Annotated in this window: 48 protein-coding genes (2 of these 48 cut by a window edge); 20 read left to right on the forward strand and 28 right to left on the reverse strand. The window is 61.3% G+C overall.

Annotation, left to right across the window (positions count from 1 at the left end; genetic code table 11):
* The 7 genes from AC4FS3_RS16050 to AC4FS3_RS16080 all read right to left on the reverse strand — a co-directional run.
* Window positions 1-669 carry the beginning of an ABC transporter ATP-binding protein gene (locus tag AC4FS3_RS16050; RefSeq protein WP_491021394.1) on the reverse strand. 1035 nt of this gene lie to the left of the window's left edge, so the window shows 669 of its 1704 coding nt (coding positions 1-669); its start codon is at window positions 667-669; the stop codon falls past the left edge of the window.
* A gap of 68 nt (window positions 670-737) precedes the next feature.
* Window positions 738-1751, reverse strand: a complete 1014-nt coding sequence (locus AC4FS3_RS16055; protein WP_491021395.1) for an ABC transporter ATP-binding protein — start codon at window positions 1749-1751, stop codon at window positions 738-740.
* Entirely contained in the window at window positions 1748-3346 is a 1599-nt protein-coding gene (locus AC4FS3_RS16060) for an ABC transporter permease (protein WP_491021396.1), read from the reverse strand. The genes AC4FS3_RS16055 and AC4FS3_RS16060 overlap by 4 nt, the downstream gene beginning before the upstream one ends.
* A 14-nt stretch (window positions 3347-3360) precedes the next feature.
* Window positions 3361-4356, reverse strand: a complete 996-nt coding sequence (locus AC4FS3_RS16065) for an iron ABC transporter substrate-binding protein (protein ID WP_491021397.1) — start codon at window positions 4354-4356, stop codon at window positions 3361-3363.
* Window positions 4357-4569: 213 nt separating this feature from the next.
* Window positions 4570-6540, reverse strand: coding sequence for an amidase (locus tag AC4FS3_RS16070; RefSeq protein ID WP_491021398.1), 1971 nt, complete (start codon window positions 6538-6540; stop codon window positions 4570-4572).
* Window positions 6537-7595 (reverse strand): agmatine deiminase family protein, encoded by a 1059-nt coding sequence (locus tag AC4FS3_RS16075; protein WP_491021399.1) that lies wholly within the window; start codon window positions 7593-7595, stop codon window positions 6537-6539. Before AC4FS3_RS16075 ends, AC4FS3_RS16070 begins: the two co-directional genes overlap by 4 nt.
* Before the next feature lie 295 nt (window positions 7596-7890).
* Window positions 7891-8490, reverse strand: a complete 600-nt coding sequence (locus AC4FS3_RS16080) for a helix-turn-helix transcriptional regulator (protein ID WP_491021400.1) — start codon at window positions 8488-8490, stop codon at window positions 7891-7893.
* Window positions 8491-8594: 104 nt separating this feature from the next.
* On the opposite strand from AC4FS3_RS16080, the gene AC4FS3_RS16085 reads away from it, so the two are divergent.
* From AC4FS3_RS16085 to AC4FS3_RS16105, 5 genes are all read left to right on the forward strand, one after another.
* Window positions 8595-9302, forward strand: a complete 708-nt coding sequence (locus tag AC4FS3_RS16085) for a CoA transferase subunit A (protein ID WP_283179209.1) — start codon at window positions 8595-8597, stop codon at window positions 9300-9302.
* A complete protein-coding gene (locus AC4FS3_RS16090) occupies window positions 9302-9934 on the forward strand; it encodes a 3-oxoacid CoA-transferase subunit B (RefSeq protein WP_198835010.1) in 633 nt (210 codons plus the stop codon). Before AC4FS3_RS16085 ends, AC4FS3_RS16090 begins: the two co-directional genes overlap by 1 nt.
* Window positions 9935-10133: 199 nt before the next feature.
* Window positions 10134-11216 carry a DUF475 domain-containing protein gene (locus tag AC4FS3_RS16095; protein ID WP_491021401.1) on the forward strand — a complete coding sequence of 361 codons (1083 nt, stop codon included), beginning with the start codon at window positions 10134-10136 and terminating at the stop codon, window positions 11214-11216.
* Between the two features lie 87 nt (window positions 11217-11303).
* Entirely contained in the window at window positions 11304-12137 is an 834-nt protein-coding gene (locus AC4FS3_RS16100) for a M15 family metallopeptidase (protein ID WP_491021402.1), read from the forward strand.
* Between the two features lie 41 nt (window positions 12138-12178).
* Window positions 12179-12571, forward strand: coding sequence for a hypothetical protein (locus tag AC4FS3_RS16105; RefSeq protein WP_491021403.1), 393 nt, complete (start codon window positions 12179-12181; stop codon window positions 12569-12571).
* A 93-nt stretch (window positions 12572-12664) separates the two neighbouring features.
* Here the strand turns inward: AC4FS3_RS16105 and AC4FS3_RS16110 are convergent, their stop codons facing one another.
* The 5 genes from AC4FS3_RS16110 to AC4FS3_RS16130 form a co-directional block, all read right to left on the reverse strand.
* Window positions 12665-13705: a quaternary amine ABC transporter ATP-binding protein gene (locus AC4FS3_RS16110; protein WP_491021404.1), complete on the reverse strand. Its 1041-nt coding sequence runs from the start codon at window positions 13703-13705 to the stop codon at window positions 12665-12667.
* Window positions 13698-14585 (reverse strand): ABC transporter permease, encoded by an 888-nt coding sequence (locus AC4FS3_RS16115; protein WP_283179205.1) that lies wholly within the window; start codon window positions 14583-14585, stop codon window positions 13698-13700. The genes AC4FS3_RS16110 and AC4FS3_RS16115 overlap by 8 nt, the downstream gene beginning before the upstream one ends.
* Before the next feature lie 142 nt (window positions 14586-14727).
* Entirely contained in the window at window positions 14728-15726 is a 999-nt protein-coding gene (locus tag AC4FS3_RS16120; RefSeq protein ID WP_283179204.1) for an ABC transporter substrate-binding protein, read from the reverse strand.
* Window positions 15727-16008: 282 nt separating this feature from the next.
* Window positions 16009-17037 carry a GlxA family transcriptional regulator gene (locus AC4FS3_RS16125; protein WP_370584714.1) on the reverse strand — a complete coding sequence of 343 codons (1029 nt, stop codon included), beginning with the start codon at window positions 17035-17037 and terminating at the stop codon, window positions 16009-16011.
* Complete coding sequence (locus AC4FS3_RS16130; RefSeq protein ID WP_491021405.1) at window positions 17034-18290, reverse strand: replication initiation protein; 1257 nt, start codon at window positions 18288-18290, stop codon at window positions 17034-17036. The genes AC4FS3_RS16125 and AC4FS3_RS16130 overlap by 4 nt, the downstream gene beginning before the upstream one ends.
* A 616-nt stretch (window positions 18291-18906) precedes the next feature.
* On the opposite strand from AC4FS3_RS16130, the gene AC4FS3_RS16135 reads away from it, so the two are divergent.
* The 7 genes from AC4FS3_RS16135 (at window position 18907) to AC4FS3_RS16165 (ending at window position 30183) form a co-directional block, all read left to right on the forward strand.
* Window positions 18907-20319 (forward strand): AAA family ATPase, encoded by a 1413-nt coding sequence (locus AC4FS3_RS16135; RefSeq protein ID WP_198835002.1) that lies wholly within the window; start codon window positions 18907-18909, stop codon window positions 20317-20319.
* 4 nt (window positions 20320-20323) lie between these two features.
* On the forward strand, window positions 20324-21385 hold the full coding sequence (locus AC4FS3_RS16140) for a ParB N-terminal domain-containing protein (RefSeq protein WP_491021406.1): 1062 nt from the start codon (window positions 20324-20326) through the stop codon (window positions 21383-21385).
* Between the two features lie 331 nt (window positions 21386-21716).
* Window positions 21717-22907 carry a transporter substrate-binding domain-containing protein gene (locus tag AC4FS3_RS16145; RefSeq protein WP_491021407.1) on the forward strand — a complete coding sequence of 397 codons (1191 nt, stop codon included), beginning with the start codon at window positions 21717-21719 and terminating at the stop codon, window positions 22905-22907.
* Window positions 22908-22983: 76 nt separating this feature from the next.
* Entirely contained in the window at window positions 22984-23709 is a 726-nt protein-coding gene (locus AC4FS3_RS16150; RefSeq protein ID WP_491021408.1) for an ANTAR domain-containing response regulator, read from the forward strand.
* A 373-nt stretch (window positions 23710-24082) separates the two neighbouring features.
* On the forward strand, window positions 24083-26155 hold the full coding sequence (locus AC4FS3_RS16155; protein ID WP_491021409.1) for a hydantoinase/oxoprolinase family protein: 2073 nt from the start codon (window positions 24083-24085) through the stop codon (window positions 26153-26155).
* A gap of 35 nt (window positions 26156-26190) precedes the next feature.
* Window positions 26191-28278, forward strand: a complete 2088-nt coding sequence (locus AC4FS3_RS16160) for a hydantoinase B/oxoprolinase family protein (RefSeq protein ID WP_491021410.1) — start codon at window positions 26191-26193, stop codon at window positions 28276-28278.
* Window positions 28279-28554: 276 nt separating this feature from the next.
* Entirely contained in the window at window positions 28555-30183 is a 1629-nt protein-coding gene (locus tag AC4FS3_RS16165) for a purine-cytosine permease family protein (RefSeq protein ID WP_491021411.1), read from the forward strand.
* A gap of 165 nt (window positions 30184-30348) precedes the next feature.
* Here the strand turns inward: AC4FS3_RS16165 and AC4FS3_RS16170 are convergent, their stop codons facing one another.
* From AC4FS3_RS16170 to AC4FS3_RS16235, 14 genes are all read right to left on the reverse strand, one after another.
* On the reverse strand, window positions 30349-31110 hold the full coding sequence (locus AC4FS3_RS16170) for a DUF4394 domain-containing protein (protein WP_491021412.1): 762 nt from the start codon (window positions 31108-31110) through the stop codon (window positions 30349-30351).
* 111 nt (window positions 31111-31221) lie between these two features.
* Window positions 31222-31779 (reverse strand): fasciclin domain-containing protein, encoded by a 558-nt coding sequence (locus AC4FS3_RS16175; protein ID WP_491021413.1) that lies wholly within the window; start codon window positions 31777-31779, stop codon window positions 31222-31224.
* 147 nt (window positions 31780-31926) lie between these two features.
* Window positions 31927-32631 carry an anti-sigma factor gene (locus tag AC4FS3_RS16180; RefSeq protein WP_491021414.1) on the reverse strand — a complete coding sequence of 235 codons (705 nt, stop codon included), beginning with the start codon at window positions 32629-32631 and terminating at the stop codon, window positions 31927-31929.
* Entirely contained in the window at window positions 32628-33182 is a 555-nt protein-coding gene (locus tag AC4FS3_RS16185) for a sigma-70 family RNA polymerase sigma factor (protein WP_283179189.1), read from the reverse strand. Before AC4FS3_RS16185 ends, AC4FS3_RS16180 begins: the two co-directional genes overlap by 4 nt.
* An 855-nt stretch (window positions 33183-34037) precedes the next feature.
* Window positions 34038-34484, reverse strand: a complete 447-nt coding sequence (locus tag AC4FS3_RS16190) for a hypothetical protein (protein WP_491021415.1) — start codon at window positions 34482-34484, stop codon at window positions 34038-34040.
* Between the two features lie 301 nt (window positions 34485-34785).
* Complete coding sequence (locus AC4FS3_RS16195; protein ID WP_491021416.1) at window positions 34786-36450, reverse strand: pilus assembly protein TadG-related protein; 1665 nt, start codon at window positions 36448-36450, stop codon at window positions 34786-34788.
* 132 nt (window positions 36451-36582) lie between these two features.
* Window positions 36583-38961, reverse strand: a complete 2379-nt coding sequence (locus tag AC4FS3_RS16200; RefSeq protein ID WP_491021417.1) for a sensor histidine kinase — start codon at window positions 38959-38961, stop codon at window positions 36583-36585.
* A gap of 134 nt (window positions 38962-39095) precedes the next feature.
* Entirely contained in the window at window positions 39096-39959 is an 864-nt protein-coding gene (locus AC4FS3_RS16205) for a type II secretion system F family protein (protein WP_491021418.1), read from the reverse strand.
* A 31-nt stretch (window positions 39960-39990) separates the two neighbouring features.
* A complete protein-coding gene (locus AC4FS3_RS16210) occupies window positions 39991-40950 on the reverse strand; it encodes a type II secretion system F family protein (RefSeq protein ID WP_283179182.1) in 960 nt (319 codons plus the stop codon).
* Window positions 40951-40952: 2 nt separating this feature from the next.
* Window positions 40953-42350, reverse strand: coding sequence for a TadA family conjugal transfer-associated ATPase (locus tag AC4FS3_RS16215; protein ID WP_491021419.1), 1398 nt, complete (start codon window positions 42348-42350; stop codon window positions 40953-40955).
* The gene (locus tag AC4FS3_RS16220; protein ID WP_491021420.1) at window positions 42350-43681 is read right to left on the reverse strand and encodes a CpaE/TadZ family protein; all 1332 of its coding nucleotides are present in this window, start codon (window positions 43679-43681) and stop codon (window positions 42350-42352) included. The genes AC4FS3_RS16215 and AC4FS3_RS16220 overlap by 1 nt, the downstream gene beginning before the upstream one ends.
* Complete coding sequence (locus AC4FS3_RS16225) at window positions 43675-44553, reverse strand: CpaB family protein (protein WP_491021421.1); 879 nt, start codon at window positions 44551-44553, stop codon at window positions 43675-43677. The genes AC4FS3_RS16220 and AC4FS3_RS16225 overlap by 7 nt, the downstream gene beginning before the upstream one ends.
* Entirely contained in the window at window positions 44538-44786 is a 249-nt protein-coding gene (locus tag AC4FS3_RS16230) for a hypothetical protein (RefSeq protein ID WP_491021422.1), read from the reverse strand. The genes AC4FS3_RS16225 and AC4FS3_RS16230 overlap by 16 nt, the downstream gene beginning before the upstream one ends.
* Before the next feature lie 103 nt (window positions 44787-44889).
* A complete protein-coding gene (locus AC4FS3_RS16235; protein WP_491021423.1) occupies window positions 44890-45672 on the reverse strand; it encodes a tetratricopeptide repeat protein in 783 nt (260 codons plus the stop codon).
* Window positions 45673-46099: 427 nt separating this feature from the next.
* Here AC4FS3_RS16235 and AC4FS3_RS16240 point away from each other — a divergent pair, with 427 nt between their 5' ends.
* From AC4FS3_RS16240 to AC4FS3_RS16275, 8 genes are all read left to right on the forward strand, one after another.
* A complete protein-coding gene (locus tag AC4FS3_RS16240; RefSeq protein WP_491021424.1) occupies window positions 46100-46963 on the forward strand; it encodes a hypothetical protein in 864 nt (287 codons plus the stop codon).
* A 15-nt stretch (window positions 46964-46978) separates the two neighbouring features.
* Window positions 46979-48235, forward strand: a complete 1257-nt coding sequence (locus tag AC4FS3_RS16245) for a TolC family protein (protein WP_491021425.1) — start codon at window positions 46979-46981, stop codon at window positions 48233-48235.
* Between the two features lie 38 nt (window positions 48236-48273).
* A complete protein-coding gene (locus tag AC4FS3_RS16250) occupies window positions 48274-50403 on the forward strand; it encodes a type I secretion system permease/ATPase (RefSeq protein WP_491021426.1) in 2130 nt (709 codons plus the stop codon).
* Window positions 50400-51572: a beta-barrel domain-containing protein gene (locus AC4FS3_RS16255; RefSeq protein WP_092902998.1), complete on the forward strand. Its 1173-nt coding sequence runs from the start codon at window positions 50400-50402 to the stop codon at window positions 51570-51572. Before AC4FS3_RS16250 ends, AC4FS3_RS16255 begins: the two co-directional genes overlap by 4 nt.
* A 136-nt stretch (window positions 51573-51708) precedes the next feature.
* Window positions 51709-53016 carry a type II and III secretion system protein family protein gene (locus AC4FS3_RS16260; RefSeq protein WP_491021427.1) on the forward strand — a complete coding sequence of 436 codons (1308 nt, stop codon included), beginning with the start codon at window positions 51709-51711 and terminating at the stop codon, window positions 53014-53016.
* 9 nt (window positions 53017-53025) lie between these two features.
* On the forward strand, window positions 53026-53586 hold the full coding sequence (locus AC4FS3_RS16265; RefSeq protein ID WP_283179172.1) for a hypothetical protein: 561 nt from the start codon (window positions 53026-53028) through the stop codon (window positions 53584-53586).
* Window positions 53583-54038, forward strand: coding sequence for a TadE/TadG family type IV pilus assembly protein (locus AC4FS3_RS16270; RefSeq protein WP_283179171.1), 456 nt, complete (start codon window positions 53583-53585; stop codon window positions 54036-54038). The genes AC4FS3_RS16265 and AC4FS3_RS16270 overlap by 4 nt, the downstream gene beginning before the upstream one ends.
* 139 nt (window positions 54039-54177) lie before the next feature.
* Entirely contained in the window at window positions 54178-55479 is a 1302-nt protein-coding gene (locus tag AC4FS3_RS16275; RefSeq protein ID WP_491021428.1) for a BamA/TamA family outer membrane protein, read from the forward strand.
* Between the two features lie 47 nt (window positions 55480-55526).
* On the opposite strand, the gene AC4FS3_RS16280 is transcribed toward AC4FS3_RS16275, so the two are convergent.
* Together AC4FS3_RS16280 and AC4FS3_RS16285 are read right to left on the reverse strand one after the other, a co-directional pair.
* The gene (locus tag AC4FS3_RS16280; protein WP_491021429.1) at window positions 55527-56168 is read right to left on the reverse strand and encodes a response regulator; all 642 of its coding nucleotides are present in this window, start codon (window positions 56166-56168) and stop codon (window positions 55527-55529) included.
* Between the two features lie 212 nt (window positions 56169-56380).
* Window positions 56381-57671 carry the 3' portion of a hybrid sensor histidine kinase/response regulator gene (locus tag AC4FS3_RS16285; protein ID WP_491021430.1) on the reverse strand. The gene runs 563 nt beyond the window's last position, so 1291 of the gene's 1854 nt are visible here — the last part of the coding sequence; the start codon falls outside the window, past its right edge; the stop codon is at window positions 56381-56383.

The following is a 57671-nucleotide window of genomic DNA, read 5'->3' on the forward strand; positions in this document are numbered from 1 at the left end:
ATTGTCATGCGCAAAGCGCGCTTTCTCATGTTCCTCATTGCCAAAGGCCTGAACCACGCGGATACCGCCGACATTCTCCTCCATCCGCACGTTGAAATTCGCCACACGGCTGTAGATCGCGCGCCAGGTCGCCGTCATCCGCCCGCCAAAGACCGAGACAATCAGCACCGCCACCGGCACGATCACCGCCGTCATGATCGCCATCGGCGGATGCAGCCAGAGCATCAGCGCGAAGGCCCCGATAAAGGTCATGATCGCGATGAACAGATCTTCGGGCCCGTGATGCGCAACCTCGCCGATCTCTTCCAGATCGCGGGTCACGCGGGAAACCAGATGGCCGGTGCGCGATTTGTCGAAATAGCTCCAGGAGAGTTTCTGGATATGGTCAAAGGCGCGCCTGCGCATCTCGGTCTCGATATTGATCCCGAGCATATGGCCCCAATAGGTCACCACCGCCATCAGCAGCGTGTTGATCAGGTAGATCCCCATCAGAACCGCCGCCGCCACAAGCGTCAGCGTCCAGTTCCCCGCCGGGAGCAGCACATCGATAAAGCCCCGGACCGCCAGCGGAAAGGCCAGCTCCAACAGCCCCGACAGGACAGCACAGCCGAAATCAACCCAGAACAGGGTTTTCCAGGGCCGGTAATAGGTAAGGAAATCGCGCAGCATGGCTCACTCTGTCAGCCTTCGGGGCAAAGATATGGCCTGGACCCGAAGCGCCGAATGGTCAAGAGGCCTCAGCCAAAAGCCGCCACCCTGCCCGCGACCGTCAGGACGACCGGCGCGCCTTCCGGCAGGCGCGGGCCGCCCATCTGATCAACCTGGATCTCAGAGCCGCCACAGCTGACCCAATAGGTCAGATCATGCCCTTTGAATTCGACCGCAGTGACATGGCCCTGCGGCGTCTCGCCCGCCATTGCCGCGCGGATCGTGATGCGTTCGGGGCGCAGCGACAGGCTGATCCGCCCCTGCGCCGGGTGTTCCAGCGCGATCGGGCCCAGCATAGTGTCGCAGGTCTCGCCGCGGGCCTCGCCGGTGACCAGATTGGTGCGGCCGAGAAACCCCGCGACAAAGGGATCCGCCGGTCTGTCATAGACCTCGGCCGCCTGGCCACATTGCAACAGGCGCCCGTCTTTCATCACCGCGACGCGATCGGCGAAACTGAGCGCCTCTTCCTGATCATGGGTGACGAAGAGGATACCGATGCCGCTCGCCTTCAACAGCGCCCGGATCTCGCGCCTAGTCCGGGCGCGCAGCGCGGCATCAAGGTTCGAGAACGGCTCATCCAGCAAGATCACCGCCGGCGCGGCGGCAAAGCTGCGCGCCAGCGCCACGCGCTGCTGCTGGCCGCCGGAAAGCTCATCGGGGTAACGCAGCCCGAAATCGCCCAGCCCGACCATATCGAGGAAGCGCTGCGCCGTAGCGGGCGCCCGGTCTGCGGCGCCAAAGCCCACATTCTGCGCCACGGTCATATGCGGGAAGAGCGCATAGTCCTGGAACACCATGCCGATGCCGCGCTTTTCCGGCGCAATCCCGGTGATATCGCGCCCCGCCAGCCGGATCTGGCCCCGGTCCGGGGTCTCGAACCCCGCGACCATCCGGAGCGTCGTGGTCTTGCCACAGCCCGAAGGCCCGATCAGCGCAAGGATCTCGCCCGCGGCCAGATCCAGTGACAGATCATCGACCACAGCCAGGCCTGCGCCAAAAGACCGGCTCAGATGTGAGAGCGACAGCAGGGGCTCAACCGTCATCTTCTTCCCAATTCCTTACGGCCGGCGCCTTCATATTTCAGGATCAGCCCGACGAAAAACGCCGAAAACAGGATGATCGCAAGCGCGAAGGGCGCGGCCTCGGTCATCATGCCCTCGACGGTGCGGCCAAAAACCGTGGTCGAAAGGCTGCGCCAGCCGGTGGGCGCCAGCATCCAGTTCAGCGGCAATTCTTTGACCACGGCGATAAAGACCAAAAGGCCCGCCGCGACCATCGGGCCTTTCAGACGCGGCAGCGTCACGCGCGCAAAAGCGCGGCCCGGCCCGACCCCAAGCGCGCGCGCCGCCTCTTCCGGCCTTGTCCCGATCTGCATCAGCGCCAGCCGCAAAGGCCCGAGCGCCAGCGCGAGGAAGGTCATCACCCAGGCGAAGATCAGGACGCCATGGCTCTGATAGGCAAAGGGAATGACCGCAAGGGTGAAAAACACCATCGCGAGGCCAAAGGCCAGCGGCGGCGTCGCATAGCCCATCCAGGCCAGCCGGTCGGTCACACTGGCAAACCAGCCGGGCCAGCGCAATGTCAGCAAAACCACCGGCAGTGCCAGCGCGACGGTGAGCCCGGCGACCACCGCCGCCGCCAGACCCGAATTCAGCGCCGCCTGCCCCAGCATCGCCCAGTCGATTTCGCCAATTCCGCGCCGCATCCAGTGCCCCAGCACCGCCAGAGGCAATCCGAGCGCAGCGAGGCTTACCAGAACGACCCAGCCCCAGGCGGCAACCGCCCAAAGACCCAGCCGCACCGGCACGCCGCGCCGCTGCACCCCGGTCCCGACCCGGGCAAAGCGGCGGCTCCGCGTCAGCCGCGCCTGCGCATAAAGCGCCACGCCCGCCACGCCCAACAGCATCAAAGACAGCCAGGCGGCATAGGTCCGGTCGAAAGCCCCGGCATATTGCGTATAAATCGCGTAGGAAAACACCTCATAGCGCATCAGCGCGATGGCTCCGAAATCGCCGATCACATAAAGCCCCACGACCAGCCAGGCCGAGACCAGCGCCGGCCAGAGCTGCGGCAGCACAACATGGCGCAAGACCTCGGAGCGCGAACGGCCCAGCGAGGCCGCGCTTTCCTCAAGCCCCGGATCCATCCCCAGAAATGCCGCGCGCAGGTTCAGGAAGATATAGGGGAAGGTGTAAAGCGCCAGCGACAGAGCCGCCCCCCAAAGCCCGTGCAGGGGCGGCAGCGAGACCCCGAACCATTCCCGCGCAAACCCGTAATAACCCGACAGTCCCAAAAGCGCATAGGCCATCACATAGCCCGGCACCGCCAGCGGCAGCGCCATCATAAATGTGACGAGCCCTTTCGCCCGCAAGTCGCTGCGCGTCACCAGCCAGGCCATGGGAAGCGCGATCAGTGTGCCGATCGCCAGGACCAGCGCCACCAGCGAAAGTGTATTGCCCAAAAGCAGCAGATTGCGCGACCGGAAGACGATTTCCGCCAGTTGTGCCGGCTCGGCCCCGAAGGCGCGTATCACCAGATAGGCCGCCGGCAGACAGGTGCCGACGCCCACAAGCCCCGCTGCAAGCAGCAAGGCAAGCGGCGGGCGGGGCCTGCGCCCCGCCCGCCCTGATGATGTCACGATGCCCGCCAAGATCAGAGCAGCCCGACCTCACGCAGCAGCGCGAGCGTGCCTTCCAGATCGCCGATCTGGTTCACATCGACCTTCGGGCTGATCGCCTGGACAGCCTCAAGGCTTTCCAGCGTCGCATGCGGGATCACGCCCGTGACAACCGGATATTCATAGCCCTGCAGCGTGATGAACTGCTGCGCGGCGGGCGAGAGCAGATAATCGATGAATTTCTGCGCATTCTCTTTATTGGCCGAGGCTCCGACAATCCCCGCGCCCGCAACCAGCACCAGGTTGCCGATATCACCGGCTTCGAAATGTGCCTGATCGACGGGGAAGGCGTCATCCTTTGCGGTATAGCGGCCCAGGTAGTAGTTGTTCACCAGGCCATAATCGACCTCGCCCGCGGCAATGGCTTCGATCTGGGTGCCGTTGTTTTTGTAAACCTTGGTGTCATTGGCGATCATGCCTTCCAGCCAGGCTTTGGTTGCCTCATCGCCATGGGTCAGACGGAACGCCGTGACAAAGGCCTGGAAAGAACCATTGGTCGGCGCCCAGGCCACGCGGCCCTTGTATTTCGCATCGGTCAGATCGGTGATCTTTGCGGGCAGCGCACCCGGCTCGACCCGCTCGGTCGAGTAGACCAGCACCCGGGTCCGGCCCGATGTCGCCACCCATTTGTTCGACGGATCGCGGAAGACCTCGAGCACTTTTTCATTCTCGCCCGCAGCCAGCTCTGCGAAGACCGGGGCCAGAGCACCAAGCGCGCCGGCATCCTGGGCCCAGAACAGATCGGCCGGGCTGTTGGCGCCCTCTTCCTGCAGCAAGGCCGCCATTTCCGAGGTCGAGCCGTAACGCACATCAGTCTTGATGCCGGTCTCTGCCTCGAATTGTGCGATCAGCGGCGCAACCAGCGCCTCGCCGCGGCCGGAATAGATGGTCAGCGTATCCGCCGCCGCCATCGAGCCGATCCCGAGCGCAAGCGCAATGCCAGCCGCAAATTTTCCGGGCGCGAATGTCATCAGAAGGCCTCCTCCATTATGCCCCGCCGCCCGCGCGTTCTGCGCCTGCGGATGGGCCGGATCTCCGGCACAGGCCGGATCGTGGATCTGTCGCGAATTGTCGCAAAACCTATCCTGACAATTATCATCGGTAATCACAGAAGAAAACCGCAATTCTGACCAAAATGCTATTCGCAGTCCGGTCAGGCGGATTTTCCTGAAAAAGTGGTGCTTTCAGCCAGCGCTGACAAAGGCCGCAAGCGTCGCCGTCTCGGCGATCACCAGGGGGCCATGGGGCGGCTCATATACGCTGTGGCGATGGGTGTTTTCGGGCAGGATGACCAGGGCTGCAAAGCCATCCGGCACTGCCACGGGCTCCACCTGCGCGCCATCGACGGTCAGGCGCAGCCGGGGCGCATCGGTTTCGATGCGGATCTCCAGCCGCACCTCCCCCGCCCCGCTGGCGCTGGCCGCAACGCTCAGCTTCAGCCGCTGCGCGGGGCCCGGCACCGGCAGCGGCGACAATTCCGCTATACGGGGCGCGAGGCCGGTCGGCGGCAGGAGCGGTTCCATCGCGCGCGCAAGCGCCAGCAGCCTGCTGTCCTCCCAGGCCCGGCCGGCAAGCGTCAGCCCGGCCGGCATCCCGGTATCCGCCATCACCCCCATCGAAAGCGTCACCGTCGGAACACCCAGATGCCGGATCGCGAGATTGCCATTCGCGACCCAGGTGCCGTTCCTCCAGGCCAGATCCGCCGAAGCCGGGGTCACATCGGCATCCGCCGGCCCCACATCCGCCACCGCCGGAAAGATCACCGCATCATAGCCATGGCTGTCCATCCAGGCTTCCAGATCGCGCTTTCGGGTTTCCTCAAGCCCCCTAAAACCGTCTTCCAGATGCGGAATCTCGCGGAAATCCGTGACCGGATGCGCGCGCGCATGGGCGGGGTAATCAGCAATATCATCGCCAAAGCCGGTATAGCGGTCGGGCAGCGCGCCGTCGGGCTGCGGGAATATCGCCGCGCCATCGACCTGCGACAGCCGGTTGAGGCCCGGATCGCCATTCGCGGCCAGAAAATCATCCCAGGCCCAGACCGAAAGATCGACAATCTCTCGCCTGAGGTATTCCGGCGAGACAAGCCCCCGCGTCCCGATCTTCGGCGCCCCCCTCCGGTCGCCCTCGTAATTCGAAACCAGCGGGAAATCCGAGATCACCACCTCTGCCCCCGCCGCGCGCAGCGCCGCGACCACCCTGTCCATCAGCGAAATGACCGAAGCGCGGGTCTCGATCCGCCGCCCGGTCAGCCCGCCGATCCCCGGGCTGTCCCCGGTCCCGGCCTCCGGATCCTGGTTCACATACATCGCCGGCAGCGCAAAACGCCTGCCCGTCAGCGCGGCGGTCAGCGCCGGATAGGATGGCGGGCGGATCTCTGACGGGCGCGGCAGCGCAACCCATTCCTGCGCCCGCCACAGATCGCCGCGCGTCTCGGGATCATCGGCCACGATCACGTCAAGCACTTCCAGCAGATCCGCCATGCTGCGGCTATGTGGCACCACCACATCCATCGTCGGCACCAGCGGCCAGTTGCCCCGGACCGAGATCAGCCCGCGCGATGGTGTCAGCGCGCAAAGCCCGTTATTCGCCGCCGGCGCGCGGCCCGAAGACCAGGTTTCCTCGCCCAGCCCGAAGGCCGCGAAAGAGGCCGCCGTCGCGCTGCCCGACCCGTTTGACGAGCCGGAGGCAAAAGCCGCTGTCAGGTAAGCGGCATTCCAGGGCGATTCCGCCCGCCCGTAAACCCCGCGCTGCATGCCGCCATTGGCCATTGGCGGCATATTGGTCAGCCCGATCAGCACCGCCCCTGCTGCCCGCAGCCGCCGGATCGCGAAAGCATCATCCCCCGCGACCAGATCCTGAAAGGCGGGCGAGCCTGCCGCCACGCTCAGGCCTTTGACCTTGTAACTGTCCTTGGCGGTATAGGGGATACCATCGAGCGGCCCGAGTGTCTCGCCGCGCGCGCGGCGCAGATCAGAGGCGCGGGCCTCGTCAAACATCGCGGGGTTCAGCACCGGCACGGCATTCAGACGAATGCCGCTGCGGTCATAGGCAGCGATGCGGCGCAGATACCCTGCGACCAGTGCAACCGAGGTGACCTTGCCAGCCTCAAGACCCGCCCGCAGGTCGGCAATGCTCGCGCCGTGGAGGTTCATGCCCGTGCCGGGGCCTGAAGGGCGGCGGGCTGGTGTTGCGTGATGCAATGCACCCCGCCGCCGCGCGCAAAGATCTCGCGGGCGTCGACCGTCACCACTTTGCGCCCGGGATAGGCGGCGCCAAGGATCTCAGCCGCCTCAGCATCGGCGCGCGGCTCGCCAAAGCCACAGGCGATAACGGCGCCGTTCAGCACCAGATGGTTGATATAGGACCAGTCGTTGAACCCATGCGCATCGGTGATGGCTTCCGGCGCCGGGACCGCGATGATCTCGAGCCGGCGTCCCTTCGCATCCGTCGCGCCCTCAAGGATCGCGCGGATATCGGCCATCACCTTGTGATCCGGATGGCCCGGATTGCGCTGATCATGCAGCAGCACCTTGCCGGGGCTCGGGAAAGTCGCGACGATATCGACATGGCCATTGGTGCCAAACTCCCAGTAATCGCCTGTGAGCCCCTGCGGCAGCCAGATCACCTTTTCAACGCCCAGCGTGCGCGCGAATTCCGCTTCGACCCGCACGCGGTCGGCCAGAGGATTGCGGCGCGGATCCAGTTGCACCGTCTCCGTCGCGAACAAGGTGCCCTCGCCGTCGACATGGATGCCGCCGCCCTCATTGACCAGCAAGGATGACACCACCGGCACCCCGGCCAGCCCGGCGATAAAGCGCGCGAGGCCCCGGTCATTCTGCCATTCCGCCGGGTCATCAGAGCCCCAGGCGTTATACATCCAATCGACCGCCGCAATCGAGCCATCCGCCGCCTGCACGAAAGTCGGGCCGGAATCACGGGTCCAGAAATGCTCAATGGGGCGCTCGACCAGTTCAACGGCAGAGCCAAGCATCGCCTTCGCCCTTGCGGTCTCGGTCGGGTCTACGATCATCGTCACCGGCTGAAACGGCGCAATCGCCAATGCGACATCGGCCCAGGCGCGGTAGCCCGCCTCGCGCGCGACCATGCCCTCGCCCAGCGTGGCACTTTCACGCGGGAAGGCCATCCAGATCCGGTCCTGGGGGGCGGTCTCGGCGGGCATGAACCAGTTCTTCGGCACCACGGGCATCGGCAACTCCTGTCAGACTGTTGCCCGATCAGATGCCAGAATGCGCCGCTGGCGCAAGAGGGCGCACAGAAGGGTCCGACCACCCCGGCACAGCGCTCCACCTTCCAGGCGATGACAAAGCTGGCGGCGCCAAGCCTCTTCCTCGGCGCGGCGAGCCCTGACACATGTGTCGATGAAAACACCGCCAAAGATCGCCCGTGCCTCGGGAATTTGATCCAGCCGGTCCGCCGCCTCGCGCAGATCGCGTGGGAACGCTTACCGCAAGCTCGGCACTTCCAGCCAGGCCGGACTGTTTTCACGCGTCAGGGCCGCCCTCTGATCCCGTCTCGACCGGCGCCGCACCGGAATCCAGCAGGCTCCGGATCAGCTCGAAACTGTTTCTGACCCGGAGCTTGCGGATCATCGAGGCCCGGTGCACCTCGACCGTGCGGGGCGAGCAGTCCAGCACCCGCGCTATTTCCTTCGAGGTCATCCCCCCGACCATATGCCGCGCCACCCGCATCTCGGCGGGCGTCAGAAGGCCCGGCGCCGCCCCCGTCTCGATCACGCGATAGGTCCAGATCGCCAGGCGATGCGGTGCTTTCGGGGTCAGCGTCACCCCCCTGCCCTCCATCCAGACCAGCTGGCCGTCCTGGCGGCGCATGAAACGTTCATCGCGGATCATCGGCTTCAGCCGCAGCGCCTCTTCTGCGCGCTGGCCCAGCCGCTCGAAATCGGTCTCGCCAGGGTAAAGCACCCGCATCGAACAGCCCTCGAGCGCGCCCGGGTCCCAGCCAAACACCCGCCCCGCCGCCAGATTGGCGCGGCGGATCACCCTCTCGCGCAGCACCAGCGTGGCTTCCGGCGCATGCAGAAAGGCCAGTGCGGCAAGGTCATCGGGGGCAGAAGACGGCATCAGTGTCTCTCTATACCTGGGCACCTACGTATTTCTACGGATTCCGGCCCGGCCTGCAATCCATCAGCATCACCGGGGATCGGACCAGAGTCCGGAGAGGGATCATGGGAAACAAGATATACAATACCGCCGCCGAAGCGCTGGACGGACATCTGAAAGACGGGATGCTGATCGCCGCCGGTGGCTTTGGCCTTTGTGGCATTCCGGAACTGCTGATCGCCGCGATCCGCGACGCGGGCACAAAAGAGCTGACCGTCGCCTCGAACAATGCGGGCGTTGACGGCTTCGGCCTCGGGCAACTCCTCGAAACCCGCCAGGTGAAGAAGATGATCTCGTCCTATGTGGGCGAGAATGCCGAATTCATGCGCCAGTATCTCTCGGGCGAGCTGGAGCTGGAATTCAACCCGCAGGGCACGCTGGCCGAGCGGATGCGCGCGGGCGGCGCCGGGATCCCTGGTTTCTACACCAAAACCGGCGTCGGCACCGTGATCGCCGAAGGCAAGGAGCATCACGATTTCGACGGCCAGACCTATATCCTGGAACGCGGCCTCGTCGCCGATCTGGCGATTGTGAAAGCCTGGAAGGCCGACCCTTCGGGCAATCTCGTCTTCCGCAAGACCGCGCGGAATTTCAACGTCCCCGCCGCCACCTGCGGCCGCATCTGCATCGCCGAGGTCGAGGAAATCGTGCCGCTTGGCGCCCTGGACCCCGACAGCGTCCACCTCCCCGGCATCTACGTGACAAAGATCGTGCAGGGCGCCCATGAAAAGCGGATCGAACAACGCACTGTGCGCCAGAAGGAGCAGGCATAATGGCTGGCTGGGATCGTAACCAAATGGCCGCCCGTGCGGCGCAGGAACTCCAGGACGGCTGGTATGTGAATCTCGGCATCGGCATTCCGACGCTGGTGGCGAATTACATCCCCGAGGGCGTCGAGGTCACGCTGCAATCGGAAAACGGCATGCTTGGCATGGGCCCCTTCCCGTTCGAGGGCGAGGAAGACGCCGATCTGATCAATGCCGGCAAGCAGACCATCACCGAGCTGCCGCAAACCGCGTTTTTCGACAGCGCCACCAGCTTCGCGATGATCCGTGGCGGCAAGATCGCCATGGCGATCCTTGGCGCGATGGAGGTCGCGGAAAACGGCGATCTCGCCAACTGGATGATCCCGGGCAAGCTTGTGAAGGGCATGGGCGGCGCGATGGACCTTGTCGCGGGCGTGGGCCGTGTGGTCGTGGTGATGGACCACACCAATAAGGCGGGCGAGTCGAAAGTGCTGAAAGCCTGCACCCTGCCCTTGACCGGCAAATCGGTGGTCGACCGCATCATCTCGAACCTTGGGGTGCTGGATGTGGTGCCGGGCGGGCTGAAGATCGTCGAATGCGCCCCGGGCATCAGCGAGGCCGAGCTGCGCGCCGCGACCGAGGCGACCATCGTCGGCTGATCCCACCACTGCAAGACTGACATAAGGGGGCCGCCAGGCCCCCTTTTCCGTGGCCCCCTTCTTCCTACGGGCCCGCCCCCATCGCCGGCGCAAAGCTGCCTGGGCCACGAATCTCCAATGCTGCCTCTGCAAAATGCCACTGGCCCGGCTACAGCCACCGCGCTAACAGACATGTGAGATTTTCTCAGGAGCGACTCCGATGGCGGCCCCAGGCATTTCCGAACGCACAACCCTGTCCTATTTCACCGCAGCTTTCGTGGTCACGGCAATCGGGCTCGGGCTCGGGCTCTGGCTGGGCTTTTCCACCGAACATACCACGCTCGGGGCGCTGAAGGTCTTCTTCATCGTCTCGGTTCTGGCGGTGCTGGAAATCTCGCTTTCCTTCGACAATGCCATCGTCAATGCCAATAAACTCAAGGATATGACGCCGCTCTGGCAGCGCCGCTTTCTGACCTGGGGCATTATCATCGCCGTCTTCGGGATGCGGATCGTCTTCCCGCTGCTGATCGTGGTGATCGCCGCCAATGTCGGCCCCTGGACCGCGCTTGTGATGGCCGCAAGCCAGCCCGAACGCTATGCCGAGATCATGCATGATGCCCATCTGCCCATCGCGGCCTTTGGCGGCACCTTCCTGATGATGGTCGGCCTGTCTTTCTTTTTCGACAGTGAAAAAGACGTACATTGGGTACGCTGGATCGAGCAGAAAGCCGCGAATTTCTCTTCGATCAAGGGGATTGAGATCGCCTTCGTGCTGGTGATCATGCTGATTTTCTCGAAGATCATCGAGAATGATCCCGCGCTTGGGCCTGCGGCGTCGAATACCTTCTTCCATGCTGCGATCTGGGGGCTTCTGACCTTCCTGATGGTCGAGGTTCTGGGGGGCATTCTTGACCGCAGCCAGGAGATGCTGGAAGGCGCGGCCAAAGGCGGCGTCGGCGCGTTTCTGTATCTTGAAGTGCTGGATGCGAGCTTTTCCTTTGACGGGGTGATCGGGGCTTTTGCCCTGTCGCAAAACCTTTTTGTCATCGCCATCGGCCTTGGGATCGGCGCGATGTATGTGCGCTCGATGACCATCATGCTGGTCGAGAAAGGCACGCTGGCGGAATACCGCTATCTCGAACACGGCGCCTTCTGGGCGATCCTGATCCTCTCGGTCATCATGTATCTTCAGGCCATCGTGCATATTCCCGAAGTGATCACCGGGCTTGGCGGTGCGGTGCTGATCGGGGTCTCGCTCTGGTCGTCGATCCGCTGGAACCGCGCCAATCCCGGAGCAGAGTAAGGTCCGGCTCTCCGGACTTGCCGCGATGTGCGGTTCGGATCAGGTTTCGCCTGGTATCAGGATCCAGGCAGAGGAAGGGATGGTCCTATGGTGACTTTGCGCAATCTTCTGGTTCTGGCCCTGCTGGCAGCCGGGCCGGCCGGGGCCTGTGAGGTCAGGGACTTCCTGAGCACCGAATTGCCTGCAAAAGCCGATCTGCCCTGGATTGACGCGCTGGAACTGGCTTATCCTGGCACAGAGGTCAGCGCGAACCGTCAGACCCTGATCTTCGCTGACGGGCGCAAGCTGCCGACCGGCTTCGGTGACGTGCCGCTCTCTCCGCAGGAACGGCTGGAAGATGCCAGCATCACCGAACAATTCCTGCAGACCTATCCGCTGGCCTTTGATCTGACCCTGCGCGAGGCGCCCTGGTTCGACCCGGGCCGCGCGCGCAATGAGCCCTTCTTCCGCGCGCTTTACGGCAACAGCAAAGCCGAGGCGGCGGCGGGGCTTGAAGAGGTGCGCTGGCCGGGGGATGCGAAAGCCGTCTTCATGATGTCGGAAAAGACCTGCGCCGCCACGCAGCTGCGCGCGGCCCTGGCCGCGATCCACGCGCTCGGGCCGGAGATGGATGTCTATTTCCAGACCATCGGCGGCAGTTTCAACTGGCGCGTGATCGCGGGCACCACGCGGCTCTCGGGCCATAGTTTCGGTATTGCAGTCGATTTCAACACCGAGCTTGGCGGCTATTGGCGCTGGTCGGGTGCGCGCGAGGGCAAGGTCGGGCCCTATGACAACCGCTATCCCGAGGCGCTGGTGCGCGAGATGGAGCGATATGGCTTTATCTGGGGCGGCAAATGGCACCATTTCGATGGTATGCATTTCGAATACCGGCCCGAACTGATTGTTTACGCCCGGCATACGGGCGGGCGACCGGACTGACCCCTACCTTGAGCTGATCCCCTTCTGACAGGAGCACTAAGATGCGTTTCCCTGCACTTGCCGTCGTGGCGACCCTTTTCGGCGCCGGCCTCGCCGCACCAGTCGCCGCCCAGGATCTCCTGGAGGAATATACCGCCTTTATCGGCCCGGCCGATCTGGTGAATTCGAAAGGCAAGCGGCTCACCCAGCCCTGGCAGATCCTGCGCCAGGACCGCGCCAATTTCCACAAATTCGGCAAGGGCGATCCCGGCGATGAATGGGACAGCTTTTTCGGCAATGTGAAGAACCGCGATGCGATGGAGAAAATGCTGATGGGCGGCACTATGACCAAAGGCGCGCGCGCGGCCATCGTTAATGGCGGCGCGGTGGTCCAGGTGCAGATCTGGGGCCAGGGCGGTGTCGGGAATTACATCTCGGTGGATGTCTTCCGCTGAGCCGGGCGGGTCTGGAAGCTGGGTTCGGGGGCTCTGCCCCCAGGGGGCCTTACGGCCCCCTCCCCCGGGATATTTAAGGACAGATGAAAGAGCTCAGGCGGCGGCCCGGGTCGGGAACATGCCGCGGGTGATCGCTGCCATATCGACAGTGCCGAGTGGGCGCCCTGACGGGTCGGTGACCGCGAGGCGGGCGGCATTGCCGGCGATCAGCTGCTTTGCCGCATCTTCGAGGAGCGCGGTGGCCGGGATGGGCGCCAGCCCTTCGGTCGCTTCCCCCTTCTGCATCACGGTTTCGACCCGGATCACCCTGCCGCGATTGACGTGTTCGACGAAGCTTTCGATATAGCTGTCGGCGGGGGTCATCACGATCTCCTGGCCCGTGCCCTGCTGCACCATATTGCCGTCGCGCAGGATCGCAATGCGGTCGCCTAGCCGCAGCGCCTCGTCAAGATCATGGGTGATGAAGACGATGGTCTTGCGGATGTCCTTTTGCAGATCCAGCAGGATCGTCTGCATATCCACCCGGATCAGCGGGTCGAGCGCAGAAAACGCCTCGTCCATCAGAAGGATCGGCGCGTCATTTGCCAGCGCGCGGGCGAGGCCCACGCGTTGCTGCATGCCGCCCGAAAGCTGGTTGGGGTATTTTTTCTCGAACCCTTTCAGCCCGACGCGTTCCAGCCACATGGTCGCGGATTTCACCTGTTCGGCGCGGTCCAGACCCTGAACCTCGAGCCCGTAGACGGTGTTTTCCAGCACATTCCGGTGCGGCAGCAGCGCGAATTTCTGAAACACCATCGCCGTCTGGTGCCGCCGGAACCGGCGCAACTGATCCGGGTTCATTTTGACGACATCATCGCCGCCGACCACCACCTCGCCAGACGTCGGGTCGATCAGCCGGTTGATATGGCGGATCAGCGTCGATTTCCCCGACCCCGAAAGCCCCATGATCACCTGGATGCCGCCGGCGGGCATCGAGATATTGATATCCTTCAGCCCCAGCACATGGCCGTGTTTCTCATTCAGCTCGGTCTTGGTCATGCCCGCCTCGACCCGGGCGACCATATCAGCCGCATGCGGGCCGAAGATCTTATAAAGCTTGCGGATCTCGATGCCGATTGCGGAAGTATCACCCATGAACGATCTCCAGATGCTTTTGCAGACGGCGCCCGTAAGCCTGGCTCACGCGGTCGAAGAGGATGGCGATGCAGACGATGGCAAAACCATTGAAAAGCCCGATCGAGAAATACTGGTTGTTGATCGCCTGCAGCACCGGCTGGCCCAGCCCCTGCACCCCGATCATTGCCGCGATCACCACCATGGCCAGCGCCATCATGATCGTCTGGTTGATCCCGGCCATGATGGTCGGCAGGGCCAGCGGCATCTGTACGTTTTTCAGTTTTTGCCAGGAAGATGAGCCAAAGGCATCCGCCGCCTCGAGCACATCCTTGTCGACCATGCGGATGCCAAGGTTTGTCAGGCGGATGATCGGCGGGATGGCATAGATCACCACTGCGATCACGCCCGGCACCCGGCCGATCCCCAGGAGCATGACGACCGGGATCAGATAGACGAAACTCGGCATGGTCTGCATCACGTCCAGCACCGGGTTGACCACGGCCTGCATCCGGTTTGACCGCGCCATCAGGATCCCGACCGGGATCCCGACCGCAATGGCCACCACCGTACAGACGAAGATCATCGAGATGGTCCGCATCGTGTCATCCCACATGCCGAACCAGCCGATCGCCAGCAGCGAGACCACAGCAAAAGCCGTGATCTTCCAGCTGCGGCTGGCAAACCAGGCGATCAGCGCGATCACCAGCAGCACAATCGGCCAGGGTGTCTTCAGCATCAGGTTTTCAGACCAGATCAGGAACAGCCGCAGCGGCTCGAAGAGCCATTCGAATGTATCGCCCCAGGCGCGGGTAAAGGCCCGGAAATTCTCGTCTATCCCCTTGCGCAGATCTCGCAGCGCACTTGTTTCCATGGTGGGGAATTTGGTCAGCCAATCCATCCTGGTGTCCCTGTCAGATGCCGTGATTAACGGGTGGCCGGTCCTTAGCGGACCTGTTGATCTTAAAAGATATGAATGCGCGCGCGCCGGTGTTAACCGGCGCGGGCAGGATCCGGCGGCATCACGGCCGCCGGTCAGAGGCTCAGAGCGCGGCCTTGATCTTTTCCGCAGCCTCGGGGCTCACCCATTTCGTCCAGATCTCCTCATTCTCTTTGAGGAAATGACGCGCGCCGTCATCGCCGGTCGCCTGGTTGTCGGTCATCCAGGCCATCAGCCCGTTGACGGTCGCATTCGACCAGGAGCGGGTGTCGAGATAGGCCTTCACCTCGGCGGGAGCGCTTTCGGCGAATTTCGAGGTCATGATGGTCTGGACGGTATCACCCGGCCAGTCATTCTTTTGCGGATCGGCGCAATCGGCATTCGCGTTGCACGACGTCCAGGCCTCGGCGTCATAAGGGACGCCATGCTCCAGCTTGACCATCTCGTATTTGCCCAAGAGCGCGGTCGGGGCCCAGTAATAGCCGACCCAGCCCTGCTTGTTCTCGTAAGCCCGCGCGATGGAGCCGTCGAGCCCTGCCGCCGAACCGGTGTCGATCAGCTTGAAGCCCTTTTCTTCGCCGCCATAGGCCTTGAAAAGCTGCGTGGTCACAACCGTACCACCCCAGCCCTGCGGGCCGTTGAAGACCGCACCCTTGGACGGGTCTTCAGAATCGGGGAACAGGTCCGGATGCGCCAGCGCATCATCGATGGTCTTGATATCCGGGTTCGCATCCGCGAGATATTTCGGGATCCACCAGCCCTGAACCGCGCCATCCGAAAGCGCCAGCGCGCCTTTCACCAGACGGCCCTCTTCGGTGCCGCGCTCGATCACTTCCGGGACGAGATCAACCCAGCCTTCGGGTGCGATATCGGGCTGGCCGCGTTCCACCATCGAGGTGATGGTCGGCACGGTATCGCCCGAAATCACGGTCGCGTTGCAGCCATAGCCCTCGGACAGGATGATCGCATCCAGTGCTGCCAGCACTTCGGCGCTCTGCCAGTTCATGCTTGCGATGGTCACATCACCGCAATCAGCGAAAGCCGCCGTGGCGCCAAGGCCGAGCCCCAGCGACAGCGCGACAGTTGCGACGGATTTTTTCATGGTCATCTCCCGGTTGCGGTTTGTTTGAAGGATCTCCAGACGATACCGCTCATGTCTGCAGATTGGATAATGCCGTCCGACGTCGTCCCGGATGCTGACGGTTTCCCGCCCTGCCCTTCTGTCGGCCGGTGAGTCCTTTTTCCTGAAGTCAGCGCATATTCTGCCAGGTCACAGCGCAATTTACGACACCAGTGGCAGAATTGCGACCCCTGTCAGGTAATCACCGGGTTTAGCAGATTTTTCCCTCCGCCCTCCGCCTCCTGTGGCGGGTGCAGCCCCGGACTATACCGGCAGTTCGCTGCGCGCCCCGCCGGGGAAATGTGAATACTTGTTCGGCGAAACGCCATATTTCTGACGGAAGCTGCGCGCGAAATGCGACGAGGAAACATAGCCACAGGCCACGGCCACTTCCATCACCGTCATATTGGTTTCGGACAGCAAAAGCCTGCCATGCGACAGCCGCAGCCCGTTCAGATATTGCACCGGCGTCACGCCAAGATAGCGGCGGAACAACCGCTGGATCTGGCGCGGCGTGACACCGACATGATCGGCACATTCCTCCAGCAGGAAATCCTCTGACAGCCGCCCTTCCAGCCAGGCCACGGCCTTGACGACATGCTCGTTCCGCGTGCCCAGCCGCGACGCGAGCGAGGTCATCTGATCATCGCTTTCGCGCCGCATATGGGTCAGCAGGCACATATCCATCACCGCCTGCGCCAAAGCCGGCCCGTAATGTTCCGAGATCAGCTTGACCACCAGTTCAGCCGAGGCAATGCCGCCGGCACAGGTGATAACCCGGTTGTCGATGCAAAATACCCGGCGCAGCGGCTCGAGCTCCGGATAGGTCTCGACAAATCCGGGGATGTTTTCCCAATGCAGCGTGAACTGCCGGTCTTTGAGGATCCCCGCTTTCGCCAGCGTATAGGCCCCGGTGCACAGGCTCCCCACGGTCCGGCCGCGCCGCCATTGCACCCGGATCCAGTCTGACATCCGCCGCGTGGTGGTCATCTCCGGCTCGGTCCCGGCGCAGATCAGCACATAGCCCGAAGGGGCCTCGGGCGGCAGCCCGCCATCGACCCCGACCCGCATCCCGTTCGACGCCGTGACCTGCTCGCCCTCAGACGACCAGACCGCCCATTCGAACAGCGTCTTCCCCGCCAGCTGGTTTGCCACCCGCAAAGGCTCCACCGCCGAGGTGAAAGCCAGCATGGTGAATTGCGGCAAAAGCACAAACCCGACCGAGACTGGCGCCCCCTGATGCGGCACGTCGATATGGGCCACCCCGCGCGAGATGAAAGACCGTGCGCTCACTCTGCCCCTCCTGCGATACCGTCAAAGGCCCCGGGCGAGACCTCTTCCCAAAACACAAGAATAGCAGCAGCGTTCAGCGCCGACATCCAGCCATGACGTTCAAAATCATCTCGGGCAGCACCGTCAAGCCGCGCCTGAAACAGCCGGCGGTCCGCATCACGCTGCGTCGGTGTCCGCGCCTGGGCCAGCGCCTGGATCCTCGCGAGCCGTTGCGCCCGCGGCGAAAGCGCGCCCGCTGCGGTAAGGTTTCGCGGCGAAACCTCCACCGCATCTTTCGCGGCGCCTTCCTTCAGCACTTTCGACAGATAGCCGACCGCGTTCCTGACGCCCCCCTGCCCCGCCACATAGTCAAGCTTCTGGCGCAGATGATCCTCGCCATGTTCCTGTATCCATTGCCGCGCCAGCCGGTCCGAGACCCCAAGCGCCCTGAGCCGCGCATAGGCATCTGAATTGCGATGCCCCTCGCCGTCATCCATATCAAGGATCGCAAGCTGCGGGTTTTCGGCGATCAGAAACCGGATCTCCGTCACCTGGCGGCCCATTTTGCGAAAATCCGGGGTCACCACGATATTCGACGTCTTGTTCACCTCACTCACCGCAGGCTTGATGATCTTGGCGTTCAGATGCTTGAACTCATCATAATAGGGGCTGTCCGCCACCCCCATCAGCCGGCGGAAAATATCCAGCGACCACCAGCCGGTCGAACCGGTGCGGATAAAGCGGTAGCAATTCTCATAGAGCGCCAGTGCATGGCCCGAGGTGAACCGCCGCTGGATGTTGAGATTGATCAGCGCGAAGACCTTGGGGTCATGCAGCTTTTCCGCCAGCGCCGGCGAATAGGCATATTCGCAAATGCCGCCCTTGAGCTTGGCATAGGCCAGCAGCGCCGAGACCCCCCATTCCTGCTGACCGTCGGCGTCAAGCATGTCCCATTCCGCCACCGTCTCGGCCAGCCCGCGCAGAGACGCTTTCAGCGTCTCCATATCATTCGAATTATAGCCGATCATCAGGCAAAGCGTACGCGCATCGATCTGATGGCGCGGCTGCGAGGTCAGGGTGTCATAGGCATTGAGGAGGAGGACATTCGACAGCTTGCGCTGAAGAAGGCTCAGCTTCCCCGAGACATGGATCGCCGCCACATGCTTCTTCACCGCGCCACGCCTGAGCGGACCGCTCAGCCGGTCACGCGGAATGTCCTCTGTTCCAGTCCTGTCTGAAACCCTGTCTTCTGTGACCCGTTCCGGGATCTGCATCGGCCTGCCCTCGCTCAGCGCCGGATCTGTAATCCGGTCATTGCGCAGACGCCCGGCCCATCGCCGAATCCCGTCTGTCGCTATTGTTATGGCGGGATCATCCGGCAAAAGGTATCCAAATGCAAGAACCGGACGGGAACCCTCAGGGCAAGCCGGAAGGCCGAACCGTAAACGGGAACCTGAGCTATCCTGCCGCTTCCGGAAAGGTATCCGTTTGCAGGAAGCATCCCTGCCAGATGACGTCCGGCCTGTGGATGATTCGGAGAAACAGGCTCTATGCCTGCCATTTATGGGTCACTTATCCACAAAACTCCGTCCTCGCCCGGGAATCGGCACCTCTCTTCCCGCAAACGGATACCTAATGTCCTGAAACCGGATACCCATCACCCCGTATAGGGGCACCCATCCTGCCAGAAGACACTGTTTTTGCAGGATTAGTGACCTGGTAAAGACTCTAAAGCGAAAAAAGATTATGAAACAGAGACCGCTTTGTTCTCTCTTTTCGATAAAATCCAGAAAGATCAGTGATCAGATGGACAGGAATGATTCCCTTCTCACCCATGATGTGCCATAGTTCGGGCAATATCAGCATAAACTGCGAACATACAGGCAAAGAATGGCACAGAAACCAGTGCTTCCGGGCAAGACTGATCTCCCCCCCTATTTCAACATCGACCCGGCCCAGGCCGCAGCAAGGCTGGCGGATCCCATCGATACCGCGCGCTTTGCCAAGGCCGCGGCTTTTGCCAGTCGCGGCCGCGATGATCTGGCGAAACGGGGCTATGCGCCGGATGGCAAAAAGCGACTGCGCCGGTTCTCGACCTGGGAAGTCTGCCGCTATCTGATCCCGGTCAATTCTGCCCATCTGCGGCGCGTCCTGCGGCTGAACCCGGAACTGCCGCAGGGCGAAGGGGAGGGTGGTTCCAAATGGTTCACGCTCGAAGAGGTGCTGGCGCTGCGCGACCATTTCGCAGCTGAAGGCGCGCGGGGTCGTGAATACCGCGCCTGGCGCCCCGAGGGCCTGCCCGCCAAAGTCGTCGCCATTGCGAATTTCAAGGGCGGCGTCGGCAAGACCTCCACCGCCGCGCATCTGGCCATGTCCGCCGCGCTCGATGGCTATAAGGTTCTGGTGATCGACCTCGACAGCCAGGGCTCGATGACCTCGATTATGGGCGGTAAGGTCGAGGATGAATGGAAGACGGTCTTCCCGCTGCTCGCCCGTGACTATGCGTTGCGGCTGCAGGAGGAAAACGAGGTGCGTGTTGCCAATGGGGACGCGCCGTTTACCTTTGATGAAACCCTGACCGAAGCACTGAAGGTTTCGCCGCGAAACCTGGTGCAAAAGACCCATTGGCCGAATATCGACCTGATTGGTGCGCAGCTGAACCTGTACTGGGCCGAGTTCCAGGTGCCGGTCTGGCGGATGCAGCTCAGATCCTGGCAGCTTTGGGATGCGCTGTCGAACGCGCTTACGGAAGGCGGGTTGCTGGATGAATATGATCTCGTGCTGCTCGATACCCCGCCGGCGCTTGGTTATCTGACGATCAATGCCCTTGCCGCGGCCGATATCCTTCTGGTTCCGCTCGGGGCGTCCTTCCTGGAATTCGATTCGACGGGGCGGTTCTTTGACATGATCTATTCCACCTTCGCCTCGATCGAAGAGGGCGAGAACCGGGCGCGACGTGGCTCTGGCCTGCCCGAGATGCGGTTCGAATGGGATGCCGTCCGGGCGCTGATCACCAGGTTCGATGCGGCGCAACAGACCGATCTCGCCAATGTCGTTCAGGCCTGGTTCGGCGATTTTATGACCACATACCGCCAGGAGGTGACGGCCATGGTCGGCCAGGCCGGCGAGCAGGTTTCGGGCATCTATGAGACCGATTACCGCGATTACAACCGCGACACCTGGGTGCGCGGGCGCGAGACGTTCGATCGCACCTGGGCCGAGGTGAAAGAGCTGATCCTTGGCACCTGGTGGAGGGATCAACAGCTGGCCAAAGCGGGCACCACTGCGGATGGGGAGGGTTAAGACCATGGCAAAACGCAGAACGCTTGTGCCGCCATCGGCCGAAGACATCAACCGCGTTGAGGAAGAGTTTCGCCGCGAAACCTCTTTGCCGCGGCCGACAGTAGCCCCGATTGCCACGGTTGCGGCCGAAGCGGCGGCGGCGCTGGATCCACGACCGGCGGCCGAGCGGGCCGAGGTCGCGCGTGACCGGCAGGACGCCAGCGCCTGGCGCGAGGCGCAGGGGCAGGGGCTGGTGATGCTCGATCTTGCGACCGACGGGATCGAGGCCGATGCCCTGGTGCGCGACCGCAGCTCGATCGGGGCCGAGGAGATGGAGGAGCTGAAGCTTTCCATCGCGAAGAACGGGCTGCGCCTGCCGGTCGAGGTCTTCGCGCTACCCTCAGGGGGCTATGGTCTCTTGTCCGGCTACCGGCGTCTGATGGCGATCCGGGCGCTCCGGGCGCTGAGCGGTGACACCCGTTACGACCGCATCCGCGCGGTGTTGCGTGACCCTGAGACCCTTGGCGGTCCGATTGCCGCCATGGTCGAAGAGAATGAGGTCCGCGCCGGTCTCAGCCAGTTCGAGCGCGGTCGCATCGCAGTGCTGGCGGCGCAGCAAGGTGCTTTCCCCAATGTAGAGGCGGCGGTTGAGGCCCTGTTCCCGGTGGCCTCGAAGGGGAAACGGTCAAAGATCCGTTCCTTCGCGCTGATCTTCGAAGAGCTCGGCGATATGCTTTCCTTCCCCGAACAGTTGCGTGAGAAGGACGGGCTGCGGCTCGCCACGGCGCTGCGCGAGGGCGCAGAGGGCGCCTTGCGCGAGGCACTCGCCCTGACCACGCCGGCCAATCCCGAGGAAGAGTGGACGCTGCTGGATCGGGCTCTGGCCGGTCTTGCGCCCAAGGTGGCAGATCCGAAACGCGGCGGACGACCAAAGCGCGACGTGCTGGCGCCTGTGCTGTCGCCTTCCGGGTTCCGGCTAGAGGCGCAGGAGGACGCGAAAGGCTGGTCAATCCGGCTTGGAGGCCGCGCGGCCTCGCGTGAGATTGTCGAACGGGTGATGCGCGAGATGGCGCGGGCACTTGGGTGATAATTAACATATTGATTGTAAATGGATTTTCTTAGAAGGGCAGGGGCCCTTGCGGGGGGGGCTTCGGCAACAATACCGGTCGGGGTAAAATGCCGGAGGGAGGGGCTATGTCGCCGAGTACACCCTTTCCCGCCAGGCTTTCAGACATGGGCCAATAAAGAACAGTCTCCGGCACGTCAGGTGTTCTTCATGCGCGGCAGTGCGTCAAAGTTATATTGACCCATCTGCTGCGCTCCCCTACACTTGCATTTAACCGGCCAGCATTGCCCGGTTCCGCGGGCTTATGATTGCATGCGATCGCCCGTTTCCCCCCCGGAAAGGTTTGCTCCGAATGACAAGCGACCAGCCGATTCATATAGGTGTTCTGTTTTCCGGAACAGGGCGCACCGCCGTAACCGAGCGCAGCATGCTTGCAGCGACGGAATTCGCCATAGAGGAAATTAATGCCAGCGGCGGTATCAATGGCCGTGAGCTGTGCCCTGTAATTCGTGACCCAATGGGCGAGCCAGCGGCTTATCAGCAACTGGCGGAGGGACTTGTTTCAGAAGATAAGGTCCGGGTCATTCTGGGCTGCTACACATCAAGCCAGCGGAAAGCGGTTTTGAGCGTGGTGGACAGACAGTCGGCTCTTTTGTGTTATGCCGCACAATATGAGGGCTTTGAGTATTCTGAGAACATCGTGTATTTCGGCGCTGTCCCGAACCAGAACAGCGTTTTTCTGGCCCGTTATCTTCTGAAAGATCCGGCGCCCCGGATTTACATCGTTGGTTCAGATTACGTATGGCCGCGTGAATCCGGGCGTATCATGGGCGACCTGATCCGATCCGGAGGTGGCGAGATCGTAGGTGAAGCCTATCTTGACGATATGGCCACCCCTATTCACTTTGACGCCCTTATCAGAAGGATCAGGAAAGCCAGACCTGATATAATCTTCAATAACTTCGTTGGTGAGGCGAACCGGAATTTCTACGAGGCCTATGTCGGGAGTGGCCTTGATGCCAGACGAATGATGGTTGCGAGCCTGACGACGAGTGAGGCGGATTTACGGGACATCGGAGCACCGGCAGCAGCTGGCCATATCACCGCCGCAAGCTATTTCGCGTCACAGGCAAATGTGACCAACCAGTCCTGCCTTGCGCGTTTCAGGACGCGGCGCAATGAGGAGCCCTATGCGAATATGTGCTGGGATGCGGCCTATACCCAGGCGCATGTGGTGGCCCAGGCCATGCGTGGCGGCGATCCGGACAATCTCAGTTCGATCCGGTCGGGGATCCTTGGCGCCTCGTTTGACGCGCCGCAAGGGCTTGTCAGCCTCGATGCCCTGAATGCGCATTGCTATGTCTGGCCAAAGGTTGGGGTGGCACGCGACGATGGTCAGTTCGATATCGTTGCCGAGACCAATTGCGCCGTCCGCCCGGACCCGTATCGTACGACCTATGAATTTGTCGGTGACGCTGGCGTTTTCTCCGATACGGCACCGCCCTCAACACCTTTGCCCCGGATCTCCGGCATGAGGCAATGACCCGGCCAGCCGGTGGGTGACAAGTGATCTTGTACAATCGTATTCAGTGAACGTTCTTCGGGGAAGAGGATCTGAAATGCGGCCTGGACGAAGCGAGCCTTTTGCCAGCGAAAAAGAGCAGCCCTTTCTGATCAGGGATCTGAGATCCCTGAGCTTTCTGCTTGTTCAGCCCCAGGACAGTGATGGCCTCGCGCTGAAATCGCACCTGGAAAGAATAGGCTGTCAGGTCCAGGAGATATGGCCACCGCCGCAGAACTATCCAACTGATATTGATATCATTTTCGTGATGGTCGACCGTGTCACCGAGAGCGGTCAGACATTTCACTGGCAGGCCGACACCCCCTCTGCCGTTCTCATTGCGGTCATTGACTACGAGAACCCGCTTTCCATCGACCGCCTGCTGCATATGCGGGTCAATGCCGTGATCGGATTGCCGATACGGCCCTTCGGGATTCTTACCAACCTGCTGGCTGCGGTGAACAATCACCGGCGGGAACAGCGCATAAGCCTCAACCTTGAACGGGCGCAGGCCAAGCTGGAATCCTGCCGGATGGTCGAACGCGCGAAACTGGCGGTGATGCTGGCGGAAGGTTACCCGGAAAAGGTGGCTTACGCCGTCTTGCGGGAACTTGCGATGAAGCGGCGGACCACCGTTGAAGCCATCTCCAGCGAGGTTCTCATCCGCCTGGGCTGGAGCGACAGCAGCGCCGCGATGAGGCTTTCCGACAAGCCGGACTGGCAGGCGCTTTGTCTTGCCGGGGCGGCTGCGCATGATGAAAGCCTGACCGATAAATCTGCCTGATTCGTTTTTTCCTCCTGAGCTGCCGGGGCGCGATGCGATGACTTACCCATGCCGGAAATATGCGTCTGTATAATTCGAAAACCCAGGCTGGTTTTTGCAGTGCAGCACGGTTCGCCAGAAATCACCTCTTTGTTTTAACTGCATTAATCAAATCTTGTTTTGCCACTGCATCCTCGTAAAAAATCACTTGGAGATGCATATATTCATCGCGTAGTCTTATAGGGCGCATTCAACAAAGAATGCCAAATCACCAGATGCCGAATGCGGCGGGTGACAATCTCCCTCTCAGAATAAAACTCAGATGCAGCCATTCGCATTGCGATTCCGCATGACGCGGACCGTATTGCGGGGCTCAGATCAAAGGAATTGCATGATGAGCATGGACGGAGCGGGCGCGGGCCCGGCACCGCAACGGGCGCGCACGCGCCTTGCCATTGATGTTGGCGGGACATTTACGGATGTTTTTGTTCTGGATGAGAATGGCAATCAGACGGTTGCGAAGGTTCCCAGCACAAAGAACCCGATTGACGCGATTATGAATGGCGCCGAGGCCGCCAATATCGACTGGGCGGACGTCGAGCTTTTCACCCATGGCACCACGGTGGCCACCAACGCGCTGATCACCCGCAATTTCAAGCCGGTGGCCATGGTGACGACCGAAGGGTTCCGCGATGTTCTGGAAATCGGGCGAGGCACCCGCGAAGACCCCTGGGATGCCTATAAAGAGGGTACGCCGCCTTATGTGCGCCGCCGTGACCGGTTTGCGGTGAAAGAACGGATCAATTTCCGTGGTGAGGTTCTGGAACCTCTGGATGAGGACCGCGCCCGGGAAATTGCGCGCATCCTGAAAAAGCGCGAGGTTCATGCAGTCGCGGTCTGTTTCATCAATGCCTATGTGAATGGCGCGCATGAATTGCGCATGGCGGAGATCCTTGCCGAAGTTCTGGGGCCGGATATTGCAATCTCGACCTCGCATGAAACCCATCCCGAGATCTTTGAGGATGACCGGTTCTCGACCACGGTCGCCAATACCATTCTTGCCCCGATCATCCGCCCCTATGCCCGCGATATTGCGCGCAGAACCTCGGAAGCGGGCTATGAGGCGGATGTGCTTTTGCTCCATTCCGGCGGCGGGGTGATGACGCCGGCCACGGCCGAGAAATATGCCGCGCGGCTTGCGGCCTCGGGCATTGCCGCCGGCGCCATCGCCAGCAAATATTTCGCCGAGCTTTGCGGCTATCAGAACTCCATCGGGCTCGATATGGGCGGCACTTCGGCAGATATCTCGCTGGCCGAGGCCGGCAATATCCGCATGACCGATAAATGGGAGGTCGACTGGGGCCATCCGATCTGTTTCCCCTCGATCGAAGTGCTGACCATCGGCGCGGGCGGCGGCTCGATCTCCTGGCTCGACAAGGCGGGGTCTTTGCGCAACGGGCCGCAATCGGCGGGATCGGTGCCGGGGCCGGCCTGCTATGCGGCGGGCGGAACTGAGCCGACCAATACGGATGCCAATATCATCCTTGGCCGGGTCGGCACCACGCTGGCGGGGGGCAAGAAATCCCTCAACCGCGATGCGGCACTGACGGCGATGCACAAGATCGCCGATCCGCTGAAGCTGGATCTGGTCGAGGCCTCGCTTGCCACTTTGCGCGTTGCCAATGCCAATATGGCTGATGCGGTGCGGCTGATCTCGATTGCCCGGGGCCATGACCCGCGCGATTTTGCGCTGGTGGCTTTCGGGGGGGCGGGCCCGCTGCATGGTGTTGATATCGCGCGCGAACTCAATATCCCCGTGGTCATCGTGCCGCCCAATCCCGGCGTGACTTCGGCGGTGGGCTGTATGCTGGTCGATGTGCAGCATGACGTCACCCAGATGTATTTCGAGGATGCCGCCAGCGCGAAGCCCGCAGATGTCGAGGCCGGGTTCCGCAAGCTGGAGCTGGAAGGCCGTGACCGGCTGGAAAGGGACGGCGTGAAGGCGGGGGATATGACCTTCCAGCGCTTTATCGACATGCGTTACCGGGGTCAGTGGCGCTCGCTCGCGGTGCCGGTGCCGGGGGAAATCACCTCGGTTGAGGAGCCGCTGGCGATCTTCCACAGCGAATATGAAAAGGCGCATAACTTCCGCCGCGAGGATTTCCCGGTCGAGATCTACCGCCTGACGGTGCGCGCCATCGGCGTCACGCCAAAGCCGTCTTTCCCGAAGATCACCATCGATCCCAATGCGAAAGCGGTTCCCAAAGGCACCCGCGAGGCCTGGTTCCACGATCATCCGACCGCGCTGACCACCGCGCTTTACGACCGCGAAACCCTGCCGGCCGGCGTCACCATCAAAGGCCCCGCTGTCATCGACCAGCTCGATTCGACCACCGTCATCCCGCCCGGTGACGAGGCCTATATCGACGAATGGCTCAACATCCAGATCCGGCTCGGCGCGGCATAAGCGCCCGCCCACCCCAACATCAGGAGGATCCCGGCATGACCGGCAAAAAACAATCTCTCAGCCTTTCCGACAAGGGCATCCAGTTCCCGCCGCCCCCCGAACAGCGGATGACCGAGTTCAAATCGCAGCTTGACCCGATCACCTTCGAGGTGCTGCGCAACGCCTTCGTCAATATCGTTGACCAGATGGCCGAGCAGCTTTTGCGCACCTGCTATTCCTTCGTGATCTATTGCCGCGACTTTTCGTCCGGCCTCAGCGATCCCGAGGGCAATCTGGTGATGCAGGGCACCGGCGATATCGCGGCCCATGTCGGCACGCTGCATTACACCTGCAAAGCGGTGATCGAGGATTTCGCGGGCGATATCCATCCCGGTGACGTCTTCATCATCAATGATCCGTTCCGCGGCGGCAGCCATTTCAACGATACCCGCATCCTGCGCCCGATGTTTTATGAGGGCGAGCTGATCGGCTGGTCCCAGGCGAATGGTCACTGGGCCGATATGGGGGGGGCGACGCCGGGCTCGTTCAACATCACCGCGCTTGACCATATGGGCGAGGGGCTGCGCATCACGCCGACCCGCGTCTGGAGCAAGGGTGTCTGGCTGGAAGATGTGGCGAAGATGATCGCCAATAACACCCGCAACCCGGGCGATGTGATCGGCGATATGCAGGCCCAGGCCGAGGCGACTGCCGTGGCCGAACGCGAGATCCTGCGGCTTTGCGGCAAATATGGTGTCGAGACCATCAAGATCGCCTTCCGCGAAGTGCAGGATTGGGTCGAGGTGCTGATGCGCCAGCGCCTGGCCGAACTGCCCGACGGCACCTGGTATGCCGAGGATTATATCGACCAGGATCCCAAGCTCGAAGAGGGCCTGATCCCGATCAAGATCAAGTTCACCATCGAGGGCAATCATGCCCATTACGACCTCTCCGGTTCGCATCCGCAGATCTCGACCTTCCTCAACGCGGCCTATGGCGGGTCTTTCGCGGGGATCGTGGCGGGAACGAAGTACCAGTTCCCGGATCTGCCGCTGAATTCTGGGCTATACCGCGCGGTCACCGTCAATGTGGGCGAGCCGGGCACGGTGGTGAATGCCAACTGGCCCAGCCCCTGCGCCGGTTTCTGTTCCGGCCCGTTCGAGAAACTGATGAATTCGGTTTTCGGGCTCTGGGCTGATATCATGCCCGAACGCACCATGGGCTGCGCCTTCAATCTTGAATATCTGCTGGTCGGCGGGCGGGATACCAGGATCGAGGGCAAGCCCTATTTCATGTGGTATGACTGGATGGCGGGCGGCTGGGGCGGCCGGAACGGGCGCGACGGCTTTAACGCCACTGCACCGGTCTTTGGCGCGCAATATGGGATCCAGCCGCTGGAGGGTCAGGAGCGGCTGGCGCCCGTTCTGACCAAATGCCATGATTTCGTGCAGGATTCTGCCGGACCCGGCGAATCCCGCGGCGGGCTTGGTGCCGAAAAAGGCGGCTCGGTCTTTGAGGGCGAGCGCATCGTCGTCTCGTATTGCTGCGACCGCGAACGCTCGGTCACCTGGGGGATGTGGGGCGGTCTGCCCTCGATCCCGCATGGCGTCTGGCTGAACAAGGGGACAGAGCGCGAGCGCTATCTCGGCTCGATCTTCTCGAACCTGCCGATCGAGCTTGATGATGTCTTTACCCGCCCTTCGGCCGGGGGAGGGGGCGTGGGCGACCCCTTGCTGCGCGATCCGGCACTGGTCTGCGAGGATGTGGCCGACGAATATGTCAGCGTCCGGCGGGCGCAGATCGACTATGGCGTGGTCATCCGCGTCGTCGATGCCGATCTCGCGCAATATGAGGTCGACGAGGCCGCAACTCAGGCCGAACGCGCCCGGATCGCCGCCGAGCGCCCCGGCTGGCTCGACGCCGATCCCGCCGAAGTCGCGGCGCGCTACCGCGCGGGCGAGTTCAACGAGATGGACTGTGTCCGGCAATATGGCGTCATCCTTGACTGGGGCAATGGCGAGCTTCTCGCCAATACAACCGCCCAGTTCCGCGAAATGATGAAGCGCCGCGTCCTGCCCTATTGGGGCAAAACGCTCGCGGTGCTGAGCGAGGAGGCCGGCGAACGGCTGAAAGCTGCCGCCTGAAAAACGCATCACTACCCAGGGCGGCGGGATCATCCGCCGCCCTGTTTCAGACCTGATCTGCCAGACGACACCAAATTCAGACGGATACCGGTTTTCCGCTGCGGCCTCAGGGGATTTAGCCAGTCTGCCCGCCCTGAGTGACCAGGGGCGAAACCTGGTCAGGGCAGCTCGCGAATGACTTGTGGCACCTGGCCTGACGACCCGTCAGGCGACGCCTCTTCTCTGCTTACAGCCGGTTTTCCGATTTCAGAGAAACCCCATGAGGAGCTGGAATTCATGAGCCCTGCCAGAATATATCCTGCCCCCGATATCATCTTCCATGACGAGCCCGAGGTGCTGCGCGAGGCCGCAGCGGAAGATTTCTCGCTGCATATCGTGCCGCCCTCGTGGCGAAGTTCACGCTTCTCGCTCTCGATGGCCTGGTTCGGGCTGATGAGCGCGATGTTCTGGGTCGTTGTCGGCAGTATGGTCGCGCTGACGGTCGGCACCATCAACACCCTGATCGGGATCGCGCTTTCGACCATCGTCTACGGCATCCTTTGCGGCATTGCAGCGCGCTTCGCCGCCCGCAGCGGCACCAGCGTCGCCCTGTTTTCCCGCGCGGTGTTCGGCCAGGTCGGCGCCACCTTCGCCGCGCTGCTGTTTGGGGTCACGATCACCTATTATGCCATCGCCGAAGGCTCGATTGTCGCCATTGCGCTGCAGGATTACTTCGGCGGCCCGATGAGCCTTTGGTATTTCATCGTCTGCCTTTACAGCGCGCCCCTCGTCATGCGCGGTGTCAGGACCTGGCTTGACCGGATCAATGGCATCCTGCTGCCGCTTTACGTGTTCGGGCTGGTCGCCTGTGTGATCTGGGCGACCGCCAAGCATGGATATTCCGGGGCCTGGCTGACCCAGATGCCTGTTGGCGGTGTCGATGTCGGTGTCCCTGGCTGGTGGTTCGCCTTTACGGTCTATATGGGCGTCTGGGTCGTGGTGATGATGACCTGGGATGTCGCCCGCTTTGGCCGCAAGGAAGACGCGCCGTTCAATGGCCGTATCACCTTCGGCATTCCTTTCTATGTGGTCACGCTGCTGATCAATGGCGCTGTCGGCATGTTCATCACCTTCACCATCCCGATTGAAGGCGAGTTGAGCGAGACCTCGGCGATCATCGGCATCGTCGCTCTGATGGGGCCATTCGGCGTGCTGCTGGTCTGGGCCAGTCAGACCCGGATCAACACCATCAATTTCTATCTTTCCTCGACCAATATGCAGAACTTCTTCGCGCGGGCCTTCAAGATTTCCTGGCCGCGCACGGTCTGGGTCGGGATCATGACGGTGGTGATTTTCCTTGTGATGCTGACCAATGTCTTTGGCTATCTGCTGCTGACGCTGCAATTCCAGGGCGTGATCATCGTGGCCTGGGTGGGCGTCGCTATGACCCATATCGCCTGGTGCAGTCTGCGCGGCATAAGGGCGGATCAGCTGGAGTTCCGGCCGGGCAGGGTGCCGATGGTCAATCCCGGCGGCCTTGGCGCCTGGGTCATTGCCTCGGCCACCGGCTGCCTGATGATGGTCTTCGGCGGCAGTTTCGGCGGGGTCTGGGCGCCTCCGGTCACGCTGGGGATCGCGGTGGTGATCTATGCCGCCTCGCTGTTGGTCGCGCAACGCAACTGGTTTGTCGAGGAACGGCCAGGTGATCCGCGCAAGGAGGTCGACGATCCCTGGCAGGCCCGCATTCGCTGCCACCATTGCCATCAGGCCTATATCGCGCATGAGATGGACCGCGACCCTTCCGCCGGCCATGAGCCGATCTGCCTCGCCTGTGCCTCTGATCGCAGCGAATTTCTGGTTGCGGCCCGTGCAGAGGCGCGCGCCAGCAGCGGAAATCTGAGCATGGAGGACCTGGTAAGACAGTAACCAAGGCGCATCCCGAGACCTGGGCCGCATCTGATGCGGCCCTTTTTTGTGACGCCGGGACCGTGGATGGTGCCGGCATGCCGATCCACAGAAACGCAAGCGGCCCGAAAGCCTTAAGCTCCGGGCCGCGTCACTCATACAGTACTGAACTCTTGCACTGGTTACTTACATGCTGGGCAGGATGGCGATGTCACGGACATTCGCGCCGTCGATGCGGCCTGCCTCTGTTGTGGCCCCGGTCTCCAGGTTGACCGAATGGAAGCCCCCTTCGACAACGAGCCAGGCTTCATTGCCGCCCTTGCCATCCGAGGCGATATCAAACCCGGCCTCGGTCGGCTTCACGCCGATTTCCCCCACCGGCTTCAGCGTGCCGTCATTTGGCGGGTCTTGCAGCACCAGCCAGCCTGCTGCGCCGTCGATGTTGAAGAGCTGCGTTTTCTCGCTGCCCTTGTAGGAATTGGTATAGGCGCCGGCGATGATGTTCGGGGCAGTGCCATCGGCGTAAGCGTGGCTGCCATCGGTCACCACTTCGCCGGTTTCGACCGTCACGCGCAGGCTGGTGCCGTCACTGCCCATCACCCGCAATTTGTCGGCAACCGGGTTGAAATCGACTGTGGCCGGGACGCCATCTGCCAGTCTGGTGGCCAATGTGCTGACGCGGGTCGCCACGCCGCTTTGCGGATCGATGGTGGCGAGGGTGCCATCGGCAAAGACCCCGTAAAGCATACCATCCGCCGGGCGCACATCAATGCCGAGCAGACGCCCCTCGACGCCGGTCACGGTGACGCCGCCGGTGCGCGTCCAGCTTTCGGTGTCGAGCCAGTGCAACTCGTTTTCACCCGAAAGGCCGACAACTGTCGCAGCCATGGCCGGTGCGGCGAGCGCAGAGAGCAAGAGGCCCGCAGTGACCGATTTGATCGCATTCATCGGAAAATTCCTTCTTTGGTTTGGGTTTGCCGGTGATCCCGGCGATAACGGGCCATGTCCGTGCGGGAGGGAGAGACCGCGCGGGACATGGCCCGGGCTGTGCCGGAGAGATCAGCCCTTCGGCAGCAGAACCTTGTCGATGACGTGGATCACGCCATTGGACTGGATCACGTCGGCGATGGTGACATTGGCCACGCCGCCGGTTTCGTCGGTCAGGGTAACCATGCCGTCTTTGGCCTCGGCGGTGATTTTGCAGCCGCCAAGCGTTTCGATCACATGCTTGCCGCCGTCATCGGCCACCATCTTCTGCACATCGGCTGCCAGCGCTTTGGCACCTACGACATGGCAGGTCAGCACCTTGACCAGCATCTCTTTGTTCTCGGGTTTCAGCAGGGTCTCAACGGTTCCCGCAGGCAGAGCCTCGAAAGCGGCATTGGTGGGGGCGAAGACGGTGAAGGGCCCTTCGCCCTGCAGCGTCTCGACAAGGCCCGCTGCCTTCACAGCGGCCACCAGCGTTGTGTGGTCAGCCGAGTTCATCGCGTTCTCGACGATGTTTTTATCAGCGAACATCGCAGCGCCGCCGACTTTTGGATTGTCCTGGGCCAGTGCCGCCCCGGCTGTTGCCAGCGCGAAACAACCGGCGATGACTGCTTTGGTAAGGGTCTTCATCTGACTTCCTCCCGGAAATGTCGATCCCGGTGATCGGGGGACACAGGAAGTCACGGATGCGGGTTGCAGAAAGTTTCAGGCCGGTGCGTTTTTTTTAAAAAAAGCCCGAATGCCGGCCTGAAATCTGTCCCGCGCAGACGACCGGTATCAGATGTCGAGAAGGTCGCCCACGGCAAGCACCGGCCCTGTCGGCTGCCCGGTGGGAGAGCCGCCGGGCGGCTCCAGACTGATTGCCATATGTGCGGAAGTGGTCATCAGGGCGCGGATCTGGTCGGTGGTTCCGACCCGGGTAGAAACGCCTGCCGGGATCACACCAAGTGAGACGGGCGCTTCGGCCCCCCGCGCGATCCAGAGCTGGAAGTCGCGCCCCTCGACCGGATCGCCGGTCATATGGGCAAGGCTGACGCTGCCGGTGGCTGAGTCATAAAGCACCAGATAGGTCACGCTGCTGCCTTCGGCGGTCAGAGACGCGGCAAGCCGGTCCGTTGCCACTGGGGGGGAAAGTGCCGGCAGGGTCACCGCGGCAAGAAAAGCCACGGTCGCCGCCCCCGCGAGCCCGCGCCAGAGCGCGAGACTTGCCCAGATCCCGGGCCGGGCGGGCATGTTTCCGAAAAGCCGCAGATCCAGGGCGCGTTTCACGGCGGGCGGCAGGTCGGCCGGGACGAACCCTTCGGCCATCGGAGACAGCCGCTCCTCCCATTCCGCCACAAGCCGGGCAAAACCCGTGTCGGTTTCGACCCGGCGGGCAAGCTCGGCCTGCAGCGCAACGGGCAAGCCGCCCAGCACGAATTCGGCGGCCAGCAGCTCGTCGCCGCCTTCGGTGAAATCCTTGTCCATATCGGTGTCGCTCATCTTTGCAGACACTCCTTCAGCCGCATAAGGCTGCGTCTCAGCCAGGTTCGCATCGTGTTCAGCGGCACATCATGGCGGGCGGCCAGATCGGCATAGCTGTCGCCCTCCAGATAGGCCGAGCGCACCGCATCAGCCCGGCCCGCCTCCAGTTCACCCAGACAGTCGTCAAGCTGCCGCCGCGCTCCGGCTGCAACGGCGCGGGCCTCGGGTCCCGGGGCCGGATCGCTGATTTCCAGCGCCACATCATCGATCGCTGAGGCCGCTTCCCGCCTGACGCGCAGCCGGTCGATGGCCTGATGCCGGGCGACCGCGATCAGCCAGGACATCGGGCTTTGCCCGGTCACCGCAAACCTGTCCGCCCTGAGCCAGATCTTGATGAACACCTCCTGCACCGCCTCCTCGGCCTCTGCCCTGTCTTTCAAGACACGAAGGCAGGTGCCAAAAAGTTTCGCAGAGGTTGAGTTGTAGAGCATATCGAACGCAACCCGGTCCCGAAGAGCAACCCTGAGGATCAGGCAAGAGATATGGTCACGGGGGCTGTCAGACGTCATCTTGGCTCCGGTCTGTTCACCCGATCATGCGACGGGGAGGCGGGCCATACAAGAGACAGGCAATCGAAAACGGCGCGGGCCTGCCGATGAGAACCGGGGTCACGCCGGGGCAGGGGCCCGATGAGGCAGGCCATAGACCGCTGCGCCCTGGTCCGACACGCTGAAGAATGGCCGGCGCCTGGCAAGCCGCTGCTGCTAACCGCAGACAATTCCTTCGGCTTCGTCGATCTGGCCGTTAGCAGACCATAGCCTCGCAGAGTGGCAATACAGCCTAACGGACTATAATTCAATAGTTATTGACGCTAAAGAACTATGGATATATCATATAGTATGTAATCAGAAAGGTGCTGCACAGTGAAGTATAAACTTGCCATAATCGGGTGCATGTTTGTTTCCGGATGCGTCTCCAGTATGCCTGCTGAAAAGGACGCCGACCTGATCAGGATGTCTGTTGAAGCGCCTGCCAGGACCTCATTCGAGCGGCTCGTGACTGCGGCTCAGCCGCTTGCAACACAGGCTTGTGCGAAAAAGCAGCAGCAAGCTCAATGGGTTGTGGCGAAGGAAGTCTCTCCGACCAGAACCTCGCTCGCCTTCGCCTGTTGGTAAGCAGAGGATCATCCGGCAGGTGAGACGGCTGTGACAACGGTCTGAGGCCCTGCCTGACTGTCGTGGATCAGGAAACCGAAAGCCCTGCCGACATCTGTGCGGCAGGGCTTTTTGTGGCGAGCCCCTTCCCAGGGGCTTTGGGCAGGGTCCAGAGACGGAATATGCCGGATCTGCTCATCAGGAGTTGCCCGGCCCCACCGGCGCCCGCGCCGAGACGACTTATGGAGGGGGGCCTCAGGCACGGAGCATTCAGCGCGATGTCTGATAATAGTCGTTGTTCTGATACGCAGCCTGTACGCCCAGCGTCAGGGCCGTATGCAGCAGCGGAGGTTTCAGCGTCACATCACAGGCCATCATCCGCTCACAGGTAAAGTCATGGGACCGGATTTCGCTTGAGACCAGGATCAGGGGCAGCCTCGGCGTCGCCCGGCGCACCTGCATGCAGAAATCAATCGTGGCCTCGGTGTCGCCAAGGTAATCAGAATCGACCAGCAGGAAATCAAGCTTCGGCGCATATTCCCGCAACCAGTCGAGTGTCATGCTGTTCTCTGAAACCACCATGACCACCGCCCGCATCCTTTCCGACCAGTCGCTGAGATCGCGCGAGAGCGAGCCCATCTGGCCGCACATCAGGATCAGACCCTTGGGGCAGAGCGGCGCGTCGATCAGTGACGAGGTTTTCAGACTGTAAGCCACATTTGATTCAGTCTCCGCGGCAGGAGGAACGCGCATAATCATCGCGCTCTCTGCCGGGCGCTCGCTTGCTGCACGGCTTTTGATCAGTCTCAGCACGGACCTCTCCTTATGGGAGCATTCAGGATCTTTTGATTCTTTGGCATCTAAAGTATGTATCCTGGGGTCGTCTGTCTTTTTTGTGGCGGGTTTTTTTCGATTGCGTCAAGAATGTGGCGCCGCGGCGCCCTGCCAAAACGGAAGACCGCCTGCGCGGTCTGCGCGGGCGGTCAAACGGGTCTTTCTGGCTGGACTGGTCCGGGCGTTACCGGGCGAGGGCTGCGCCACAGGCATAGCTGTCGAGAATGATATCTGCCTGCGCGACCCCTATGCCCAGGAGATCAAGCAGCCTTTGCAGGAACTGGTCGACGCCGAGCGCTGCGAGAAAGTATCCCAGGCTGTCCACAAGCGCGCCAAGGACTCCGAGCAGCACCGAAAGGGTAAGGTTGACCAGCCCGAGCAGAGGACACAACAGGAAGCCAAGCGGCGCGCTGCACTTCTTCACCTGATCCTGCAGATCCTTTCTTACGGTTTCAAGAAAGCTGGACGTATCCCTGAGCAAGCCGGAAAGTGTCAGCGGATTTTTGACAGGGACCGGTTTGCCAAGTTCGCTGAGCCGGATTGCCACCTGCTGTGTTCCGCCGCCGACCCTGACCCTCTCCATATCCTTTGGGTCTACGCCGGCCCTGCTGTCCAGCAGGCCCACACGAAGGGCCAGTTCCGCAGGCGCGGTCTGGACCGAAAACACGGCCAGCTGGTCCGAAGGCGCCGTGGCGCTGCAATTCAGACTGACCGGCACGGCCGTTGCTGTAGCGGCCGCAACATTCAGTGCGACGCGCAGAAGACCGGTTCCGCCGAGGTCCAGAACATTTGCCAGGACCAGCGCATCCACCTGTGCCACCGAGGCCTTCGGCGGCGGTGTGTCTCCGACATAGCCCACGGCAATCACAGGCGGTCTGATCAGGCCAAGCGAGACGGAAATATTCGCCAGATTCCCGAGATTGATCGGCAGGTCTACACTCAGCCGCTGTTTCGGGTCTGCGGCCAGCCCGGCCATTGCCATCACAAGATCAAAGACATTCAGCTTGATGTCAGGAAGAATATCACCGGCGGTCAGACCCAGCAGGCCCGGTGACGCTCCCACGATCTGGCCGAGGGTCAACGGCCCTGTCCCGACCGCCGTTGGATTAATGTCGATCCTGGCAAGCCCGCCGAGCGTCACCAGATGGTTCAGCAGAGCCAGACGGCTGACCTGGAGATTGAGAACATCGTTGAAGCTGAACACATCAAGCCCGACCTCGGTTCCGGCAATGAGGCCGAGCAGGTTGTTGAGGCTGACTTTTGTGGTGGCGAGGCCCATATAGCCCAGCACTTCGGTATTCAGCCCAAGGCCCAATGGCCCCAGCACCCGCCCAAGGACTGCGCGGTCCGTGTGCAGAGACAGAAGCCGGTTGCGCAATGTGAAAGCAACGACTCCCCGCTGCACCCCGATCGCTGCGCGTTTGATGATGATGTTCTCGTCACTTAAGATCGGCGACAGCAGAAACGGGCGGAACTGTGATGGCACAATGACGTGAACCGCGCTGGCAAATTCCGGCCGCGCCTGATTTGGCGCCTGGGTAAAGATGCCGCTGACCGGATCATAGCGTCCGATGCGGATATCGGCATCGGCAAGGGTGATCTGCCCATATTTGCCATTGTGCAAAACAACCTCCCGCGCGGCCTGGCGGGTTGCCACCGGATCCGGGAGATAGCGCGACGCACTGAGTGCGGCGAGGTCGGCCTGAGACTGGGTAAACCTTTTCTGCGCGTTCAGAAGCGAAACATCGGTCGCCGCCCCACCGATCAGCATCAGGAGAGGCATCAGAATGACAAAAAGAATCGACAGGGCGCCGGAGGCGTCCGTGAGAAATCGTTTCAGCGCAGCCATCACGTAAACCACGAAATCTACGCCCCCGAATAAGTCCTACGCTTAAAGTTGCAGAATACAACCTTAAGTTTATATTTTCCTGAAAAAAGCTGCGTTTGCGGCTTTGCTATCGGCTGACCAGCCGGGGTCAGGTCATGCCCCCGCCTTTGCCACATCACCGAAAAACTCGTCAGCGAGGCTTTTGAGCTGGCCGAAGCTCAGAGGTTTCTCAAGCGCATAATTGGCGCCTGCCTCTTCCAGATCGCGGCATTCCGACCCAAGCGTCGAGGCCGTGATCCCAATAATCGGCATGGTTTTCTCTGTCTGCCGTATTTCGCGCACCAGTTCGCTTCCGATCAGGCCCGGCAGCAACTGGTCGACGACCACCATGTCATATTTGTTTTCACGGAACAGCTTCAGCCCGGCATCACCGCTTTCCGCCCAGTCAACCTGTCTGAACAGCTTGCGCAATCTGGTTACGGTGATTTCGCCGACCAGCTTGTTATCCTCGACCAGCAGGACGCTGCGATCCTCATAGAGCGGAGTGATGTCATTCATTGAGATTACCTTTTGCTCCGGCTGTACCAGTTGGCGTGCCATCCGGGCAGGATGGGTCAGAACAAACCGGCTGCCATTGCCGTCATCGTTAAGGGTCAGATCTCCGCCCATCAGCCGGATTGCTTTACGGGCGGTATAAAGCCCGAGACCGGGCCGTTCGTCAGGATTGTCTGCACTGGATTCAAAGGGCTCGAAAATCTTCTCACGCCGGTCGGGTTCAACGCCGATTCCGTCATCCGCAACCTGCCAGGTTACGATACGCTCGTCTTCGGTCCCCCTGGTCACGAAGGCGTCGATCGTTACATCCCTGCCGCGGGAGTGAATGATCGCATTATGGGCAAGTTTTGACAATGCGATGAAGACCCGGTTGTGATCGCTTTGCAAAAGGGTATCGCTGTCCTTCCCGGGGGTGAATGTCAGATTGATCCCATTGCTGACCGCGACCGTCGAGAAGATGTCGAGCACCTGCTGCGCCATCTCACGGATGGTAAAGCCGGCATTGGCGATATGGCTGGCGCCCGTACCGCTGCCCGCCCGAAGATCATCAAGAATTGCGATAATCCGGTCCAGGGTTCTTTCGTAACCCGCGCCGATATCCTCCCATTCGGTACCGGATTTGAGCTCTTCGCCCAGCATGGAGAGGATGGCGATCGGGGTGCGCAATTCATGCGAGGCGATGGAGAGCAGGCGCTCTTCACGCAGGATCGCCTCTCCGAGCAGCTGTTCGTAACGGGCAAGCCGGTCGGAGAGATCTTTTTCGCGCTCCTGGCTGACCAGTGCAAGCCAGGCTTCCGGGCCGGATTTGCTCAGCACATGGGCTTCGAATGTCATGAGCCGCGGCGTTGTGTTCTTCTCGGGATCTTTTCCGCCACGGGTCAGCTGGATCCTGACGGGGGAAGCCGGTCGCTTGCTGTCGCTGCGCAGCACCTGGACCAGGTCGATCAGGCCCGAGAAATCCGACCCCGAAAAGGCCTCGTCGAACCGGACGAGGTCGCCATAGCCAAGGCTCTCGCCGCTGCCACTGGCAAAGCGCAGCGTGCGGTCGTCAAGATTGACGCGGACGATCCAGGCCTGGGCCGCCTTGTGGAACTGCCGGGTAACGGCCACCGGAGGCAGGCCTGCATTGCCCACGGGATCGTTGCCCCCGGCTGTTGGCTGGCCAATGCTGAAAAGGACCGCAATCAGCAGGACCAGGAATACGGATTGCAGAACCGGGCCTCCAACCGTTTGCGAGGCGTTGAAGGCCAGGGTTGCGGCGGTCAGAAGGATGCCGGCCCAGAGCAAGAGGGCAGGGCGGCGGAACAGGACCACACTTGCCAGTGTTGCGGTGAGAAGCACCGTCCCGACCCCCCCGACCTGACCGGAAGGCGCGAGTTCGGGCAGCGCCATCACAAAGGCAAGCGCGGCAAGGGCGCTCAGAAAGGCGAGCACAACCATGAGTGGCGCCGGGCGGTTGTCGGAATCGGTTTCGCGCAGAACCTCCATCCCCTGCAGGGCCAGCGCCGCGGCGGTCAGCGCGTAAAGCGCGTCAACAAAGGCCCCCGAAACCGAGGCCAGCCTGGGAAGCTCGCCGGCAATGAGCGGGCGCAAGGATGTGGCCAGCAGGAAGCAGCAGGCCAGAACCAGCGCTGTCGCTGTCAGATGCACCGGGTTGCGAAGCGCCAGGCTGAAACCGCTGAGCCGGTTTGGTATCAGCGCCCAGGACGACCTGCTGATCAGCACCGCCCCGATGCCGGAAAGCCAGAAGAATATGGCGGTGAGGGTATCGGTGGTGGAATAGGCCGATGTATTGGGAAAACTGAGCCACGGCACAAGCGGCATTCCCGGCAAAAGGGCGAGGCCCATAAAGGAAGCAAGGATCGTCGGGACCCCGATCACCCGACCATGTCCCGTGAAAAGCCCGGCCAGAACAAAATGGACGATGGTCGACCAGACCATGACGCTGGTCAGCAACAGATCCGGGACCGCAAGCATGGGGCGACCGCCCAATACAAGCTGGGTCCCGAGGCATGGCGTGAGGACCAGGCAGAGCGCGGATACCCAGCGGAATTTGTGGCGGCTGATTTGCGTTGTCGGCATTGGCATTTATGTCAGGTCCGCAGTCCAGGTCAGAATGAAGAGACGATCCGGTAGATGGCCGGGGCCAGCAGCAGGATCAAAAGCGGCGGTACGGTAAACATCATCGTGCCAAGCGTCATCTTGGTCGGCAGCACATTGGCACGTTCTTCAATTTTTCGGACGCGCTGGTCGCGGAGGTCTGCGCTGAATACGCGCAGGGTCTGGGCGACCGGCGTGCCCATGGTCGAGGATTGCAGAATGATATTTGCGAGCTGTCGAAGATCCTGGTTGCCGGTTTCATAGACCAGTTTCAGCCAGGCTTCCTGGCGGTCTGCCCCGGCGGCCAGCGCTTCGGTCAGGTTGACGAGGCCTGCGGAGAGGTCCGGGTGGACCGGGGCGATCTCCTCTGCGACACGCATAACCGCGATATCGGTGGATTGCCCTGCCTCGACGCAGATAAGCATGAAATCCAGCGCATCCGGCAGCGCGATCTCGATCCGCTTCAGCCAGGCGGTGCGCCGTCTCTCGACGATCATCACGGGGATGAAATAGCCGAGCACCGCCATAACCAGCTGGAAGCCCAGTTGTGGCAGTGGCTCCAGATCCCGCAACTGCGGTACCACACGCAGCAGGATCAGCGAAAGAAGCAGCGCGACAATCGCGAAACTGACCTTGGCATAAAGAAACCAGCGCACGGCTTTCGGATGGTGAAAGCCTGCCTGGAACAACTGTCTGCGGATCTCGGAATTGTCGGACTCTGGCTCGGCCATGACAAGGGGCATATCCGGGACAGGCTTCGCCGGTGCCGCCGCCGGTGCCGCAGGGGCACGCTGCAACAACAAAAGGGCCATCGCGAACATCAGCGCGCAGCCGATGAAGCTTCCCAACAGGATCCAGGAGCTGATAGCGATCATTCAATGCCCTCTGTCATATTCGCCACCCGCCTTACTCGATCTTCACGAGCCAGCGCATGAACAGCATGTTCATGAACAACAGGCCGGCGACAACGCAGAGCATGGGAATGAAGAAGGGTTTGTCAGAGATCTCGGAGAAATAGTCCGGGTTGATGGCCAGCAGCATCACCGTGGCGCCGATCGGGAAGAAGGACAGGAACCGTCCCGACCACTTCGCTTCGGCCGTGATCGAGCGTACTTTGCGCTGCAACTGTTGCCGGCCCCGCGCGATGGAGCAAAGACGCTCAAGCACTTCGGCCAGATTGCCACCTGTTGACGATTGCAGTGCCACAGCGGCAGCCAGAAACCTCAGGCTCTGGTTCCTGCAGCGATCTGCCATTTCGCGCAATGCAGATACCGGCTCCTGGCCATAGCTGATCCGGCGCGAGGTCTCGCCAAATTCTTCGGCCAGCGGACCGATCAGCTCCTGGCCGACAACCTGGAGCGCGGTGCTGACCGGCAGACCGACCCGGAGCGAGCGCACGATCATATCGAGCGCCTCTGGCACTCCTTCCTCGATGCGGAGCAATCGTTTGTTGCTGCGCATCTTCATCCAGAAATACCATACGACCGCTGACAGCAGCAGCCCGGCCACCGCGCCAATCAGGATATTGATGTTCAGAAGCGCGTTGAACAAAATCATCACCAGGGTCGTGATGGTCAGCGTCAGGACAAGGGCAATCCGCCGCATTTCGGCGGTGAAGGCCGCCATATTGACGTCGTCCCATTTGCCGGGCAGCAGAGGACGCCACCAGGATGGCGGCCCGTCGCGCCGCAGCGCCACATGATCCGGGGCGGGCTCATCCCCGCCGGTTGCGGACCGGCCTGAAAAGCGCGCGATGACGGCTTGCAAAAAGGCGCGGCGGCGCAGCACGCGGCTATAGAAAATTGCAACGACAATCAGCCCCAGCCCTGCTCCGACCAAAAGCGAGAAAATGAGAGCAAGGCTCATCGTCACACCCCGTAAAGGTCGGGTGGCAGGGTGATCCCCCAGCGGCGGAAGCGGTCAGACGAGTCCGAGCGTACCCCGGTCGCGGCGAAATGCCCTTCGACACGGCCATCTGGGGTCACACCGCTATGTTCGAAATAGAACAGCTCCTGCATGGTGAGGACATCGCCTTCACAGCCCGTCACTTCGGTGATCGAGGTCACTTTGCGGCTGCCATCTTGCAAACGGTTGACCTGCACGATCAGGTTGACCGCGCTGGCGACCTGGCGCCGCAAAGCTGTCAGGGGGATCTCGATCCCCGCCATGGCAACCATGTTTTCCAGCCGGCTGGTGGCGTCGCGCGCCGAATTGGCGTGGATCGTGGTCATCGAGCCGTCATGCCCGGTGTTCATCGCCTGCAGCATGTCGATCACTTCATCGCCACGGGTCTCGCCCACGATGATCCGGTCGGGGCGCATCCTGAGGGCATTGCGCAGACAATCCCGCTGGGTGACGGCGCCTTTGCCTTCGATATTGGGCGGGCGGCTTTCCATCCGGCCGACATGTTTTTGCTGGAGCTGCAATTCGGCAGTGTCTTCGACGGTGATGATCCGTTCGCGCTTGCCGATATAGGCCGAAAGCGCATTCATCAGTGTGGTCTTGCCCGAGCCGGTCCCGCCCGAGATCACAATATTCAGCCGGCAGGCAACGGCCGCGCGCAGATAGATCGCCATCTTCTCGCTCATCGCGCCCAGAAAGGTCAGCTGTTCGAGGCTGAGCTTGTCCTTGCGGAATTTGCGGATGGAAACCAGCGTGCCATCAAGCGCAATCGGGGAAATCACGGCATTGAGGCGTGAGCCATCCTGAAGCCGGGCATCGACATAAGGGGTGGATTCGTCCAGCCGGCGCCCGACCATGCCGACGATCTTTTGCAGGATGCGGCGCAGATGGGCCTCGTCCTGGAATTGCACATCGGTCAGTTCAAGAAGCCCGCCCTGTTCGATGAAAACCTGTTCCGGGCCATTTATGAGAATATCCGAGACGGTCTCGTCATTGAGCAGGATTTCCAGCGGCCCCAGCCCCATGACCTCATAATAGAGATCATTGACCAGGCTGTCGCGGTCGGACCGGCTGACCGCAACACTTTGCGACGGGATGACCGCTTTCAGAACCGAGGCAATCTCGGTTTTGATATCTGCCTCCGAGGCCTGCACCAAAGCGGAAAGGTTGAGAACCTCCAGCAATTGCTGATGGGCCTGCTGCCGGATCTCGGTCAGCTTGCGCCGCCGCTGGCGCGCGGCCTGGTTCTCTGCCGAGGGGATTTCCGCCGGCAGCGCGGCTTCAGGCTGAAAATGGCTGAGCGGGTTCTCCTGGGGAGCCTCGCTTTGCTCTGCAAGTCTGCTGTCGCGAAATTTACGGAACATCAGCCAGCCTCCGCCGTGGTCAGCTCTCGGGGCCCTGCCTTGGCAAGGATGTCTGCGGCCAGGTCGCGGACCGCCAGTCGAAAGACATTCGCCGGCGCATGCCTGGCCAGGGGAATTCCGGCATTGCAGGCCATGGAAACCGGATCTCCCCCATCGGGCAAGGTTTTGAACACGCCGAACTCATTATGCTTTTCAAACCGGGCGCGGGCGTCTTCCCACAGCTGGGACCGCCGCAGCGGCGCGCGGTTGAGCAGGCAGCGGAATTTGCCTCCGGGCAGCCCTTCGGAGCGGATAAGATCCTGCAGCTTCGCCAGGTTCTGCGCGGAACGAACGTCGAGCAGGGCAGGGGCCAGAATGACAGAGGCCTGGTCGAAGGCGGCCCCGCTCCAGTCCGGAAGCTGATGCGGCAGATCAACAATCACCAGATCCGCCTTGTTGCGGGCGAGCCCGATAAGGCGGCGCAGATGCGCGGCATTGATCCCGTCGACCGGGAGGATCTCGCCCGGGTCCGAGAAAATATGCAGGTTTGGGGCGGTGCTGCGCAGACACATATCGAAGGCATCAGAGTCGAGCGCCTCAATACCGCGATAGGCGTCAAGAATGCGCGTATTCGCCGTGAGGCCCGCATAGGTTGCGACATTGCCATATTGCAGGTGCAGATCAATCAGGCAGACAGTGCGGTCTTGCTGCGCCTGCGCCAGTTCGGCAGCAAGATTGACGGCGATTGTTGTCGCACCCGCCCCGCCGCAGATGGGGAGCACCATGATTGTCTTCAGCGCGTCAGGCAGGTCGCGTCCGGGTGGCGGCACTATAGGAACGGACGGCGCGGGAACGGATATCCTGTTCTTCCCCTTGCGCGGGAGGAACCTTCCCCAGAATCCTGAAGCCGGCGCAGAACCGGCTGCGCTGTCTGATCCGGGCCCGGCTGTCCTGTCAGCGGGGGCGTCCTCTCCGGCAGGTGGGGCAGTATCGGTAAAGGGGGGGCCGTAGAGAACCTTAAACCCTTTGCGCGCGGCATCCGGGATCTGCAACCGCGACTTCAGCGGCAGCAGGACCAGCACTTCGCCCGTGTGCCTGCCTGCCTCTTCCACAAGCGCCTGCAAAAGGCGCGGCAGCGCCGTCTTACTGGCATTCGGGACCAGAACGACGGTGTCGAAGCGGTCTTCCCGATGCAGTTGCAGATGGTCGAGCGCCTCGGACATAGACAGATCCGTGCGAACCGCACCGGGTGGAATGCGCGAGAACCAGGCCGCAAAAAGCATCACGGCGTCAACGCCATCGCAGATCGAGCAAAGGCGCGTTTCTTGTGTGGCCCGACGTTTGCTCAGCATGGGACTTCGGCAATCGATCTGGAACCGCCCCTGATGACTGCGGTCGGACAGCGCTCCCGGGAAGAGTTCCCGCCGGTGATCTTGCCGAGTATGGATGAGCCGCCTGTGTCCTGGGTGCCGGATGCGCGCACCGCCAGCGGCAGTTTCTCAAGGTCGGTCGGGCCAAACACCACAAAATCACCGTCAAGGCTGCGGCTGCCATCCGACAGGATGATGCTCATGAAGCCGCTCTGATGATTGGCCACGACACCGCGAATGGCGTCCGTGAACTCTCCTTCCAGCAACAGCTTGTCAGCAAGCGCTGAAACTGCCCCGGCAGGCTGCCCGTTTGCGGGCGGTGTCCTGACGCGCAATCCGGTCGCGATCAGTCTGGTCTCGGATTTCCCGGCGCCGATATCCTGGGTCCAGACAATGTCGACCCGTGTCCCGTCTGCAAGCTTGTCGCTGAAATCGGCGAGGTTGCGCGGCGTGATGGCAAAAATCCGGCCGTTCCCGACTGGCAGCAGCACCCCTGCCGGCGTTGTGCCCGATTTCGCAATGTCAGTATCGAATATCGCGTTTCCGGCTTTCAGCGCGGTCAGCGCCACAAAGCTTTCGCCCGCGGCGGCCACGGGCAGACCTTGCAGGATGTTGCCAGGCAGATAGCTGACCGGCACTTTTGCTGTAACAAGGCTTTCCGCAGTCAGCACGGTGCCGGGAGCAATGTCGCGTGCCGCCAGCGGTATCTCAACAGTCTCACCAAAGGCGCGTAAGCTGCTGCGTGCCGCGGCGAGCTCGAGCTCCAGGGCTCTTGTATAATGAAAGGTGCCGAACGCCCCGCCGAGCGCCAGGACGATCCCGCAAGCGATCAGTGCGATTATTTTGACGTGCATTGCTTCGTGCAACCTTGGGTATAGTTAAGTTTTCTATCTGTGGTGTCATTTCCGACTTCGTCAACCGCGCGCTCTACGATCTGAGCAAGCTTTTCCGATGCCAGATCCAGAACGCCGCTGTTCACCATCGCCATTGCAGCAGCTGCCAGCGCGAACGCGGCAGCACTCAGCACCAGCCAGTCGACAGAGACGGCACCGCTCTGGCCGGTCGCAAATCTTACTGATCTTGTCACCTGGCCCTCCTCACGTTTCCGGAAGGCGCAAACATCACTTCGCGCAGTATTCCGATCAGTCGTCTGTACGGTACATACTAAGTAAGGTCACGCAACTCTTGTTCTACTGAAAGATCATGTATCCGATCGGCTTACCCGCAAGGTAGTCTTGGCGCGCGGCCGCGTAGTGGCGCAGGCTCTTCTCGATATCGGCGTCCGACATAAGGCCCGACAACATTGCTTTCGCATCGCGACTGCGCCCGTCCAGCGCATAGGCGATGGCCAGATTGGCGCGCACGGTGTCGCCATTTGCAGGATCGCGCAGCAGTTCTTCCATCAGTTTCATCCCGGCGCCGATATTGCCGCCCAGCACCTGGGAAAGGGCGTAGTTGCTCAGCAAGGGGAAGTTGGTCGGCCAGGTCTGCAGGGCGCGCGTGTAGACCTCCTGCGCTTCTGCATGGCGGGACAGGTAGTCAAGGGAGACAGCTTTCCCGGTGAGAGCCGCGAGATTGGTCCGGTCGAGCCGCAGAGCTGTATCGAAATGCTCGATGGCGATCTTGGGATGCATCTCCTGGAGCGCGAGATTGCCGAGCTGGTTGTGAACCTCGGGATTGCGCCGGTTCAGATCGCGTGCCCTGAAAAGCGCATTCTGCGCGCGGTTGTACTGGGCCAGTGCAGTATAGGACTTTCCAAGCCCGACAAGGGCGGTCACCGATTTCGGATTTCTGGCAGAGGCGAGCTCGAACAGGCGGGCGGCTTCAGCATAATCCCCGATGGACCAGGCAGCCTCGGCGACCTGTTCGGTTTCGCCTTGCGGTTGCTTTTCCATGACAGCGGGCAGGCTGCAGCCGGATAGCACAAGCAATGCACTCAGGATGGCCGGAAGCGCAGCCAAGCGTGAAAACATGTCCGCCCTCATAAGTTGTATTCCACTATAGGTTTAGTCGCGGGATTTCAGAACGTCCATCACCTCGAGTCGATGGATATTGCAAAGTCCGAACGAGTAACATATACGAAAGTTACTTTATCAGTTCTTAGGTTTGTATCATGCAGGTAAAAGCTAAGCGAGATCTGGCAGAAACAACTGTCGGTAGCAGTGTCTGAACCTGAAGTGGGTCGGATGTATATGGCCGGGCCATAGGTGTTGGTAAGCAGTGAATCTACCGGAAGCGGAACCGCCTTACTGTTTCCGGCTCTTGGCTGCCGCTCTTTGCGGCAGCCTTTTTATCAGGCGAACCGGGGTGTGAGGCGTGTCGGGTTTGCGTTCTATATGGCATTGCGGGAATCGACCGACTGACCTATGCCAGTGACAAAATCCCCGGAGGGCCATACCCATGGTTGAGATATTTACGGCGGCAAGCGGCCAGTCCGGTGCTGCGACCCGCAGCGTTTCGAATGATGTCAGGCTCTCTGTTCCGTCCGAAGTCTACTTCGGAAGCGGTGCTGCGGGAGTCGCCTTCTACGAGAAATCCGGGGCGGATCTGAAAGTGACACTCCTGGACGGGCAGGAGGTCATGGTCAGGGATTTCTTCGTCATCGGTCCTGCCGGAGAATACAGCCGGCTGCGCGATGGCGGATCGGCAGGCGCGATCGAAGTGACCGGGCTGATTGCGCCGGAACCCTTTGTCCCCGCAGATCCCACGGCGCAGACCGCCGTCGCAGATGTTGAGGCAAAACCCCAGACCGTGGAACCTTCGGGCGCATTTCGGGAAGGTGAGACCGTGGTCGAGGTCGATGTCGGGGGCGGTGAACCGACGGGCGCGGCTTCGGCAGATGCCGGATCCTCCGCAGGCGGAGACGCCGGCGCCGGCACTTACTTTGCCGGTATGCCGTTGGACAGCGCAATTTTCGGGGCGTCTATGTTCCCGGCCGTGGGGATTATGATTCGCGGCGGCAATGACGACCATGTCGCACCTGCACCTGCACCTGCGGCAGCGGCGCCGCAGGCAGAAACCGTTGCGGAAGATGTTCCCGCCCCGGTCGATGCTGCTGCGCCAGCAGACCCTGATGTTGTGTCTCTTCTTGCGGCCATTCTTGATCACGGCCAGGCTGGGACCGATCTGTTTGCCGGCGACACGTCTGCCGCGCCTGTCTCTCTGCTGGCCGACGCGGCGGATGGCAGCGCATTGCATGACGCAGGCCCGGACCTTCTTTCGGCATTGATGGGTGATCTGCTCTACACCCCGCCGGAAGGCTGACCGGCGCATTTGCATATGGTCCTTGCTTCCTCCTCGTTTCGGCTTGCCCATTCCGGTGCTCTCGCACTTTTTGTTGGTGCGTTTCTGGTGTCACCGGTTCTGGCTCAGTCTCTGAAAGAGGCGGTCAGGATCGGGACGGAGCGCGACCCGACGGTCGAGGCGCTGCAACACGCCGTTGCGCGCGAAACCACCAATATCGAGATCGCGAAAGACGGCAAGCGGCCGCAGCTCAGTGTTTCCGGGGCCACCAGCACGACCGATGATGATCCGGCCCTGACAGTGACTGTCTCGCAGGTTCTGATCGACTGGGGGCTGGTCAAAAGCAGGATCGCGGCCGCCTCGCTGAGCCGGATTAAGGTCGTGGCGCAGCTGAAAATGGCGGTTGAGGATCTCAGCCTCGAGATCTCTGAACTGTATCTGGAACTTGAAACGCTCGATCTTAAGATCGCGAAAACGCAGGTCTATATCGACTTCGCAAACCGGATTGAAGGCTTCTCGCGCAGCCGCGTCTCGGCGGGGCTTTCTGACAGTTCCGAAATTGCACGCGCGCTGCTGGAGATCGCCCGTGCGGAAGAGCGGATGACGCAGCTGCAGGCGGATCGCACGATCACATCGTCACAGCTGGAATACCTGCTGGGCAAGCCGGTGGTCAATCCGGGCATTCCGCCGAACCTTGCCTTCACCGATCAGTTTGCGTCCAGCGCGAATATCATTGCCGCAGTCGTGATTGCTCCGGCCTATGTCGAGGCAAAAGCCGATCTCGATATCGCGCTTCAGGGGATCAAGGCAGCCAAGGCGTCCAACAAGCCGAAGATCACCCTGCAGGCTCAGGGCCGTCAGGACCTGACGGGCGGGCGCGGTCGCAGTGGTGCGGTAGGAATCACGGCGGGCGTCGACCTGAATTCCAGCAGTTTCAGCGGACGCGCAGTGGTCGCGGCTGAACAGGATAAGGCCGCAGCCGAAGCCCGGCTGAAAGCGGCAGAGCGCGACCTTCAGAATACGGTTCGGGTTTATGTCGAACAGATTCGCGTTTTGCAGGGCAATGAGGCCTCGCAACAGCGCCAGCTCGACCGGGCGGCTGAGGTTCTGGACGCCTATGAGCAGCAGTTTATCGGCGGGAAAAGAGAGTTGATCGACCTTCTGACCACGGGGCGCGATCACTACGAAGCCGAAATGGACAAAATTGAGACATACAAAGAACGCAAACATACGGAATATGCTGCAGCACACTCCGTTGGTATGTTAGGCTCTCTTTTGTTTGGTACCCGTTGATCCAACGTTAAAGACCTCCAGCACTCAGGCGGGACATTATGGCTGCCAGCGACAACAGGGACGCGCTCGTTCTCGGCCTGATAGAGCTTTGTCGGGCACATGGTATTGCGGCCTCGGTCGAAAGACTGAGCGATGGCCTGCCGCGAGAGGCGCATGGCGGCCTCAGCATCACCGCTAGTGCGCGGGCGCTGCGCCGCGTGAATCTGAGCTGCCGGATTGCCACCGGCCCGCTCTCCTCGATCCCGCCAGAAGCGCTGCCGGTTCTTGTCTTTGGCAAGGATGATGAAGTCGCGCTGCTCGAAAAGCTGGATGAGACCAGCGCTGTTCTTGTGCTGCCGGAGACGGGTGGCGGGCGCGTGCATAAAAGCCGGGCCGAACTGGAAGAGGCCTATGGCGGTCGTTTCCTTGCCTCTAAACCGGTTGATGTGGTCTCGCAGCGGCTTGGTGAGACCGATCCCGACAGGCGGCACTGGATCATCGGTGCGGTGCTTGGAAACATGTCCATCTACCGGGATGTTTTCCTTGCGAGCTTTGTGGCCTCGCTCCTGGCGGTCTCGACCGCGATGTTCTCGATGCAGGTCTATGACCGTGTCGTGCCGAACCAGGTGTTCGATACGCTGTGGATTCTGGCCAGCGGTGTCGGTCTTGCCATTCTGCTGGAATTTGTCCTGAGGATGATGCGCTCGCGGCTGATCGATCTGTCGGGGCGTGATCTCGATCTGACGCTCTCGGCACGGCTGTTTGAACAGGTCGCAAATCTTCGCCTGTCGCACCAGCCGCGTTCGACCGGGGTCTTTGCCAACCAGGTGCGGGATTTCTCGACTGTACGCGAGTTTTTCACCTCGGGCACAGCGTCGGCGATCTGTGACATTCCCTTCGTGCTGATCTTTATCGGCATCATCGCCTATATCGGTGGCCCGGTTGCCTTTGTCGTATTGTTCGGGGGCGTGCTGATGGTTGGGCCGGGGCTTCTGATGCAGCGCAAGCTGGCAACGCTTTCCCGCCAGAATACCCGGGAAAGCGCTGCCCTGAACGGCCTTCTGCTGGAGGCGGTTTCCAATCTGGAAACGGTGAAGGCGGCGCGTGCCGAGGGGCGGCTGCATCGTGCCTATGTGCAGCTGACGGCGACCATGGCCGAAACCGGCGTTAAGGCCCGCGAGCAGACCACGTTCCTGATGCAGATTGCGGCTTCCACGCAGCAGCTTTGCTACGGGTTGGTCGTGGTGGTCGGGGTTTATCAGATCTCGGCCGGTAATATGACGACCGGCAGTCTGATCGCCTGCACGCTTCTGACCAGCCGGACGCTGGCGCCGCTCGGCCAGGTGGCCGGGCTTCTGACCCGCTGGCAGCAGGTTCGGGCCGCGATGGACAACCTGGACAAGATTATGGAAATGCCGGTCGAACGCCCGGCGGACCGCCATTATCTGCGCGCCCAGCAGATTGGCGGCAGCTATCAGGTGACGGATGCCACCTATGCCCATGACAAGGAAAGCGGCGAGGTTCTGAACATCAAAAGCCTCACCATCAGAGCGGGCGAACATATCGCGCTTCTGGGAGGCAACGGGGCAGGCAAATCGACCTTCCTGCGGCTGATCGCCGGGCTGACAGATCCGGCATCGGGCTCGGTTCTGCTTGATAACCTGTCACTGGCCCAGATTGATCCGATCGACCGCCGTCGCCAGATCGGCTATCTGCCGCAAAGCGCGGCCCTCTTTCAGGGCACCTTGCGCGAAAATCTCCAGCTTGATCACGGACTTCACAGTGATGACGAGCTGTTCGAGGCGCTGGATGCCGTTGGGCTGGGACGCCATGTCCGGCGCCATGTCCGCGGTCTCGATATGGCGCTTTACAGCAATGCCAATGTCTCGGGCGGGCAGCGTCAGGCCATCGGCCTTGCCCGGATCATTTTGCAGGATCCGAGGGTGGTGATCCTGGACGAACCCACGGCCGCCTTTGATCACATGACCGAACAGCATGTCGTGCAATTCCTGAAAACCTGGCTGGCAGGCCGCACCGCGATCATCGCAACGCATAAGCGCGAACTGCTGGCTCTGACAGAGCGCGCGGTTGTTCTGAAAGACGGCGCAATCGCGCATGATGATGCGCTTGGCAAGATCATGGATCTTGCACGCGCCTCTTCGACCCAGCAGGTGAAGGCTGTCAAATGACACAGACAGATTTACAGCCGGATTATCTCGACGGAAGTTTCCGTCGTAAATCCATGGTAACGGCCCGCCATACGGTCTGGATTGTTTCGGCATCGCTGCTGATCGCGGTGATCTGGTCCGCTTTTGCGCAGATCAATGAAATCACCCGTGGCGACGGAACCGTGGTTCCTCTGCGCCGGATGCAGACGATCCAGAGCCTCGAAGGCGGCATTCTGTCGGAATTGCTGGTGCATGAAGGTGACATCGTCCGGGAAGGGCAGGCCATCGCAAAGATCGATGCGACACGGTTTCGCTCGGCCTTTCTGGAAACCACTGCCGAGATCGATACGCTGCGCGCCGAAATCGCTCGTCTCGAAGCCGAGGTGATGGAAAGCGACAAGATCGAATTCAGCGGTGATGCGGATGGTGAAGCCCGGGCCAATGAGCTGCGGCTGTTTCAGGCCCGCCGCACCAAGCTGAATGAATCTATCGGCGCGGCCGAGGCCGAACGCGCCGCGATCATCGGTCAGATCGACATCACCGAGCCGCTGGCGAAACAGGGATCTGTGAGCAAAGTCGATCTGCTGCGGCTTCAGCAGCAGGAGGCAGAGCTGCAGGGGCGGATCAGCGAGTTGCGCAACAACTATGTGCAGGAAGCCTATCGCGATCTGGTTGCGAAAAAGGGGCGGCTTGTGGTGCTGGAACAGCAGATGATCCAGAAACAGGACCAGCTTGACCGGACCGAGATCAGATCGCCGGTTTCGGGGCGCGTCAACAACGTCAATATCACCACGCTGGGCGGTGTTGTGCAGCCCGGGGAATCCATCATGGAAGTGACCCCCATCGACGATCAGCTGATGATCGAGACAAAGGTTTCTCCGCGGGACGTGGCCTTTATCGCACCCGGAATGCCTGCCAGCGTAAAGATCACGGCCTATGATTTCTCGACCTATGGGGATCTCAGAGGGACGGTCTCGCAGATCAGTGGTGATACGGTCGATGAACAAACGGCAAACGGTGTTCAGGCCTATTACCGGGTGATGGTCACCACCGAGAAAAGCTATCTTGAACGAAATGGTGAGGAACTGCCGATCCGCCCCGGCATGGTGGCGCAGGTCGACATTGAATCCGGTCGGCGTTCGGTGCTGAGCTATCTGACGCGGCCGATTTTGCGCGCTCAGCTGCGTTGATTAAATTGTAGGTAATACAACCAGTGGTATTTGTAATCCCGCTGGATATCGCGTTATGGTATTCGCGTATCGCGCAGTAGCCGATACGATGTGACAGACAACGGCGTAATAACGCGACTGCGGGGGAGAAAGATTAATGGCAGGCATGGGGCTCTCGGCCGTGATGTCGTTTTTTCTGACCGTTGCCGCAGTGGCGCCGAGCTTTGCCCAGGAAGTCTGGAGCGCCGGGCGCGGGGGGCTTTCCCTGAATGTTTCCGAGGCGAAATTCATCAAGCTCGAAGAGCCTGCGACCGCAGTTTTTCTTTCCAATCCGGATGTTGCCGAGATCGATCTGCAATCGGCCCGCTATCTCTACATCGTTGGCCGCAATATCGGTGAGTCAAATCTGTTCGTCCTGGGAGAGAATGACGAACAGATTCTCAGCACCACCATTTCTGTCGGCATCGATTCCGCCCGGCTTGCCTCGGCCGCGCAAAGTGCGATCAGCGGTGGCTCGGTCTCGGTGAAAACGGTCGAAGGTGCGGTCTTTCTCAGCGGCCGCGTGCGCAGCATCGATGATGCCGAAACCGCCGCCGATGTTGTGGCGGCATTGCTTGGCGATGGCGCAATTATCGTCAACCGGCTCGAAGTTGAGGCGGCCTCTCAGGTCAATCTCCAGGTTCGGATCGCCGAAGTCTCCCGCACCATCAGCGAGGATCTTGGCCTCAGCCTGAGCGCTGCGCGTGATGTCGGGCAGCCGCGTGTTTCTTCGCGCCCCGGAGGCGTCGACATCAATGTCGGTGCAGGCAACCGCAATATCAACCTGGTGCTGGACGCCCTCGCGCGCAACGGGCTGGTCACCATCCTGTCCGAGCCGAACCTGACGGCCCGTTCCGGCGAGGCGGCGACCTTTCTGGCCGGGGGACGGATCCCCTACAGGAACACTGACGCGGACGGAAAGATTTCGACGACCTTCGAATCCATCGGTGTAGAGCTGGAATTCACCCCGACCGTCTTTGATCAGAACCAGATCCAGCTGCAGATCAACACCCGGGTGCGCGCAGTTGATGAGGCCAATTCCACACCGGACGGGCGCGCTTTGTCCGAGCGCAGCGCGACAACCACGGTGGAACTCGGCAGCGGTCAGAGCTTTGCCATTGCCGGCATGTTCCAGGCCGATACCGCACAATCGCTGAGCGGTATCCCCGGTCTCGTCAATCTTCCGATCCTCGGGGCGCTGTTCAGATCCTCAAGCTTTAAGAAGGGCGAAACCGAACTGGTCATCATCGTGACCCCCTATCTGGTGAAGCCCACCAGCCCGAACAACCTGCGCACTCCGGTCGATGAGGTGAAGCCAGCAAGTGGCGCCATTGAGCAGCTTGTGACCGGGCAAATGAGCAAAACGATCCGTCCAGGCGAAAAGGGCCAGTCAAAGGTCCGCCGGGGTGGGTTCATGCTGCAATAGGAACCGACAGTGCAGATCAGAGTCACCCGCATTTTCGTGCCCTTGCTGACAGCAGGGCTTCTGGCAGCCTGTGGCGCCCCATTGCCGCAAGGCCCGACCGAGCGCCTTTCTGCGCAGACGCATGAGGCCGTTCTGCCCTATTCCTTCCTGTCCTGCTCGACCGATATCGGTGCGGCCGAGCAGAAGCGGATCCGCAGCTTCCTGGATAAGCTGGGTCTGACCAGCCAGGATACTCTGGTGGTCTCTGTGCCCAAAAACCGCCTGCCTGAACGCGATGCAGGCCGGCGTAAGACGCTCAGCCAGATTTTTGCCGCCTATCCTGCGCGGGTCCGCTTTATCCAGGACGATGATCTGCGCGAATTGCCGCAATCAGAGCCGCAGGGGATCATCCGGGTGGTTCGGGTGACGGGGGTAAATGTGACGTGTAAAGGCGGCACGGGCGAGGCGGGATGCGCTTCCGCCAGAAATCTTGCCGCGATGATTGCTTATCCGGCAGATGTTTTCATGCCGGATAAGGGGGCAAGATATTTGCCTCCGGCAAAAACACCGCAGGCAGGGTTTGCACCGTGAAACCGGATCTCTTCAGAGCTGTCAGGTCCTGGGCGAAGCGCGAAGATGGCGCGATTACCATCGAATTTGTGATCATTTTCCCGCTGTTTCTCGCCTTTCTGTTCCTTATTGTCTTCGTGAGTTTTCTGATTGCGACCGCAAGCGATGTGCAGCAACTGGCGCATGAACTTGCGCGACAATCCATTGGCCGTCTGAGCCGCGCAACGCCGCCCGCAGATGTTTGCAAGTCCCTGGCCGATGACGAGATCCTGATGGGGGTTCTCATCGGGCAGTCGGTGCTGCTTGACCCTGCGGATCTGACGGTTCTGCCTTGCCCTGGTGCTCCGGATGCGAACGGCTTTGTCACCGTGCAGGTGACGTATAATTTCGCGGGAAGCTTTGTGCAGTCGCTGGGGCAGACCTTTGGCGTTGATCTGGGGATCATCACCCGTATTTCTGCCATCAAACTCTGACGATCTGACAATTTGCACCTGAAGCGCGGCAGGAATCGGGTGCATGCAACGTGTGATTGATTTATCAGACGTCGGATTGCGGGAATCCCCTCTGCCGATTCCCGATCTCATCTTCAGCTGCCACTGAGGGGAATATCTGATGGCTGTCTTCCTGAACCTGCAACGTGCCGCGCCTGCTGTTCTGATCGCGGCGGCTGCCGGATCTGTTTTTGTCGGCAGCCTTCAGGCACGGCCCTATTCGGCGGTCGAGGTTCGGGGGGCCGAATTCATTGCAGCTGATGATATTGCGGCTGCCTGTGAGGTCGTAGCGGGCGAGTATGACTCATCCGATATGAGCGCGGTCCGGGAATGCCTGATGAGCAGCGGCCAGTTTCGCAGCGTAGAGGTGCGGGGCGAGGGCGCGACCCTTGTGGTCGAGGTCAGCGAGCTGAATGACCGCCCCGGCCGGGTTGAGGTCGGTCTGGCTTATGACAGCCGCGATGGCGCGACGCTCAACCTTTACTTCGAGCGTTACAACCTGTTTCCGGGCACCTTTGGCTCAATTGATCTGCGGTTCGCCGAAGAGGTGCAGTCTTTCCGCACATCGCTTTATCGCGCGGATGCCTTTGGCGATCTGGATTTCGGGATTGATACCGAGATACGCAAGACCAGCTATAGCGATCAGGGCTTCACCGCAAAGCGGGTGCTGGTCGAGCCATATCTGGCACTTCCCTTTGCCTCGGGCGGCAGGGCGGAACTGGGGGTCGGCTATCGCCGCGACGATATGACGGATGTGGCCGCGGGCTCCAGCGTGCTTTTTGGCCGTGAGATGGGGGTCATTGACGCACCCTATGTCCGCCTTGGCGTCAGCTATTCTTCCAACCCCTCGAAGAACGGCGGGGCTGGTTTCGTGACCGGGCTTTCGCTGTCACTGGACCAGTATTTCTGGGGGCTTGGCACCGATCAGAAGACATATGAGACCCGGATCGAGGCGGATGCGCGCTTTGCGCTGGCAGAGAAGACATCGCTGCTGGTCGGGTTGCGCGGCGGTATTGTTTCCGGCCAGAATGGTCATAACACACGCGCGGTTGACCGTTTCTTTGTCGGTGGGGCCGATTTCAGGGGCTTCGCGCCGCGCGGCATCGGCCCGAAAGACGGCGACTGGTTCCTTGGCGCCAATAATTACTATGTGACCAGTGTCGAGTTGCAGCGTGAGATCGACCAGCTGCTCGGCACCACCGGGCGCGTCGGCGTCTTTGCAGATATCGGGTCGGCCTGGGGGCTGGATGATACGCTGGGCGGCACAGTCGATGACGGGAAGTATATCCGCAGCTCGGTCGGCGTTTCGCTGACACTTGATCTGGGCAATATACCGGTGTCGCTCTTTGTGGCCAAACCGGTGGATTATCAGGATGGCGATGACAGGCAGAGCTTTGGTATCAGTTTCAGTACGTCATTCTGAGAAATCCGGCTGCGGCAGCAGATCTGCCGCAGCCGGACAGAATGCGTTCAGGCGAGCTTCAGATTGCGCGCCTGGATAACCGCCTGGGTCCGGTTTGTGACCCCCAGCTTGCGGCAGATCGATTTCACATGCATTTTGACAGTCGCTTCGGCCAGCCCCAGATTTTCGCCGATTTCCCGATTGGGCATACCATCGGCCAGGAGATTGAGCACCGAGACCTCGCGGTCTGAAAGGGGCGAGACGAAAGCCTTCTGTGTGGCTTTATTCTCCTGGATCAGCTCAAGCGGGAAGTAGCGCTCTCCTGCCGCCATGAAGCGAATGGCATTTGTGAGGCTTTTCATCGAGGTTGTCTTCGGAACCAGACCGGCCGCCCCATTCCGGGTCATCTCATCGACAACACGCGGGGTAGGGCCCCCGGTGATGATGCCGACCGGCTTCCCCGCATTCAATGCGGTGATCTGCTTCAGCGTTTCGACCCCATGCATCCCGGGCATGTCGAGATCCAGCAGGATGAGATCGAATTCGCCGTTTTTCTTCAGTTGTTCTATCGCGCCTTCGACCGAGATCGCGGTGCTGAGCCTGATATCCGGGCTGTTCTCCAGCACGAGGCCGATAATTTCGAGGATAAGGGTATGGTCATCGGCGATGAGCACACTGAGCGGCGCAGGTGCCGGATTGTTTTCACTCATCATGTCTCTCTCGTTGCCCTGTCAGAGTGGCCCTGTCAGGTGAATACCGCCGACTGCGACGATTGGATAAACGTCTATAAAAATCACATGCTCAGAAGAGGAAATTGTCAAGACTTTAAGCAGGGATCCGGCCCAGCGGTTCAACAGCTTCTCTTTTTGGGCAGTGACCTCGCCGGTCGCACAAAACTTAAGACTTATGATCGGGATTACAGTCAGCTTTCGGCCGCATACTGCTGCAGCCGCACTTCCGTACTATGTGCCATCTCTTCCGCAAGATCCAGCGTCGCGGCATCGCATAGCCCCACCCGGGCGTCGATCTGCAGGCGCCGGAGTGCATATTCGACCCCTGCCAGCCCGGTAAGACCGGCAGACCCGATCGCTGAATGGATCCGTGCCCGCAGATTGTCGGGGATTTCCGGGCTGCGGGCGAGGTCAAAGACCTCGCGCGCCTCTTCAAGCGCGCGTTGCATGAAGACAAGCGTTGCAGGGCGTCCCATCTCTCCGGTCAGTTCAAGGACAAGTGCATTGTTCAGCATGGTTTCGGGCGTCTGCATTCTGTTGATGGCCTGTTGGCGGGGCCGTGTCCCTTCTTTCGCATCCCTGAGAGCGAGGCGTAATTCCGACGGGCGAACGGGTTTGATAAGGATATGATCCATCCCTGCGGCGAGGCCGGATCCGTGGATCACCGAGCCGACATGTGCCGTAAGCCCGACAATAAGAAGATGTTCTCCGGCGCTTTCCTCGCTGCGGATCTGGCGCGCCACTTCGATCCCGTCAATATCGGGCAAAGTGACGTCCAGCAAAACAACATCGATCTGATCTTTCTTTGATCTGACCCGCAGCAAAGCATCCATACCGTTGACGACGCCTTCAACTTCCGCGCCGGCATCCGTCAATGTCCGCAACAGGATTGCGAGATTTACCGGATTGTCCTCGACGACAAGGATCCTGAGACCGGCAAGGCTGATGAATTCCGGACGGTCCGGGTTCTGATCCCCGCGCTGATCGTCCCGTGCCCTGGCGCCGGTAAGCGGTAAGGTGATGCGGAAAAGGGCGCCACGTTCTTTGCCCTGTCCCAGCTCGATCCGGCCGCGCAGGCGGCTGACCGCGCGGGACACAATGCCAAGCCCAAGCCCATACCCGTCTTTGCTGCCCGGTTGGAGGGGCCGTCCGCCCGGGCCGGGGCTGAGCACCAGCTTGCGCTCGGCCTCAGAAAAGCCCGGCCCGACATCTTCGACTTCCAGCGTTACAAGACTTTCAAAGCTGCCTTCGGTGGCCTCGATTTTCAGTCTTACGGTAATGGGGCCGTTCATATTGAAACGGTTCGCGTTTGTGATCAGGTTTTGCAACACCGCGCGCAACAGATGCGGTCCGCCGCTATGCCAGGCCTCACCTTCGGGCAGCTCGGCCAGGATAAAGTTATTGCTGCGCCGGCAGATCGGGTCGAGCAAACGGACCGTATCGCGCACGACGGCGATCAGGTCGAAATCGACCCGCGGTTCC

The sequence above is a fragment of the Pseudogemmobacter sp. TB195 genome (genome assembly GCF_058313095.1).

Bases quoted from the DNA above. Each gene is read 5' to 3' on its own strand.
- AC4FS3_RS16055 (WP_491021395.1), bottom strand. From the start codon at position 1,751: ATGACGGTTGAGCCCCTGCTGTCGCTCTCACATCTGAGCCGGTCTTTT.
- AC4FS3_RS16065 (WP_491021397.1), bottom strand. From the start codon at position 4,356: ATGACATTCGCGCCCGGAAAATTTGCGGCTGGCATTGCGCTTGCGCTC.
- AC4FS3_RS16070 (WP_491021398.1), bottom strand. From the start codon at position 6,540: ATGAACCTCCACGGCGCGAGCATTGCCGACCTGCGGGCGGGTCTTGAG.
- AC4FS3_RS16075 (WP_491021399.1), bottom strand. From the start codon at position 7,595: ATGCCCGTGGTGCCGAAGAACTGGTTCATGCCCGCCGAGACCGCCCCC.
- AC4FS3_RS16080 (WP_491021400.1), bottom strand. From the start codon at position 8,490: ATGCCGTCTTCTGCCCCCGATGACCTTGCCGCACTGGCCTTTCTGCAT.
- AC4FS3_RS16085 (WP_283179209.1), top strand. From the start codon at position 8,595: ATGGGAAACAAGATATACAATACCGCCGCCGAAGCGCTGGACGGACAT.
- AC4FS3_RS16090 (WP_198835010.1), top strand. From the start codon at position 9,302: ATGGCTGGCTGGGATCGTAACCAAATGGCCGCCCGTGCGGCGCAGGAA.
- AC4FS3_RS16095 (WP_491021401.1), top strand. From the start codon at position 10,134: ATGGCGGCCCCAGGCATTTCCGAACGCACAACCCTGTCCTATTTCACC.
- AC4FS3_RS16100 (WP_491021402.1), top strand. From the start codon at position 11,304: ATGGTGACTTTGCGCAATCTTCTGGTTCTGGCCCTGCTGGCAGCCGGG.
- AC4FS3_RS16105 (WP_491021403.1), top strand. From the start codon at position 12,179: ATGCGTTTCCCTGCACTTGCCGTCGTGGCGACCCTTTTCGGCGCCGGC.
- AC4FS3_RS16110 (WP_491021404.1), bottom strand. From the start codon at position 13,705: ATGGGTGATACTTCCGCAATCGGCATCGAGATCCGCAAGCTTTATAAG.
- AC4FS3_RS16115 (WP_283179205.1), bottom strand. From the start codon at position 14,585: ATGGATTGGCTGACCAAATTCCCCACCATGGAAACAAGTGCGCTGCGA.
- AC4FS3_RS16120 (WP_283179204.1), bottom strand. From the start codon at position 15,726: ATGAAAAAATCCGTCGCAACTGTCGCGCTGTCGCTGGGGCTCGGCCTT.
- AC4FS3_RS16130 (WP_491021405.1), bottom strand. From the start codon at position 18,290: ATGCAGATCCCGGAACGGGTCACAGAAGACAGGGTTTCAGACAGGACT.
- AC4FS3_RS16135 (WP_198835002.1), top strand. From the start codon at position 18,907: ATGGCACAGAAACCAGTGCTTCCGGGCAAGACTGATCTCCCCCCCTAT.
- AC4FS3_RS16140 (WP_491021406.1), top strand. From the start codon at position 20,324: ATGGCAAAACGCAGAACGCTTGTGCCGCCATCGGCCGAAGACATCAAC.
- AC4FS3_RS16145 (WP_491021407.1), top strand. From the start codon at position 21,717: ATGACAAGCGACCAGCCGATTCATATAGGTGTTCTGTTTTCCGGAACA.
- AC4FS3_RS16150 (WP_491021408.1), top strand. From the start codon at position 22,984: ATGCGGCCTGGACGAAGCGAGCCTTTTGCCAGCGAAAAAGAGCAGCCC.
- AC4FS3_RS16155 (WP_491021409.1), top strand. From the start codon at position 24,083: ATGAGCATGGACGGAGCGGGCGCGGGCCCGGCACCGCAACGGGCGCGC.
- AC4FS3_RS16160 (WP_491021410.1), top strand. From the start codon at position 26,191: ATGACCGGCAAAAAACAATCTCTCAGCCTTTCCGACAAGGGCATCCAG.
- AC4FS3_RS16165 (WP_491021411.1), top strand. From the start codon at position 28,555: ATGAGCCCTGCCAGAATATATCCTGCCCCCGATATCATCTTCCATGAC.
- AC4FS3_RS16170 (WP_491021412.1), bottom strand. From the start codon at position 31,110: ATGAATGCGATCAAATCGGTCACTGCGGGCCTCTTGCTCTCTGCGCTC.
- AC4FS3_RS16175 (WP_491021413.1), bottom strand. From the start codon at position 31,779: ATGAAGACCCTTACCAAAGCAGTCATCGCCGGTTGTTTCGCGCTGGCA.
- AC4FS3_RS16180 (WP_491021414.1), bottom strand. From the start codon at position 32,631: ATGAGCGACACCGATATGGACAAGGATTTCACCGAAGGCGGCGACGAG.
- AC4FS3_RS16185 (WP_283179189.1), bottom strand. From the start codon at position 33,182: ATGACGTCTGACAGCCCCCGTGACCATATCTCTTGCCTGATCCTCAGG.
- AC4FS3_RS16195 (WP_491021416.1), bottom strand. From the start codon at position 36,450: ATGGCTGCGCTGAAACGATTTCTCACGGACGCCTCCGGCGCCCTGTCG.
- AC4FS3_RS16200 (WP_491021417.1), bottom strand. From the start codon at position 38,961: ATGCTTGCGGTCCCGGATCTGTTGCTGACCAGCGTCATGGTCTGGTCG.
- AC4FS3_RS16205 (WP_491021418.1), bottom strand. From the start codon at position 39,959: ATGATCGCTATCAGCTCCTGGATCCTGTTGGGAAGCTTCATCGGCTGC.
- AC4FS3_RS16210 (WP_283179182.1), bottom strand. From the start codon at position 40,950: ATGAGCCTTGCTCTCATTTTCTCGCTTTTGGTCGGAGCAGGGCTGGGG.
- AC4FS3_RS16215 (WP_491021419.1), bottom strand. From the start codon at position 42,350: ATGTTCCGTAAATTTCGCGACAGCAGACTTGCAGAGCAAAGCGAGGCT.
- AC4FS3_RS16220 (WP_491021420.1), bottom strand. From the start codon at position 43,681: ATGCTGAGCAAACGTCGGGCCACACAAGAAACGCGCCTTTGCTCGATC.
- AC4FS3_RS16225 (WP_491021421.1), bottom strand. From the start codon at position 44,553: ATGCACGTCAAAATAATCGCACTGATCGCTTGCGGGATCGTCCTGGCG.
- AC4FS3_RS16235 (WP_491021423.1), bottom strand. From the start codon at position 45,672: ATGTTTTCACGCTTGGCTGCGCTTCCGGCCATCCTGAGTGCATTGCTT.
- AC4FS3_RS16240 (WP_491021424.1), top strand. From the start codon at position 46,100: ATGGTTGAGATATTTACGGCGGCAAGCGGCCAGTCCGGTGCTGCGACC.
- AC4FS3_RS16245 (WP_491021425.1), top strand. From the start codon at position 46,979: ATGGTCCTTGCTTCCTCCTCGTTTCGGCTTGCCCATTCCGGTGCTCTC.
- AC4FS3_RS16250 (WP_491021426.1), top strand. From the start codon at position 48,274: ATGGCTGCCAGCGACAACAGGGACGCGCTCGTTCTCGGCCTGATAGAG.
- AC4FS3_RS16255 (WP_092902998.1), top strand. From the start codon at position 50,400: ATGACACAGACAGATTTACAGCCGGATTATCTCGACGGAAGTTTCCGT.
- AC4FS3_RS16260 (WP_491021427.1), top strand. From the start codon at position 51,709: ATGGCAGGCATGGGGCTCTCGGCCGTGATGTCGTTTTTTCTGACCGTT.
- AC4FS3_RS16275 (WP_491021428.1), top strand. From the start codon at position 54,178: ATGGCTGTCTTCCTGAACCTGCAACGTGCCGCGCCTGCTGTTCTGATC.
- AC4FS3_RS16280 (WP_491021429.1), bottom strand. From the start codon at position 56,168: ATGAGTGAAAACAATCCGGCACCTGCGCCGCTCAGTGTGCTCATCGCC.